The following is a 57671-nucleotide window of genomic DNA, read 5'->3' on the forward strand; positions in this document are numbered from 1 at the left end:
CCAAGCAAGTGGCATGGCTAGTACAAAACCACTTGTTGATGTCTGTTACTGCTCAACGTCGCGATATCTACGACCCAGATGTGATAACCGAATTCGCCAAAAAGGTCCGTGACGAAGAATCACTTGAGCTGCTGGTTTGCCTAACCGTCGCCGACATCTGCGCAACCAACCCAGAACTATGGAACAGTTGGAAACGAACTCTACTCGCAGAGTTATTCCACTCAACTCAGCGTGCGCTGCGCCGCGGCTTGGAAAACCCAGTCGACGTTCGAGACCGTATTCGTCACAACCAACAAATGGCATCCGCACTGCTGCGTAAAGAAGGCTTCACCGCTCGTGAAATTGAAGTGTTGTGGCAACGCTTTAAAGCCGATTACTTCTTGCGTCATACCCACAAGCAGATTGCATGGCATTGTGAACATCTACTACGCCTGGAAGATCCAAGCCAGCCTTTGGTTTTGATCAGCAAAAAAGCGACACGAGGCGGAACAGAAGTATTTGTTTACTGCAAAGACCAAGCGGCACTATTTGCCACCGTGGTTGCCGAGCTCGACAGACGTAACTTCAACGTTCATGACGCTCAGGTTATGGCGAGCAAAGATGGTCATGTTCTGGATACCTTTATCGTGCTAGATCAACATGGCAAGGCAATTGACGAAGCAAGACATAAAGCTGTCGCAAAACATCTGACCCATGTTTTGGCAGATGGCCGTCCAACGAAGATTAAGACACGTCGCACCCCGCGTAACCTACAGCACTTTAAGGTAAAAACTCTGGTTGAGTTCTTACCAACCAAGAGTAAAAAACGCACCTTGATGGAACTAAGAGCGCTCGATACTCCAGGGCTCCTAGCACAAGTTGGGGCAACCTTCGCAGAGCTGGGTATTAATCTGCATGGCGCTAAAATTACTACCATTGGCGAACGTGCAGAGGATTTGTTTATTCTGACCAGTGACACAGGTGGACGACTTTCTGAAGAGCAAGAACAGGCGCTCAGAGAGAGGCTAACCGAGCATGTTTCGGAGCTTGCGCCTTAGAACACGAATGGAGCACAACTCGCTGGTTGAATAACCAAATAAGTGTGGGCAAAGATAGAGAGCGATCTTGCCCACAACTTACAATCAATTCACAGATATCAACTATCTAGCTCGTCGTTAGGCTGCTACATTGATTAAGTCAATTACATAAAAGTATTACATTCATAAACTAGAGGTCGCTTATGTATCCAAACCTCACTGGCTTAGGTATCCACGAGCCTAAACAGATTGAACGTTACTCCCTTCGCCAAGAAGCACACAAAGATATCCTGAAGATCTATTTTCGTAAGCAGAAAGGCGAGCTGTTCGCGAAAAGCGTTAAGTTTAAGTACCCACGACAAGTAAAAAGTGTGCTTGTTAGCGGTGGCAATAATCAATACAAAGAAGTGACTGAGATTAACCGCAACCTCACGCTTGTGATTGATGAGCTTAATAAAATCACCAAACCTACGCCAACCACTGAGACGGATGTAAAACAGAAGATCCTGACCGACCTACGCCATTTAGAGAAGGTTGTGTCTAGTAAGATCGCTGAGATCGAAGCGGATCTAGAAAAACTAAAATGATCCCGATGCTAGGCGACTAATGACCATCGTTAGTTGTTCTGCTTAGATTATACAGACAATAAAAAGGGCTGATATCACTATCAGCCCTTTGTTTTAACGAACTTTTATTTAGACGACCGTGCTTGCGCATCGACTAAATTTGTATCCCACTCAAAGGCTTCAAATAACCTTAGCCAAGTTTCATCGAGGCTTGCCTTCATCACCAACTCTTCTTTAGTGAAAGGGTGAATAAAGCGCAACTCTGAAGCGTGCAGTAACAAACGGTGTGAATCCAAGTTTTCACGGAACAAGCGGTTATGCTTGCCATCACCATGCGAAGTATCACCAACAATTGGGTGTCTTAGGTGAGCCATATGACGGCGCAGCTGATGTTTACGGCCTGTCTTCGGCAACATCTCAACCAAGCAGTAGCGGCTCGTTGGAAAACGCCCTGTCGAATAGGGTACTTCCACTTTTGCCAAAGGTTCATAAGCCGTCACGGCTTCTTGTGCTTCCTTGTCCTCTTTTGCAAACTTATCCGCAATCTTGTCTAGTTCGACCTTAAGTGCGTAATCAAGCGTGTCGCCCTCTTCAATCCAGCCTCGAACAATTGCATGATAAGTCTTTTGCATCTCATGGTTAGCGAACATCGGCATCACCTCAGAAGCAACTTCACTTGAGAGTGCGAACACCAATACGCCAGAAGTCGGCCTATCTAAACGGTGCAATGGGAACACGTGTTGACCAATTTGGTCACGCAAAGTCTGCATCACAAATTGAGTCTCGTGTTTATCTAGCCATGAGCGGTGCACCAGCATTCCTGCAGGCTTATTTACCGCGACAAAGTACTCATCTTGATAAATGATCTCTAACATTAGGCGCATACCTCATCAATGCTTTGAATCGTCACTAGTAGCTCAGCTTTGTCTGCCTCATTTTTCCACACTTCACCAAAATATGGATGAATAGCAAACCCCTTAGGTAAAGGCATTTGCGCATCAATCATCGCATTAATCTTGACGATGAAGATCCACTGTAGCCACTCTTCGGGTTGCAGTGAATCGATAGCAAAAGGTTCAACGCTCGCCAGAGCTTCATCCGACGGTGCAACGCTACTCCACAGGGAGCATTGGCGCATTTGTTGTTCTAATTGTTGAAGTAATGGAGGTAACTTTGTGGCAGCTGTCATTTTTCACCAAGTTATTTATCTAGTGACCTTGAAATTGGGGCATAGAGTACCATCTATTTAGGAAAGAAAGTTAGGAGCTTTATTACTATGGAAACGATTCACACGCTCACTCAGTTACTAAAGAATAGCGGTTGCCAATACGATATCTACGACCTAGGTCGCCGTATTCAGAAGATCGACAACACCTTATTCTCTGATGTTGAGCAAGGGAAACAGCCGTACCCATTTCCACTTCAGAAACAAGCTCACTTAGCGATCAGCTACTGGAATGAACAGAAGCAGCCATGGATCTGGTTCTTAAAATTCAAACTGGATGAACGAGGCCTACTCAACCAAGCCGATGTAGGTAACTTTTTGAAGTTCGTATTAGAAGCGATGGGCACCCGTTTAAGCGGTGAGATCAGCGAAGAGCAACAAGAAAAGCTGTCGAACAACCCATACACCTTCAAGCCTTCTGAAGACAAAATGGCGGTATTCCATAGCCAAGTAAGAGCAGAATTAGACCTTGCTACTAGCCAATACTATGAACATGCTCAGCACTACTTCACCGGCGAGTTAGGTTGGGACAATTGGCAGACCGTTGGCCTACAAGGCATCACTGATATGTGTGCTCGTCTCGGCAGCCAACAAAACGGTGTCGCAATCCGTAAAGCCTTCAATAAGCTTCCGTCTGAGCCGCTTTACGCAACATTAGGCGCGCTTGAACACACGCAAATTAGTGACAAGCTAGCCCAACGTTTACAAGAGATGGCAGAGAACGAGATCAACAGCGATGAACCAGACCTGTTCTTATTGTCTGCGCTAGTGCGTGCCCTATCGGGTGCAGAGCCAAGCATCACCAATGCTGTGATTAACCAAGTTCTGGCGAGCCCACGTTTAAGCCACCAAGAAGTATTGATTGGTTTAGCTGGCCGAAGCTGGCACGCTCTACAAGACCCAGCAATTGCTGAACAATTCTTGCTACGCCTCGCACAAACGGGCAATCAAAACCTATTCAACCAGCTATTTGCTGATCTGGTGATGATTCCAGCTCTGAGAATGGTATTTTTACCTCTATTGAACTCAAACCCATCGCCAGAATTGGCGAATGCACTGATCGAGTTACAGCAAGCAACTAAATCTCAGTAATACTTTAGCAACTAACTGATAAGCCTCAACAAAGCAGCTTATAGCTAAGGTTAAATAGGAAGAAAAAGTAAAAGGAAGTATGGATTAAATGATAGATAACTTATTGGCTATTTTGTTTCTGTGCTTCTTTTGCTTTCTGTTTTGGCAGCAGCGCAGGCAATCTGAGCTTGCGAAAGCTGCCATTGCGAGAAAGTGTAAAGAGCTCGACTTGCAGCTGTTAAGTGTTGCTTTTAGTGGTCATAAACTGAAGATGCGCCATGAACTCACGACCATTTGGCGCTGGCACACCATTTACCAATTTGAGTTTTCAGCGTTAGGGGATGACTGTTACAAAGGGAAACTGACCATGGTAGGTTTCCGTTCTATGCGGTTTGAGCTACAGCCTCATAGAATGTAACGTCGCAATAAACGTTGTATCGATATTCATGATAGGGGCCAAACTGATCTTGTTTGGTCTCTTTAAATACAAAGCCGAGTTTTTCTAAAAGCTTAATCGATGGATTATGACCGACATTAACGGTCGCGAAAACATTGGTTAAACGCTCTTCAAAGCACACCAAATTAAAGAAAGGTTTCAGTACCTCACTAGCAAAACCTTGATTCCAATACTCTTTATCCAGGATAAAACCTAACTCGTGCTTACCTTCTTCTGATGAGATAAATACATGCCCAAGATATTCACGGGTTTGGTTATGGATAATGGCGCGGCAAAAGCCGACATTGTCTTGCAGTATCTCTTGAAATAGTTGCTTCGCAGAAGCGATAGAATGCGGCCCATTCATCTCTGCTCGATTAATCGGGCAGCAATTGAGCTTAATGAAGTCATGCTGTCGCTGTTCGGTATAAGGTACTAACAGCGTTCTTGAGGTTGCTATCGTCATAAAACACTCCTTGTGTTGACCGTTAGCAGAAAAGCAGATGTATTGCTCCTAAATAAAGAGCCTCTAGATGGGTGAAATGTCCAGATAAAGAAAAGCCCCGACACCGAAGTGTCAGGGCTAGGGTCTTACTCGCAGCAGTCCGGCTACTAATTAATGCTCCATGCATCGTCCATAATAGTGGCTGTAATCCTTCAGCTCTTTCCTTTACTTCGCCGTCCTAGCGGTGTCCAATCATCCTGAAAGCTAACAATCCTAGTTAGCGCACATCACTTGTTCCGTGAGCGGTGTCCTTTACATCATCCTGATGCTAATCCAACCCTTTATCCTAAAGGTGTCCATTGTCATTCCGTTGCAGCTAACTTCCTGTTAACTGACTGTGTCCCTACAATGTCCTTGCGCTCCATGCTTGATCACTCAATCCTAAGTAACCAAATCTTCATCCTGAAGATAACCAATTCCTTGGTGCTTTCCTGTTCCGTGTCAGAATCCTTCCGACAAGGTTTAATTTACGCGATTTAGGATTTCGGACAATAGATTTGCATCACATTTTGAATTCAAACAAGTTGTTAATTATATAAAACAATTAAAATTCAAAAACTTAACCATATGTGCATCAATCTCTCTAGAGAAGTATTCGCGTTATCTCACAGCGTTTGTAAGAGATCTCTCACACGCTATAGGATGTTTTATGATTCGCTATCAGTCACCGGAGCGAGTAAAATAACCAAAGACTAAAAATGGAGGTCAACATGCTGACAAAAGATGTTTCTGAAGAGTTGAAATCCGTGCTTGAAGGACTGCAAGCACAAGGCAAAGAGCCAACCGTTGCGCTAGTAAAAGCTCGTATGAGTACATCAGTTCCCATGCCAGCCTTAATCACGACCATTAAAAGCTGGAAAAACGCGAACCGTGTTCCTAAAGTCGAAGTGGCAACACAACAAGAGCCAGAACTTGATCGCATTGGTCAACTAGAAAAACAAATCCTGGAACTTACAGCTCGCGTCGCCACGCTAGAAGCTCAGTTAACAAATAAATAGATCGACAGTTAAATAAGCTAACAGAGAAATAGAACACTATGAAGATATGGGTTGATGCGGACGCTTGTCCTAAGGTTATCCGAGAAACCATCGTACGCGCAGCTGAGCGAACCGGTGTTGAATGCACCTTCATCGCGAATCACGTTGTCCCTGTACCGAAGCGAAACAACATTCACTCTATTCAAGTGCCAAGCGGATTCGATATCGCCGACAATGAAATAGTAAAACGCACAGAGAAAGGCGATCTCGTGATTACTTCAGACATTCCTCTGGCTGACGAAGTGATCACTAAAGGTGCACTAGCGCTGAGTTCTCGTGGAGAGCTTTACACTAAAGAGACCATTAAAGCGCGCCTCAACATTCGTGACTTTATGGAAACCATGCGCTCAAGTGGCATCCAGACAGGTGGCCCAAGCACGCTTTCTCAAACCGACCGTCGTGAGTTCGCCAACCACCTTGATCGACTATTAGCGAAGCGTTAATCCTTCCTTTTACCTCAAAGAGCTCCGAAAGAGCCTCTTTTGAATAACAGTAAGCACTGTGAAATTTTAATCGACCGACTCCGTTCTTGATATTTATTACAATAACGGAGTATTGATTATGGTTCGTCGTATCGCTTTAGCGTTGTCCGTCACTTTAGGAAGCACTCAACTGTCCTTCGCCAATCAAGAATATGGCATCGTTGGCGGTAGCCTCACCTACGGTGAGAGTGTTTTTTCTACCAAGAGTGCACCTCAACTTGGTGCGACACCCAACCTCTTCTACTCTGGTCCTAAAGGCTTTATTGATGGCAGTTTAGCAAACTGGCAACTGCTACCTTTTGTCGGGCTATCTGGAAACTGGCGTTTCGCTGAAGTGTCAGACACCTTCGTTGACCTGCCCAATGGCATTCAAAACAGAGATGGCAATGGCGAGCTCGGGATAACACTAGGGACCGTAGGCGCTAGGCTCACCTACTTACATGACGTAACCTCAGAGCATAACGGCTACGAAGTTCAGCTCCACTTAGGCAGAACATTGGAAACCTGGACACAGCCGTTAACCTTTACCCCCTACCTCGAAGTCGATTATCGTGACAGAAAACTCTCTAATCACCTCTACGGCATTGCTAACCGCGAGTCTTCTGCGTCAGGGCTAAATCAGTTCGATGCAGGCGCTACCTTTGTTTATCAAGCTGGGATCATTGGGCTCTATGAATTTACACCACGATGGATTGGTATTAGCAAAATGGAATTGACTCATCACGACTCGAACAGCCCTCTCATCCAAAGGGATGTAGGGTGGTCGCTGGAGGTTGGGTTAACCTACCGTTTTGCGGGCTTGTAACCGCTATCTTCCAATAAAGAAAAAGCCCGCACAATGTGCAGGCTTTCGGTGTAATCATAAAACAATGATTAGATTCTATGGCGTGTAGTACGTTGCTGCACCTGGGCCAACTGGTAGACCAAATACGAATACCCACACGTAGAACATTAAGCTCCAACCCACCAAGAATACGATTGAGTATGGAAGCATAGTCGCAATCAGAGTACCAATACCTAGGTTCTTCATGTAACGCGTCGCTACAGCAAGGATAAGACCGAAGTAGCTCATCATTGGCGTAATGATGTTCGTTGTTGAGTCACCGATACGGTAAGCCGCTTGAATCGTTTCTGGTGCGTAACCAACAAGCATCAGCATTGGAACAAAGATAGGTGCTGTTACTGCCCACTGAGCAGAAGCTGAACCGATCATCAGGTTAATGAAGCCACACATTAGGATGAATGCGAAGAACAACATTGGACCTGTTAGGCCGATGTCTTGTAGGAAGCTTGCGCCCGCTACTGCGAATACTTGACCGAAGTTAGTCCACTTGAAGAAAGCAACAAACTGAGCAGCGAAGAATACAAGTACGATGTACATGCCCATAGAAGACATAGACTTAGACATTGCATCGATAACGTCGCGGTCAGTTTTCATTGTGCCGGTAACTTTACCGTAAACGAAACCAGGAACTGCGAAGAATACGAAGATGAACGCTACAATACTTTTCAGGAATGGAGAACCAGAAACCGTACCAGCAGCAGAACGCAGAACGCCGTCTTCAGGAACAATTGTCCAAGCAAGAAGAGCTGATACTGCTAGAACTGCGATACCAGCTAGCTTAAGACCTTTCTTCTCCACATCTGTTAGTTTGCCCATTGTATCGTTTGATAAATCTTCAGACGCTTCTTCGTCGTTGTATTTACCCAGTTTTGGTTCAACAATCTTCTCCGTTACGAATGCACCCGTAATTGCGATGAAGAAAGTAGATACAAACATGAAGTACCAGTTTGATTCAGGACCAACGCTGTAAGTCGGGTCGATCATTTGTGCAGCTGTTTCTGTAATACCAGAAAGCAGTGGGTCAACCGTACCGATTAGAAGGTTTGCAGAGTAACCACCAGATACACCCGCGAATGCTGCCGCTAGACCTGCAAGAGGGTGACGACCTAAAGAGTGGAAAAGCATTGCTGCAAGTGGAATCAGTACCACGTAACCTAGCTCAGAAGCCGTGTTAGAAATGATACCTGCAAATACCACAGTTACAGTAACCATGCGCTTAGATGCGCCCATTACCATGCCACGCATCGCAGCAGATAGTAGACCTGAGTGCTCAGCAATCGCTACACCTAGCATTGCAACTAGCACAGTACCTAATGGCGCAAAGCCAACAAAGTTTTTAACTAAATTAGTTACGATAAGTTGTAAGCCTTCAGCATTAAGTAAGCTTACAACGTGGATCATGCCGTCAGCAGCACGACCAGGAGCACCTTCTGGACGAGGGTCCATAACAGACACTTCAAAGTACCCTGCGATACCAGAAGTCACTAAGATTGCGACACAGAAGATTGCGAAAAGAGTGATCGGGTGGGGTAATAGATTCCCCAAATACTCAACACCATCGAGAAAACGGGTAAAAATAGGTTTCTTTGGCGAGTTGTTTTTTATTGAAGCTGATGAACTCATCAGTTCCCTCCTTGTAGTGATTCCTATGCAATTGTGACAAAAATGTTCAAATTGCAGGCGAAGGGTACGCGACAAAATTATCAATTAGAAATTCAAAATGTTACAAAATGTGTAACAAATGACGACATTTAACTCTATTTGAACAATTAATTAGCAAATAAAACCACAATAAACACAAAAACCAGGTTTATAATTCACAATTACACATTCACTACTAATATAACTTACGATATAACTTCTTGATTAGTTTGAAAATAAAGTCCGCCGTACGATAAATAAACACTCGATATTCACTAAGATTGTTTGCGAAGGAAAAGAGAAACCGTTAAATGAATAAAGTTTGACTTTCCCCTCGTTTTTTACAGGTATGTCACAACACATTGACTGTTTATTTTTGAACCGCTTTGAACCTTGGGTTGGTTTTGCAGATTACATAGAGGCGCCCTCTACGCTTTACTATTTGACAATCTGGGTGACGGCTCTTTGCGCTTTTTAGTGATTTCACAACCTTCATCTATTTAGCTCCCTTACCCAATTGACCAAAGCGGCGAGTAAAGTTCGCCACACGACCTTCTTTATGTAGCACTCTCTGTTTTCCGGTATAGAAAGGATGAGACTTTGAAGACACTTCGATAGTGAAGTAAGGGTAAGTATTGCCATCTTCCCATTCGATCGTACGGTCTGTTTTCAAGGTTGAACCTATCAAGAAGTATTCATCAACACTGGTGTCATGAAAAACCACAGTGCGGTAATCAGGATGGATATTTGGTTTCATCTGTTTTCCCCAAAATTATTATTCGATACGTTATAACATTGCAAATGATAATTATTATCAAAAGAAAAACAAGTCGTTTTATGATATTTTCCGACCATAAATCGTAATTAGAGACCTTCTACCTATGTACTCCATTGAGCCTATTGGCTTTATAGAATCTCCCTATAAAGAGAAGTTCGCGGTACCAAGGCAGCCTAGGTTGGTGCCAACATCAACCTCTAAAGTAAAGCTTGTTGACGCGGCAAACTGCCTAGAGTCGGTTCGCAACATCGAACAATTCAGCCATGTGTGGCTCTTATTTCTGTTCGACAAAAACCTTGAAGCGGGCTGGAAGCCGACGGTGAGACCACCTCGACTGGGTGGTAATGAACGTATTGGAGTTTTTGCGTCTCGTGCCACATTTAGACCCAACGGAATTGGCATGTCAGCGGTGGAGTTAAAAGGCGTATCTCAAGATAAAGGGCAAACTTGGCTAGACCTTGGCAGTGTCGATTTAGTCGACGGAACACCAATTATCGACATCAAGCCTTACATCCCCTACTCCGATTCCATTCCGGACGCACAGGGAGGGTTTGCAGCCGAAGAGCCAGAGGTGTTAGAGGTTAACTTTTCACAGCAGGCACAAAGCAAACTGGCACAGCACCCAGAGGCGCGCCATATTATTCAAGTGATCAAAGAGGTATTAGGCCAAGATCCTCGCCCTGCCTATAAGAAAGGCAAGCCAGACAACAAGGAATATGCGGTAAATTTGTTCGATCTTAACGTGAAATTCGTTGTTGAGGCGTTTTTCATCAATGTAACTGACATTGAACGCTTTTGAGATCCCAAATAGGCTGATATTATATGCGGCTATATCGGATTTACTGCTGCCAATAGCGGCAGTAAATTTACTTTTATTAATGATGAAACGGATACCATAGAATGCGTACCAGTAACTATCTTCTTTCTACTCTGAAAGAGACTCCAAACGACGCAGAAGTTATCAGCCACCAGCTGATGCTACGTGCAGGTATGATCCGTAAGCTAGCTTCAGGTTTATACACTTGGCTACCTACCGGTCTGCGTGTGCTGCGTAAAGTCGAAAACATCGTTCGCCAAGAGATCGATAATGCAGGTGCAGTTGAGACTTTAATGCCCGTAGTGCAGCCGTTTGAGCTATGGGAAGAGACTGGTCGTAGCGAAAAAATGGGCCCAGAACTACTGCGCTTTACTGACCGCCATTCTCGTCCGTTTGTTCTTAGCCCAACAGCTGAAGAAGTAATCACGAGCCTAGTTCGTAACGAAGTTAACTCGTACAAACAACTGCCGCTAAACCTATACCAGATTCAAACGAAATTCCGTGATGAGCGTCGTCCACGTTTCGGCGTGATGCGTGCTCGTGAATTCTCTATGATGGATGCGTACAGCTTCGATATCGACAAAGAAGGCCTAGAAAAGTCTTACCAAGCGATGCACGATGCTTACTGTAATGCATTCGACCGCATGGGTCTTGAGTACCGTCCAGTACTAGCAGACTCAGGCGCTATCGGTGGTAGTGGTTCTCAAGAGTTCCACGTACTCGCTGAAAGCGGCGAAGACCTAATCGCATTCTCTACAGAATCTGATTACGCAGCAAACATCGAGAAAGCGGAAGCACTAGCTCCAACTGAAGAAGCTGCTGCACCAACTCAAGAGATGGAACTGGTTGATACTCCAAACGCGAAAACTATCGCAGAATTGGTAGAGCAACACGGTCTAGCAATCGAGAAAACCGTTAAGACTCTATTCGTTAAAGCTTCTGATGAAGTAGATGCAGACATCATTGCTCTAATCATCCGTGGCGACCACGAACTGAACGAAGTGAAAGCGGAAAACCTTCCACAAGTAGCTTCTCCACTAGAGATGGCTTCTGAAGAAGAAATTCGCGCACTTGTTGGCGCAGGCCCAGGTTCACTTGGCCCTGTAGGCTTAGAGCTACCATTCATCGTTGACCGCTCTGTTGCTGTAATGAGCGACTTCGCCGCGGGTGCAAACATCGATGGTAAGCACTACTTCGGTATCAACTGGGGTCGTGACGTTGAGCTTGCTCAAGTAGAAGATCTACGTAACGTAATCGAAGGCGACCTAAGCCCATGTGGTCAAGGTACACTTCAGCTTAAACGTGGTATCGAAGTTGGTCATATCTTCCAACTAGGTAACGTTTACTCACAAGCGATGAACTGTGGCGTGCTTGGTCCTGACGGTAAGAACGTTATCCTTGAGATGGGTTGTTACGGTATCGGTGTATCACGTGTTGTCGCTTCTGCAATCGAGCAGAACCATGACAAATACGGCATCATCTGGCCTGACGCACTAGCACCTTTCCAAGTTGCTATCGTTCCTATGAACATGCACAAGTCTGAAGAAGTTAAAGAAGCGGCTGAGAAGCTATACGCTGAACTAACAGCTATGGGTATCGAAGTACTATTCGATGACCGTAAAGAGCGTCCAGGCGTAATGTTCTCTGACATCGAGCTAATTGGTATCCCTCACACTATCGTGATCGGTGACCGCTCAATGAAAGAAGGTAACTTCGAGTACAAGAACCGTCGTGCTGGTACTAAAGAAGCTGTTGCTATCGATTCAATCGTTGAACACGTTACTTCTCAATTTGCTAAATAAGCAAACTCAGCAAAGTACGTGATCTTGCAAAGCAAATAATAGAAGGCTGCCATCTGGCGGCCTTTTTTATTTCCCCTCTTCACCTTCACTCACTCTCTCATTTCTCGATAAAGTAAATAACGTAAGTTAATCCCCGGTTCATCTTTAAATACGTATATTGGATTCATCAACTCATTAGACGCGTTTACCATTGGAGGTATCGATGGATCTTAAAAGCCTACTTAACCAAGCACTTAAGTCAGACCTTGTTAAACAAGGCACTCAGAAACTCTCACAAAGCTCATCTGGCCTAAGCGGTCTTGCACAAGGCAGTAAAGGCAGCAGCAAAAGTACACTTGGTGCATTAGGTGCAGGAGCAGTTGGTGGCGGGTTGCTAGGAGCTCTCATGGGCTCAAAGAAAACCAAGAAGATTGGCAAGAAGGCCGTGGGTATTGGTGGAGCAGCTGCGCTTGGTGCATTGGCATACAAGGTATATAACGATTACCAAGCTAAACAAGGCACTCCGGACTCATCTCCGCAAGCCACTTTCAATGAGCAGGATACTTGTCATAACCTGCTTATTCTACGTTCGATGATTGCGGCTTCTAAAGCGGACGGTCATGTCGATGAGCAAGAGATGGCTAAAATTGAACAAGCCGTCGAAAACATGGGCGCGGATTATCAGCTGACTAAGTTAGTGTCTGAAGAGCTGCACAAACCGCTCGATCCGAGCGAAATTGCTCAACTCGCAAGCTCACCGCAACAAGCCAGTGAGATCTACTTAGCTTCTTTGATCGTGGCTGACGAGCAGAACTTCATGGAAAAGGCTTACTTGAAAGAATTAGCGAAGCAACTCAACCTTGCAGATGAAGTGAAATTCCAGCTGGAGCAGCAAGTCGCGGGCTAGTCGACCAATCATTGGTTAACTGGTCACCTAATAAAGTGACAAACTGAAGCGCAATAAAATGAGATATTGAGCAAGAACAAACTAACTCTGATCTTCGTCAGATCCGCTTTGTTTTTGCTTATCTCTATGTGTATATTGAGATCAGTTATCATTTGGTTAGGTATAAAAATGAAAGTATACGATTGTTGTGATTTGGTACGTGAACTGTACTCTCAAATTGGCAGTGGCGACCAAGGCTACATCCCTAAAGCGATTACCTGCGCAGTAAAAACATTAAACGACCTTGCAGCAGATGAATCTCTTCCTAAAGAAGCTCGCGAACGTGCGGCATTTGCCGCTGCTAACCTACTCATTTCAGATTTCGAGGACTAATATGAACCTCGCTAATTTTGAAAAGATGGATCCTGTTATGTTGATGAGCATCGTCAACATGAAGCTACGTGACGACTTCGGCGGAGATTTAGACCGAGTGGTTAACTTCTACGAAATCGACAAAGCAGCACTAATCGCTAAACTTGCCTCAGCGGGTTTTGAATACCTGCCAGAAGCAAAACAGTTTAGATAATGACGTAAATTCAGATTGATAGACAAAGGCCAACTCGATGTTGGTCTTTTTTATAGGTGTACGTTTCAACCAACACAGCCGGCAGAATATAAATTATCTCCTCCTTACTCCCTTTTTATATCTTAGACTCTAAGAACGCGCCTTGAATCGTAGCGTGTAGTTGTATAGGCTACCTCAAATAGCATATAAAAACTCATCACCCAACTTGATGATAGTGAAGGATTAACAATGAAAAGACTCGGACTTTTGGCAGTGTTCGCTGCAACGCTTACTGCAGGTTGCGCTTCAAATACTCAGCAAGACAATTTTCGTGAAGCCTCTTTTGAGCTGTGTAATACTGAAGTCGATATTTACTCTGTAAGCCACGATGAAAGAGTACGTATCGTCTGTTCTGATGGCTCTAAATTCGCTTTAAACAGCGAAGATACACTAGAAGTAATGCGTGACATCAACATCGACTACTGTGATGGCGAAGGCTTAGGTAAGTTTAATGAAAGCCGCCATTACTACTCGTTCAAGTGTAAATCAGGCACCCTACTTAGCATCAAAAAGTAGAACCAACACAAACAACAAATACAAAGGGTTAATGTGAAAGCATTAGCCCTTTTTAGTACCCGTAATAACCAATCTTCAAAAACAAAAAAGCCCCAATAAAGGAGCCTCTAATATCATCATTTTTCAAAGTAGTCGTTTGAAATTCTAGGAGAGCACGCGGAGCTTACGAATGTAAGTGAGCATGGTCGACAACGAAGCTCCTCAAAAACAAAAAGGCCCCAACAGGAGCCTTTCAAATCTTATTTTTCAATCAAATAGCTTTAGTTCAAGGAAAAGGCGCGGAGTTTACGAATGTAAATGAGCACCTTTGACATAGAAATTAAGCTATTTGAGCCAGAAAAATTAAGCGTAAACAGGTAGACGCTTACAAATTTCTAATACTTTTGCTTTAGTCGCTTCGATAACGGACTCATCACCCATGTTATCTAGGATGTCACAGATCCAACCTGCTAGCTCTTTCGCGTCTGCTTCTGAGAAACCGCGACGAGTGATAGAAGGAGAACCGATACGGATACCTGACGTTACAAACGGGCTGCGAGGGTCGTTTGGTACTGAGTTCTTGTTTACTGTGATGTTTGCTGCACCTAGTGCTGCGTCTGCTTCTTTACCTGTGATGTCTTTGTTGATTAGGTCAACTAGGAACAGGTGGTTCTCTGTAGAACCTGAAACGATGTTGTAACCACGCTCAAGGAATTCAGCAACCATTGCTTTTGCGTTAGCAACTACGCGTGCTTGGTACTCTTTGAACTCTGGCTCTAGAGCTTCTTTGAACGCTACTGCTTTACCAGCGATAACGTGCATTAGAGGGCCACCTTGACCGCCTGGGAATACTGCTGAGTTCAGCTTCTTGTAAAGATCTTCGCCTTCGTTAGAAAGGATTAGACCGCCACGTGGGCCTGCTAGCGTTTTGTGCGTTGTTGTTGTAACAACGTGCGCGTGTGGAACTGGGTTCGGGTAAACACCTGCCGCGATTAGACCCGCTACGTGAGCCATATCTACGAATAGGTAAGCACCTACTTTGTCAGCGATTTCACGCATGCGCTTCCAATCACAGATTTGAGAGTAAGCAGAGAAACCACCGATGATCATCTTAGGTTTGTTCTCGATAGCCAGCTTTTCCATCTCTTCGTAATCGATTTGGCCAGCTTCGTCGATACCGTAAGGGATGATGTTGTAAAGCTTACCAGAGAAGTTTACTGGAGAACCGTGAGTTAGGTGACCACCGTGCGCTAGGCTCATACCTAGAACTGTGTCGCCTGCGTTCAGTAGCGCCATGTATACAGCGTTGTTTGCTTGAGAGCCTGAGTGAGGCTGTACGTTAGCGTACTCAGCACCAAACAGTTCACATGCACGTTCAATTGCTAGAGTTTCAACTTTGTCTACGTACTCACAACCACCGTAGTAACGCTTGCCTGGGTAGCCTTCAGCGTATTTGTTTGTTAGCTGAGAACCTTGAGCTTCCATTACACGTGGGCTTGTGTAGTTTTCTGAAGCGATAAGTTCGATGTGCTCTTCCTGACGAAGAGTTTCTTCTTGGATAGCTGCGAATAGATCCGCATCGTAATCAGCAATGTTCATGTCACGCTTAAGCATCTGTATCTCCTGACTCAGATTGTACTGAAAGTTTCAAAAAAACCACACAACGACCGAAAGCAAACGTTTCCGTCACCGTTTTGATGTGACGCATTCTACATAATTTGATCTAGGTCATAAAGAGCTAATTGCAATTTTATCATGCAGTTTTTTCATAATCACAAATAAGATTCATCATGGTTATTGGGCTTATCCAACCAAAGATGTTCCTTACTGTCAATTTTACGATTTACACCCTGTAAAACGCAGATTACATAGGTTTACCTTAATTTTGCCCCTCTAGCTACCGAAAGCTTAAGTTTTTCTCTACTATGCACGCCTTTATTGATTAGGTAATTATTAAAACGATGGAAAAACACTCACGTAAAGAAGATTGGATTGCAGTCCTGACCGGCACGTTTTTAGTAGCGTTAGGCGTCTTCTTTTTACAGTCTGCGCACCTGCTTACCGGTGGTACTACTGGTTTGGCTCTACTGTTGAGTCAATTTTTGCCTGTAACCTTCGGTATTCTATACTTTGTCGCTAACTGTCCATTCTATCTATTGGCGTGGAAACGTTTTGGTCGCAGCTTTGCGATCAGCAGTGCGATTTCCGGCGCTTTAGTGTCTGTGTTTGCCGATCATTTATACTTGGTTATTTCGCTCGAAGTTCATAATGAGATCTACTGTGCAGTAGCCGGTGGTTTATTGATGGGCTTGGGTATGCTGATTTTATTCCGTCATCGTTCGAGCTTAGGCGGCTTCAACGTCTTGTGTCTATTTATTCAAGATCGCTACGGCATCTCAGTGGGTAAAACTCAAATGGCGATCGACGCGTGTATTCTGTTTGCCTCGTTCTTCTTTGTATCGCCTTGGGTGATTGCAGTGTCAGTGCTAGGTACAGCAGTACTGAATATCGTACTAGCGATGAATCATAAACCCACACGCTACTCGGTGAACTACGCGTCTTAACACCAGCTATCCAATCAATGAATTACTAGCTGTTTTTCATAACGAAAACAGCTAGTATTTAGCTTTTATAAGCTACCCCTCTTTCGTTATGCAAGATTACCTCTCCAGCGCCAAAGACACTCAAACCTCGATCTTCATTGAAGGTTTAGAATTCAACCCAATGACACGTGTCTTGAGTTGCAACGAGCAGGTCATCGATTTAGAGCCTCGTTCTATCGAGTTACTTGAGCTATTTCTCACGAGCGTCGGAGAGCCATTAGCGGCAGAGCAAATTATCTCGGCAGTTTGGCAAAGTAATTTCATCTCCAAAAACGTACTCACCAACCGAATCAGCACACTTCGCTCGGTACTACAAAAACACTTGCCAGAGAGCGACGCTACCAAGATTTTGGTCACTTACCCACGCAAAGGCTACTTTCTTAGCCCTAGCTCGGTCAGCTTATCTAATGCAGCATCTAAAACAGCAGAAACAGTTTTGGAAACAGAACAACCTAAAGCGCGAAAAACTCCGACGCTAGTGACCTCTGTTCTCCTGTTAACGACTCTGGTGTTACTGATCACTACAGCAAGCTTGGGTTACATGTTATGGCATTCGTCGAACCATGCCTCTGAGGTTGAACGTGAACAGAGGTTAATTCCTAAGGTTGAGCTGCTACTCAATCGCATCGATGCGGTCGGTGACAATGCAAGACATTATCGCAAGATGGTTAAAGCTCTGTTGCTTCAACAACAAATTGAGTACGCCTATACCGATTTAGCCAACCAAGATGCCCCAAGTTACTTCCTGGATCCGGTAGATAGCTCTCCTTTCTTCCCTGGCGCAAAGAACATGCGCACCAGTGACTATCTGCTTAATATTCAGCTGAAGGACCAAGAGGTCGACAAACGACTCGCAGCCAAGGTCAGCCTTATCTACCCGAGCTCAGGTAAGCTTGCCTTTCGTGGCGTTTATTCTATTGAGATAGACAATCTCAGCGAGAGCTTGATGGAGATTAACCAAGAACTTGCGAGCTACTTTGCTCTGCCTGCTCCGCTCTACCCGGAATGGTCTGTCGACAATCACGCATTAAGTGCTCTATTGAATGGCACGACTATCGATCTTGAGAACGTACCACTCAACGTGATGACCTCAACGCTGATCGCTCGCCAGCTAGCGCTATTTGAGACAGATCACCAGCGACTGATTCGATTTACTAGCCTAGTGCAAACCCACTTTAAGTTGATTCCAGACGAACTTAAGCTGTGGCTGGGGATTATTCACTTCAAGTTGAGAGATCTGCAAACTTCGAAGGAATTCTTAACCAACACCGCCGGAAACTCGACTATCGAAAATGCTCTGGTTTATATGGTGGTATCTCACGTCGCTTATAAGCAAGGAGACATGGATAAGTTTCGCCTCAACTACATGGAGTCTTTGGTTGCCTTACTACGAGTCGTTCCATCGGAAGAACTGTTTGCGCGCTTATCCAAGCCAGAGTCAAAATCGACCTGCCTTCAGCCTTGGAAAAATCTAAAACTCAGTGTCAAAGAGCCGCTGATCATCAAGCAGTGGGAGAATCTGATGCTAAATTACTGTACGGCTGTCGGGCATCAACTATCGGACTAAATAATATAAAGCCATTAATAACAGTAACTTAAATATAAATTAAGGTTTCATGTGTCTTCGTTTTTTGCCCTATAAACCCTCATATCAATAGCATTCCTAAAAACATCCGACCGCTCACGGTCAACAACATTATTAGGAATGCTTCACATGAAAAAAACCATGACGCTGCTTGCGACTTCTCTTTTTGCTCTTTATGGCTGTGGCGGCGGAGGCGGCTCTTCTTCTGGTTCAACCAATGGCAATAAAGGCCCAAGCAATCTAGTCGATTACCCAATCAATGACTCTCAATTCGCGCCTCAAGCAAGCACAGCATTGAAATACGCATTTACCAAAGATGGTGAAACTGAAGGCTCGATGACGATGAACTTCACGCCGTTAAGTGGTGAGCTCGTCATTGCAGGTTTAGAATCAGAGTCAGGCAATGAAGCGGAAATTCAAGTTATCAACGACCTGATCAATTACGGCATCACCGAGTTTTATGTCTCTGAAGACATCATGACGAATGCTGAAGGCACACAAGAAGACGGCAGCATTTATTTTGCAGGTCCTGATCGTGGGTTACACGAAATCACCAATGCTTACTTCATTGGTAGCCAATACATCACAAGAATGATGTACAGCAGCCCGCTGTTCCGTTTAAAAGGAACAGATGTAAAAGAGAGCAACCCAATTATTGATATCAGCGAAGAAACCATTTCACTGCAGATCACGCTTGATGGAGAAGCCGTCGCGAATATGTTGAGTGACTTTGAGGATCACCAGTGGGTGCAATCACTGCCAACTGATGCGTCATGCCAAGTTACTTGGCAGCAAGAAATCAATGAAACAGGTATACGTAAAAGCTTCACTGTTTCGGGTAAATCGATCGAAGCTGCGAATCTTACGGAGAAAAACACTTACTACATTGGCTGTGTCGGTATGGATTCAGCAGAGTTTGGCACATCGTCTGAGCGCTGGTTCAACCCAACGATTGGCCTGATTGAGCAGATTGAATTGATGTCAGTAGAACAATCTACCATTGAGGAATCAGCAGCTAAGCTGACAGCAATAGAAAAAGCGTAGTGATACTAACTGCAGCACACTGATGTAAAAAAGGCTTTGGGGAGCAATCCAAAGCCTTGTTGGTAAGCTTATGACCTACTGGGGTACTAAAGATCATGAGCTTTATTTTGTGTTTAGATATACCTTAATAAAGTGACCTGGCTACCTAGCCCTCAATCAACAAAATACGAGTCTCGTAAGGGCGAAATACTTGATGATGCGATGTTACTGAGCCATCTGTCTCTTGATAGTTAGAAAGCAAGCACTTGGCATTCGTCATATCAAAACGCTCAGGTAAAGTACATTCCGACCCTTCACCATAATAGTTATTAATACACAGTAGAGTCTGCTCTTCACTCTCACGAGAATACGCAAATACCGATGGGTGCTCTGGTAGCAAATCTTGATAACTACCATGAGTAATCACAGGCACCTCTTTACGAAGTTCAATCAAACTCTTGTAGAAATAAAACACCGAGTCTGTGTCTTCCAGAGCTTGCTCTGCGTTGATCTCAGGATAGTTGTTCGCAACATCCAGCCATGGCTGAGCCTTCGAAAAGCCCGCGTGCGCTTCGCTATTCCATTGCATCGGTGTGCGAGAGTTATCACGAGACTTCTGCGCTAGAATCGCCATCATATCTTGATGATCCACACCATCACGATTGACCATGATATCGTACATGTTAGTGCTCTCTACATCGCGATACTGGCTAATTTCGGTATAACCTGGATTCGTCATACCAATCTCTTCACCTTGATAGATATAAGGTGTGCCTTGCATCATGTGAACAGACGCCGCCAGCATTTTAGCCGACTCAACGCGGTAGTTCTTATCATCACCTAAACGACTCACCACTCGCGGTTGGTCATGGTTACACCAGAACAGCGCGCCCCAACCCTTTCCGTTTAAGCCAGTTTGCCAATGGTTGAAGATCGATTTGAGCTGCAAGAAGTCAAACGGTGCATTAGTCCACTTCTCACCATTGGTGTAATCCACTTTAAGATGGTGGAAGTTAAACACCATCGATAACTCACTGTTATCAATGTTTGAGTACTGCTGGCAATGCTCGAGTGTCGTCGAAGACATCTCACCAACCGTCACGCTGCCATATTTCTGGAATACCGCTTCGCTGATCTCTTTTAGATATTCATGTACACGTGGGCCGTCTGTGTAAAAACGGCGACCATCACCGATATCGTCATTAGGGAAATCTTGCTGCTTTGAAATCAGGTTAATCACGTCTAAGCGGAAACCGTCGACGCCCTTCTCAGCCCAGAAGCTGATAACGTCTTTCACTTCTTCACGTACGACCGGATTCTCCCAGTTCAGGTCGGCTTGCTCTTTGGCAAACAGGTGAAGGTAATATTGACCAGTCGCCTCATCGAGTTCCCACGCATTGCCCCCGAACTTAGACTGCCAGTTAGTTGGAGCTTGACCATCTACTGGATCTTTCCAGATATAATAATCGCGGTACGGGCTGTTTTTGTCGCCCAAAGCAGATTGGAACCATGCATGTTCAGTGGAGGTATGGTTAACCACAATATCCATCACGATACGAATACCACGCTGATGCGCTTCAGCCAGCAATAAGTCGAAGTCTTCCATAGTGCCGAATTGAGGGTTAATCGCGTAGTAATCTGAAATATCGTAGCCGTTATCAATCATTGGCGATGCGTAAACCGGAGTTAACCAAATTGCATCGACACTCAAGTGTTTGAGGTAATCCAGTTTCGAAATGATCCCTTTGATATCACCAGTTCCTTTGCTTCCACTGTCACAAAAGCTCTTTGGGTAGATTTGATAGATGGTTGCGGTTTTCCACCAACTTTCATCATGCTCAGTCATCGCCATCTCTAACACTCACTTACCAGAAAATATAAAATAAAAATCACCATGTGAATCATGGTCGAATAGCCGTTATAACTAAAATAAAAAGCTATAACTAAGAGAAAAAGCGATGACTCAATTGAAGTCATCGCTTATAAAATGCGTTACGCGTTTGCGGTTTCGAGCTGACCTTTTGACTGTGCGCGCTTGTAGAAGAACAGCGTCAAGGTTACAGGTAATACAATCGCCACCAGCATCGCAATTAAGTAAACAGACCAATATTGCGGTTGAATAGATAAGATGCCCGGCAAGCCACCAACCCCGATACCATTCGCCATCACACCGGCACTACCACAGATTGCAGCCGCAGCGGCACTGCCGATCATTGCGCTCAGCATTGGGAATTTGTATTTCAAATTGATGCCGTACATCGCAGGCTCTGTCACACCTAAGTAGGCAGAGATTGCGGCTGGAACCGAGATGTCTCGTTCACCTTCGCGTTTACTTAAGATAATGATGCCAACAACCGCTGAAGCTTGTGCAATATTAGATAGCGCAATCAAAGGCCAGATTGGCGTACCGCCTAAATCTTGCATCAACTGCAAATCGACGGCGTTGGTTGTATGGTGAATACCCGTAATAACCAAAGGTGCGTAAAGGAAGCCAAATACCACTGAACCAAGAATCGCGAAATCACCTGTCATGGCCGCTTTCGCAGCGAATGCGACGCCATCACCCAGCATACGACCGAATGGACCAATGAAAGCGTGCGCTAGAATCACAGACAAAATGATCGACACGAATGGCACAACAACGAGATATAAGTATGCTGGCACGATGCGCTTTAGATTGGTTTCAATGAATGCCAGAGCCACACCCGCTAGCATCGCAGGTATCACCTGAGCCTGATAACCGACTTTCTCGATCACGAACAAGCCAAAGTCCCACACCTCAGGTACCGATTTACCTATCATGTAAGCGTTCATGAGTTGCGGCGACACCAAGGTCACACCGAGCGTGATGCCCAAAATAGGCGTTCCGCCGAGTTTCTTAACCGTCGCCCAACACACACCAACCGGTAGGAAGAAGAAAATCGCTTCGCCAATCAGCCACAAGAAAGAGTGAACGGTTGCCCAGAATTGGCTGATTTCAACTAAGGTTTTGCCGTCGAACATGCGAATGTCGCCAATCACATTACGGAAACCAAGAATCAAACCACCAGTAATAATAGCAGGCAGCAGTGGTACAAAAATTTCGGCTAAATGGGAGATACCACGTTCAAGGAAATTCATGTTCTGACGAGCGGCTAGCTTCGCTTCATCTTTTGATGAGGCCTCTTTACCCGTTTGCTCAATCAGAAGTGCGTACACTTCATCAACTTCGGTACCAATAACTACTTGGAATTGACCTGCGTTGGTAAAGCAGCCTTTAACTAGCTTGAGCTTTTCTAGTTCTGCTTTATTTGCTTGTTCTGTCTCATTCAATACAAAACGCAGACGAGTCAGACAATGGCTGACACTCGCAATATTTTCTTTGCCGCCGACTAACTCGATAAGACGCGTAATGTCTTGCTTCGCTATCTTACTCATACTACCCCACCCTGGTTTCATTCAATGAATCATCTAAACCATTCAGTCACAATCACTCAGGCTTAGATTTATGGGAACATTCCCAAAACTGGTTATTATAATGCCTAGCTGAATGATAAATTAAAATGGGAACAGTCCCATTAATTGAAAGAGATCACACTCTAGTTTTAATCTAAGCGGTTCAATTTCGCTTAATTGAGTGGATTATTGAATTGGTGATTGAGTGTGATGAGAGATCTCTGTATTACCTAAAAGCTGAGATATCAATAAATTAGCTGCCAACTTGCCTGCGGATTGATAGCCAGGATCAATACTAAATACGCGAGGAAACAAGAAAGAGAGAAGATCGTTACCACCAACACCGGTTACAACGACATCTTCACGTTGTCGTTCTTGCAGGCGCTTGATTACACCAAGAGCTAATGTGTCACTGGCGCAGACAATCGCTTGGGTTGTAGGAGTCAGTACCTCATCCACTAACTGATAAGCGCTTTCATGATGAAGTTGACCTGTACGATAATTCGCAATCACCCCACTGTTCTCGCACCAATCTAGATAAGCCTTGAGACGAAGTTCACCGGTTGATTTATCGCTAGGATCGACACCAATAAATCCAACATCGGAGATCCCCTGATCCGACAGATGCGCTAACGCACTGTTGATCACCTGTTGGTTGTCATAGTTAATAGACGTTACGTTTTCAGTATCCAACGCAATCACCACAGCTTTGTGCCCCCAAGCTTCGATAGCAGGGATGTCACAATCCGTAAAGCCAAACACAATGATGCCATCCACATTGCGACGCTTTAGAACCTGAAGGTGTTCATTGGCTTTGTCTCTGTCGAGTTGGCTTTCCATGATCACTACATCGTAATCTGCTCGATACAACTCAGCTAGCATAGTACTTACCGCTTTGTTTTCTGAGGGAGAATCCAAACGAGAGATGATCACGCCGATAACTTTTTGGCTGCCACCACGCATTGATTGCGCAGACTTTGAAGGCGTATACCCAGATTCTTGAATTACTCTTTCCACCCTTTCACGGGTTTCAGGTTTCACTTTAGGATCATTGGTCAGAACGCGAGATACGGTTGACTTACCAACACCGGACAGCTTAGCAATATCGAGAATAGTGAGTTTTTTGCTCATAAAAAGTCTAACGTTAAAGGGAGGAAAATAAGCAGTGAGGGCATAATCCCTCACTTAACTGTTTGTAAATCTTAGTCGTTAACTATGACTTACTTTCGGCAGTTTCGATAGACCACACGGCCAAGTTCTAGACGTGCGTTGTCACCTTTAGTACGTAAAGTGACGCTGTTGATAAGCTCCGCAGTACCATCATCTAAGATGTATTTGGTGCCTGAACCTGCTGCCACTTGAGTCAGACGGTATTCATTTTCAGGTAAACGTAATACCGCTTTCTCATTATCAAGGTAAGCCACTTCAAATGAAACGTCAGACTCACATTGATAAGTCACGAATTGATTGTCCGATGCAGCACTATCCGGCGCTGCTGATTTAGAGCACCCCATTAATGCTACCGTACATAGAGATGCTACCAACATAGCTTTCATACTTCGTTCCTCATCTTTATACCGGTAAAGGTCGTGACATGTCTTAGCCTTTCAGGAAAGCAGGCACGTCCGCAATGCTATCAAGGACAACGCTTGCCAAGGCTTCACCCTTTTCAGTGATTGGTTTACCGGTTCTTACCAATACCTTAGTGCCAACACCTGCCGCTTCTGCAGCCATCATGTCTTCAGCTTTATCGCCGATCATTACGGAGTTAGCCATATCAATCTTTAGAAAGTCACGTGCGGAAATGAACATGCCAGGCTTTGGCTTACGGCAATCACAATCTTGCTTGTAGTCACCAATACCGTGTTCAGCGTGGTGAGGGCAGTAATAAATGCCATCCAGCTCAACGCCATTATCGACAAAGTTCCAATCCATCCACTGCGTTAAAGAGAGAAAACGGTCTTCACTAAACATGCCGCGAGCAATACCAGACTGGTTAGTCACAAGCACCAATAAATAACCCATATCTTTAAACGCTTTCGCCGCTTCAAACACACCATCGATGTATTCAAAGTCATGCTCATCATGTACGTAGCCGTGATCAACATTAATCACACCATCACGATCTAAAAAAACAGCAGGTTTAGACAAAATTTTGTTCTCTATCAACTCTCTATTAATCATTAATTATTACACGCTTTATTTGCTTCATCACTATCTATTTAGTTTTGCGTTCGTTAACGATTTGTTTCCATCTTAGCAATACAATCGACGTTTAGCCGTCTAGACGTAAAAATATCTATTGACTTAGATCACGGAACACCATAGCATCGTCTGTAAATCGAGCGAGCTATCGACATATTATTCTGTTCTACCTGCACGGGTTTCTCTATGATTAAAGTGAATCAAGTCAATAAGGTTTTTTATCAAGGCACTAAAGAAATCAATGCCTTAATTGATATCAACCTCCACATTCCTCAAGGTCAAATCTTTGGAGTCATCGGCTCTTCAGGTGCAGGCAAAAGTACCCTAATCCGCTGTGTAAATATGTTGGAAGCCCCGACTTCGGGTGAAGTGATTGTTGATGGTATCGACCTAACAAAACTCAGCAAATCAGAGCTTAGCGAAGCGCGCCGTAACATCGGCATGATTTTCCAGCACTTCAACCTGCTGTCTTCTCGTACTGTATTTAACAATGTAGCACTTCCTCTAGAACTAGCCGGTAAAGATAAAGCGGTTATTGAAGCGAAAGTCAGTGAGCTACTTGAACTGGTTGGCCTTGCAGACAAGCGTGATACTTACCCGGCAAACCTAAGTGGTGGTCAAAAGCAACGTGTCGCGATTGCTCGTGCACTGGCATCAGACCCAAAAGTACTGCTGTGTGATGAAGCGACCAGCGCTCTGGATCCTGCAACCACTCAATCGATCCTTGAACTGTTGCGTGAAATCAACCGTAAGCTACACATTACTATCCTGCTTATTACGCATGAAATGGATGTAGTGAAAAGCATCTGTCACGAAGTGGCGATCATCGGTGGTGGTGAATTGGTAGAGAAAGGCACGGTTGGCGACATCTTTGCGCATCCTAAGACTGAGTTAGCGCATCAATTTATTCGTTCAACCTTAGATCTAACAATCCCTGAAGATTACCAAGCACGCTTGCAAGAAACTCGAGTCGATGGCAGTTACCCTCTGGTACGCCTTGAGTTCACAGGTGCAACCGTTGATGCTCCGCTAATGACGCAAATCGCTCGTAAATTTAATATCGATGTCAGCATTCTAAGCTCTGACCTTGATTACGCCGGTGGCGTGAAGTTCGGCATGATGGTGGCTGAACTGTTCGGCAACGAAGCAGATGATAATGCTGCTATCCAATTCCTACGCGATAACAATGTAAAAGTAGAGGTGCTTGGTTATGTCCTTTAGTTTCAACGAGATTGCTGACTGGATCAGCCTTAACGGTAACCTTCTATTAGAAGCAACGGGCGAAACACTTTACATGGTTGCTGTAGCAGGCATTGTTGGCTTTGCTGTCGGTATCCCCCTAGGCGTGATTCTACACACCACCAAAAAAGGCGGCTTGCTAGAAAACACCAAGCTTAACCAAATTCTTGGTGCGGTAGTCAACGTCGGCCGTTCAGTGCCTTTCTTAGTGTTGATGGTAGCGATTATCCCACTGACCAAGATGCTGATTGGCACCTTTATCGGTACAACAGCGGCGATTGTTCCACTAACTATTGGTGCAATCCCATTTGTTGCTCGTCTTATCGAAAGTGCACTGCTTGAAGTACCAACGGGCCTAGTTGAAGCAGCGCAATCAATGGGCGCGACACCAACACAAATCATTAGCAAAGTTCTGCTTCCTGAAGCACTACCGACTATTATCAACTCAGTAACCATCACACTCGTTACCCTAGTGAGCTACTCAGCAATGGCAGGTACAGTTGGTGGCGGCGGCCTAGGTGATGTGGCGATTCGTTACGGATTCCACCGTTACGATGTGACCATCATGGCTGTAACGGTAGTGATGTTGATTGTGCTTGTACAAATTATTCAATCAATCGGTGATTCATTAGTTCGCCGCGTTGACCACAGATAAAGACTCAGCGTTAAAACGCAAACTATCTAAGACAAGAGTCGTCTGAACCAAATTAAATAGATTTATTAAAAGGAGATTATTATGAAATTTAGCCTTAAAGGTTTACTAACTATCGCAGCGGCAGCTTCAGCGCTAGTTCTAGCAGGTTGTGGTGATAAAGAAGTTGATACGTCTAAAGTAAAAGTAGGCGTAATGGCAGGTGCTGAAGCTCAGGTTGCAGAAGTTGCAGCTAAAGTAGCGAAAGAGAAATATGGCCTAGATGTTGAGCTAGTAACGTTCACAGATTACGTAACACCAAACGCAGCACTAGATGACGGTTCTATCGACATCAACGCATTCCAACATGCACCTTACCTAGATCAGCAAGTGGCTGACCGTGGTTACAAACTGACTATCGCTGGTAACACGTTTGTTTACCCAATTGCAGGTTACTCGAAAGAAGTGAAATCGGTAGACGAAATCCAAGATGGCGCGCGCATCGCTGTACCAAACGATCCGACAAACCTAGGTCGTTCTCTACTGCTTCTTGAGCAACAAGGTCTACTTGAGCTTCGTGAAGGCGCAGGTCTTCTTGCAACAGTACGTGACATCGTTAAGAACCCGAAAAACCTAACGATTGTTGAGCTAGACGCAGCACAACTACCACGCTCTCTTGATGACGTAGCACTGTCTATCATCAACACAACTTACGCGAGCTCTATCAACCTGACTCCACAAAAAGATGGCGTATTCGTTGAAGACAAAGATTCTCCATACGTGAACCTAATTGTGTCTCGTGAAGAGAACCTAAACGCTGAAAACGTACAAAACTTCGTTAAAGCTTACCAAACTGAAGAAGTGTACAACGCGGCATCTGACATCTTCCAAGGTGGCGTAGTTAAAGGTTGGTAATCACCTAAACTGCAGCATCATATAGATACCCGAAGGGGCTGACATTATGCCAGCCCCTTTTTTATTGCTCGCAGTTAATTCGAGAGGCTCGGCTTACCACCAAGCTTCTACTTGCATACCGACACTCATTTCACTGCTTTTACCTTCACCGAAAGCATTGTCGTTTTCTGCGTCATTCAGGTATGTCGCAAAGATACGGAACTCAGGACGAGACCAGAAACCCACTTGCGGTACCCAAGCCTGAGCAACGGTAAACTTACCGCCCGCGCCGTCTTGGTTATCAATGGTCTCCACAAAGCCACCAATTTCAAGAATGGTACGCATGCGCTTGTCCCACTTATAAAGCGGTCGAATCACGGCACTGAACGACTCATCATCACTGTTGTTCGCACCCACACCGGATGATGCGGCATAACGCACCGTGTGACCAAATTCGATATTCTCACCGATTTCTAGTACGCCCCAGTTAATCAATCGAAAACCATCCGCATCATTATTGTTGGCATCACGAACGATACCCTTACCAGACCCAAAAGTCGTCATCTGCTCGGCATAACCAGAGTTAGCAACTTGAAGGATGGTCTTGTTGAAACCACCTACTAAATTTTGATTTAAGCTGGCGGTCAACATCACACTATCATCCGCATCCACCGTTTGACCCTGCTTTTCATTGGCGAAGTTCATATCAATACCAACCTCAAGATCCGCATTGTTCCACAATGGAATACCTGCATAGCGTATATCAGCAATCATGGCTGTGGTTTCTTTGCCATCAAACACATCACCTGTCACCGTATCTTGAATCAATGCCACCGATAATTTACCTGGTCCCATATTGATATGTTCAACACCTGCACCAATACCACTTACATCCCAGTAGTAATTATCAACAATGTGTACATCATGGCGTTGGTAGTAGCGCTCACCTGCCCAAATACCAATGTCTTTATCTTCAAAAAGTCCTACCGCTTGAACATTAAGTTGAACCACATCAACGCTTTTATCCGCGGCGTTCTCATCTTGGCCTTGCCAGTACGACAACATGGAATCAACTAAAAATGAAACGTCGTCCTCAGCATACACCTCTTTCTTAAAGCCAAACTCACCATATAGGTCATTTTCGTTGCCGAGTCGGCCAACTTTACTCACCTCCCACTTGCTGTTTGAACCGCCTTCATTACTAAGTCCAACGCCGCCCCGCATGTAGCCATTGAACTCCAATGGCGTGGTTTCATCAGCGTATAAATTAGGTGCCAGTAACGCAGTAGAGAGTGCAGCAGCAATAGGTAACAGTTTCATCGTCCATTCCTTTCAGATCTAGAATCAGGTTATTATTTATAAATGGGAACATTCCCATGGGATCGATCCCATTTATATTGAGAGGAATATAAATTGAAAGAGAACTGATCAATTACTGTGATCAAGTTAACTATTGAAATCAGAAAAAGTTGATAGGTGTAGGATTAGCCTGATGAATGCTTTGGGCTAAAAATGGAGGCATAAAGCACAAAATGGGTCTAGTTGAGAACAGATAAGAGAATAAGACAGAGAGTCAGGGAAAGAGAAAAATGGATAAATCAAACAGGTATCGAAGCATCTGATTGATACCTCGACACCTAAACTTGACGATTAAATAAGCTCAGCTGGATTACTTAAGTTGATCCCAAGAGATATTTGATACCAGACGGCAGTCATCACACTTGAAATAGAAAATATCGTGGATCGGCGCATCTAGTAGCCATTCACCGCCACATTGCGGGCATTTACGCTCTTTTTCATCTTTCAAACTCGTGCCGCCCACACGGTACAAGTAATAGTAAGTGGGGATCTTAGTCAGATATTCGATGCGCCCTCTCAAACCCCAACCACGCTTAAACAATACGCTTTTGGTATCGCTGATTTCCGTCAAGGTTGCGTGTTCAGCTCGACAGCCACCACCCATTTGTACTTCATCACAGGCTTGCCATTCCGTCTGCCATTTCAGCACAGCTTTATGGTCGCCATTAAACGTTGGTGGATTACGGTATAGTGGGATCGGCAACAAGCTATCACCACTGCGCAGCGGTGAGCAGGTATGCACAAAGGTGGTGTACAGCACTTGCCAACTTGGCGCTTCATCTTCAGCCACTTCTTCTGAGTTCAAATCTCGACCCAGTAAGCGCATTTTCGGAGTAAGCAGGCTCGCATTAGACAGACGATCCAAGCACACTTTCACAAAATCTGAGTGGTTACGTGGGTGCAAGCTATCTTGCTCCGGGCACACAACGCGAACATAAAATTCACCATCACCCATCACGATAGGAAACTCACGGCCGAGCACTTGTCCGTTATAACGCAGTGCATCCATTAAGCCATTCACCGCCTTGTCGACAGCGCTTACCGTTGTGTTATCAAAACACTCAAATTGAAGTTCTAGTACGTACATCTATTTATACCGCTGGTTGTAACTTTTCTAAAAACTCAGCCAATGTCTCAGCAAGTACATCACGATTTTTGGTGCCTAAGCGCTCTAAAATCACGTTGCCAGTTAAGTTACAGATAGAGATAACATCCAGCTCAGCATCAGTTGCTGCGATAAAAACCGTCGGTTTCAGCTTTAAGCGACGCTGCGTTACCAAGTGACCTAGAATGTTTTCTTGTAGACATTCGAAGTCTTCATCACTCCAAATTTGCAGAAGGGTCAGCTCATTACCGTCAAATGTCGCATTCATATCAGCGCTGTATTGAGCACCGTAGAAGGTTTTGATGTCTTCATGCAGTGTTAGCTCAATGCCCGTTTCTACGTTAGTAAAATCAGCAAATTGCTCACGTGGATAGTGTTTCCATAACACGGCGTCACCGCTCTTTTCTTCTACGCATGGCGATACGATGTCCACCAACTCCTCATTGCGAGGTAAGCTTTGGTGTTGCTGTTGCCACGCGTCAACGTATCGTTGACTAAAAGAAACCAGTGCGTCTTGAGCACGTTGAGTCATGAAAATCTCCTAAACACATAATAATAAATAGAATCTGAGCCTCTCCTTGTCGAATAAGCTTATCTAATAAGCGATGACTTAATGACAGGGTAAAGGGGATTCAGTAAAATCGACCCCATTCTAATCGAATTTGAAACGAAAGTATGAGCAAATATTCTGACGCAAAAGAACTAGCGGGTTTAACGCTGGGCCAAAAAACTGAGTACTCTAACCAATACGATGCAAGTTTGTTGCAACCAGTACCGCGTAGCCTGAATCGTGATGATCTCGCGCTAAACGGCGAATTGCCTTTTGTTGGTCATGATATTTGGACCATGTACGAGCTTTCGTGGCTGAACACAAATGGCCTACCACAAGTGGCGGTGGGTGAAGTTTTCATCCCAGCAACTAGCCCAAATTTAATTGAATCAAAATCTTTCAAGCTATACCTGAACAGCTACAACCAGACTCAATTCGACAACTGGGAACAAGTGACTGAGCGCTTAACGCAAGACCTATCGGCATGTGCAGGCGAAGCTGTGATCGTGAATGTTAACTCGGTAACCGACTACACCAACCAACCTATCGTGACGATGGAAGGCGAATGTATCGATAACCAAGATATTCAAATCACTAGCTACGACTTTGAAGCGTCTCTGCTTGAAGGTGCTGCTGGCGAACAAGAAGTCGAAGAAACACTGCACAGTCACCTATTGAAATCGAACTGCTTGATCACCAATCAGCCGGATTGGGGCAGTGTTGAGATCGCATATTCAGGCAAGCAAATTGACCGTGAAGCCCTGCTGCGCTATTTAGTTTCTTTCCGTGAGCATAACGAATTCCACGAACAATGTGTTGAGCGTATCTTCACTGATATCATGAAATACTGCGCGCCTTCGAAGCTAACTGTTTTTGCACGTTACACGCGTCGTGGTGGTCTGGATATCAACCCATACCGTTCAACAGAGCAAGATAGACCAAACCACAATAAGCGTATGGCTCGCCAATAATAGGCAAACCACACACTTATTTGGCACCTACCTAATCTTTAAAGGACATTGAAATGCGTTGGTTATACGTTGTTAGCCTATTTATTTTAAGCTTGAGCACCTCGGTGAATGCGTCGGTCTATTCCTCGGCGCTACTCAACGAAGCCAATAACTTGGTTGAGATTGAACCAAGCCAAGCAAAACAAATGGCCAACAGCTACCTGACGCTTCGTGTCCTTTCTGATCAGCGCGAGAAAAGCCCTTCGGCGATTTCGCGCGAAGAGACAGACTCCTCGATCCGCACTCCAAACAGCAGTATCGATGCCTACAAGATCTTAGCGAAAGCGGAGTACAACCTTGGCAATATTCGTATTGCGATCAAGCACATCGAAAAAGCCTCTGAACTCGCTAAAACCTACAAGCTCGACTATCTAAAAGTAGACCTTGAGATCCTTAAGGTTCGTTTAGTATGGCTCAATGATAAAAAATCCGACAAAGCCAATACTGCGCTAGAGAATATAGAAGCTAACCTAGAGTCAGTAAGCAAAACCTTGCGCCTAACCGAAGGCATCACCTACCGCTTAATCATGTTGAAAGCAGACATCGCGTCATACGACAACAAGATCGATGAAGCGGAGAAATACTACCAAGAAGCCAAGAATTACCTCGACCAACGTTATTCAGAAAAAGTATCCATCGACTACCACATTGCAGTCGGTGAGTTTTACCTAAACCACAAAGAGTACAATCACGCGCTGTCTGAATTGCTATATGGCTACTGGAAGTCAGTAGAAGGCAACCTGAGTGCACGATTAGCAAAAGTTAACCGCCTACTGGCTCAGTTGTTCTTTGAGCGCCAAGTGTTAGACAAAGCACTAGAGCACCTCTCTCAAGCCGCTGATTTCTATGACAACTTTGAAAATTCGCCAGTATTAGCTCAAGTGCTCAAAAAAATGGGTGATGTGTACTTCTACCAAGGTAAATATAACCTTGCCCTAGTTCATTTCTTCAACGTACTGGATCATGAAAGTACTGACCGAGATATCTACCAAGTCATCGATATTCGCTTAAGTTTATCAGCGACTTACCTGCGCCTTTATAATTACCCTCTTGCAGAACAGTACCTCACCCGTGCCCTTGAACTGCTAGAGTATACCGATATTCCAAAGCTGGAAGGACGTGCTGCGCTCCTATCCGCTGGGCTGGCTTACCACCTTCAAGAGAGTGAAGATGTGATCAAGCATGCGACACGCGCGCTTGAGATCTCACGCCAAGTCGAGAACTCACGCTTATCACAACGCTCTTACTACTTGCTCTCTTTGGGTTACGAACAAGCAGGTCGCCCTCAACAGGCACTCGCTAATCTCAAACAATACAACAGCCTAGTCTCGTTAGAGCAGCAAAAACTCAACCGTGTTGGCGAAGATGCATTCCGCCAACAGAAAGAGTTTGCCGAGCAGACCTTACACTACGCAGGACAAGCTCAAGAGCTAGAGAAATACAAACTTGAACATCGCAAGTTCCAGAAGATCGCGTTCGCACTATTCCTATTCAGCATTGTGTTGTTCTTCTTTGTGTTACGCCGAGGCTACATTATTCAAACCTTGGCCAAAGAGGTGGATTCACTGCGCACCGACCTCTTTACGCACTCGCGTTCGAAACTGCCGAACCTAAGAATGCTCAACGCCAAACTGTCGAACTCTTTAGAGCAAACCAGCCAAACCTTTGAACAATGGCAGATGGGTGAATTGATTCATGAGCCATTGAATGACCGTCTGCGCTTCGTGATGATTGATTTGCCTTTCCTACGCAATATGTACACACAGAACGGCTATAAAGCAGGTCTAGAGCTTGAAGATTCGTTCGGTGAGTTCCTCAAGTCGAAACTGGAAGGTCCATCTCGCGTCTACCACTTCTCGGATGCCAACCTGCTCTATATAGAACCGAATTCAGATCGTGATTCATCGCCTGAAGCCATGTTCAGAAAGGTTCAATCTTGGGTGAATGAATTCGAGACTGAACGCAATATCAATCGCACGGTTCGCATGGGCATCGCTGACTACCCATTCTTGCCACGCGCGTACACTGCGATTAACGATCAAGAGTTATTAGATGTGCTACTGATGTCGACAAATCTGGCGCGTGAGATAAGTCTCAAAGAGCGCAGCAGCCAATGGGTATACCTAAAAGCTATCGACAACGCACCGGCTGCGAGCCTTGCAACCGGTAACATAAGAGAAGCGTGTAAACATGCGATTAATCAAGGGTTAATAAAGATACAATCCTCGTATCAGAATGAGGACAACATCAAAAAAATGCTAAAAGATGACTGATTTGCGAGCGGTTAAGACTTGCAACTCGTGACCTTATTTTTAGTTTTGTTATTATCGATGTAACGGAATTTCATCAAAATGATCGAGATCGATCTACGCGGCGCTAATTAATACATCTATGGGCATTCTTGAAAAAGACATTCAGGCGCAACTCCACCAGCTGAAATTTCAGTTGGAGCAAGTTCGTTTGACGCAAAGAGACACCTCGTTCAAATTTATTCGCGAACAGAAAGTTCTAAAGCGAATCGTCACATCTTTAAGTGACGCGTGCGTTGGCAGTAATAGCCATTTAGATGAAAACCTCATTGCCCTTAGGGAAGAGCTAGAAAAACAGAAAGACATTAGCTCGATGATCCCAAAGCTGGCAGTACTAGAAAGGATGCTGAAGCAGAAAACCTTGGCTATGGATAAACAGAACGGATATCTGGACGATAGCATTAAGCACAGTGGGGAAACGCTGCAACGCATAACCGGCCTTCCAGCACAGCTTAAACGCGACCTACGAAACTTACTTAGCTTCTCCGAATGCAATGGTAGTCAGAAAGTCGACCATGCAATAAAACTGCTCGGTATTTATGAGCGTGCCATAAAGATCATGGCGAATAACTCACGCTCTCAGTTCGCCGACACTGCACACAGCCCAGAACAAGAACTCCTTTCTGATCTATCAAACGAATTACAACATCTGATTACCGAACTCGATTTTGAGGGTGAATCAGGTGATGTGCTGACCGATATTCGCGCAAAGCTATTGCTTGGTGTTTCTACACAAAACCTGCTTGAGCTGACACTTCAGATCCTCAAGCTAGTGATTGAAGGCACCACACTAGAGCGTAAAAAATCTGAGCAGTTTATCGACCAACTCAACGCGTCACTCGCATCGAGCATAAAAACCGCAGACCAGAATACCGATCAAAGTCAGAGCTACTTTGAGCACCGCCAAGGCCTCAACTCTGAGCTCACTGAGCTGGTGAGCAAAAGCCAAAGCTCAGTTGAGAGAGCGAAGGATATTGATAGCTTAAAACAGTCGATCAATCCTCTACTCAGTGAAATCGCCTCTCTATCTGAAAGGTTGAATCACGCCGAGCAAAAAGAGCAAGCACTGATCGAACGAATGAGCTACGGAAAAACTCAGCTCGATTCCCTATATGAAGTGACTCAAGATTACCGTAAGCGTTTAGAAGATCAGGCTCAGCGTATGCTGCTTGACCCTCTAACAAAGGTGTACAACCGTACCGCGTTTACCGATCGTTTAGAGCTTGAGTACCGCCGTTGGATTCGCGCACAACACTCGCTACGTGTAGTACTGCTTGATATCGACAATTTCAAATCGATCAACGACAGCTTTGGTTACACTGCGGGCGATAAAGCCCTAAAGATCATCGCAAGAACCATCACCAAAGAAGCCAGCACTACCGATACCGTAGCGCGTTTTTCTGGTGAAGAATTTATCTTATTGCTACCAGAACAAACCGATGAATCTTGCCATCAGGTGATTCAAAACATTCAAACTCAGGTAAGCCGTTTACCATTTAAGTTCCGTGACCAACAAATCACCATCACCTTATGTGCAGCCAGCACTCAATTCAAAGAGTCAGATACGCCAGAAGAAGTGTTAGAGCGACTCAATAAAACATTAAATAAAGCAAAACATCGTGGAACCAACCAACTTGTTTGGAACTAAGCAGCCCTAGATTTAATTTATTTCATTTTTTCAAATACTTATCACATACCAATTTCCTAAATGTTTGCTAAGCTAATGATTAACATTCGCTTAACAAGCATTCTTGGCAAGCAATGCTGTATATAAGATTTCAAGCAACCGTATATTTGCTCTTAACCAATTTTTATATAATCCATTAAGCAACGCTGTCGTATCCGTTTCGTCTGGTTAACTCTCTCACCCTTAACCAAACACTTTCAACGTTTGCTTCTCACTCTCGAGCCAGAGGGTTACTTAAATGTCTCCCCCTGCTCTTTTCAACAAGGAGGCACTATGATCACTCATATTAGCCCTGCCGGTAGCATGGATTTACTCTCTCAACTTGAGGTTGAGCGTCTTAAGAAAACCGCGTCTAGTGATCTGTACCAACTGTATCGTAACTGTACGTTAGCGGTACTCAACTCAGGTAGCCATACCGACAACTCCAAAGAGTTGCTCGACAAATATCTGTCGTTCGATGTCGAAGTCGTGCGCCGTGAGCGTGGTATCAAGCTCGAACTGAGCAACCCACCAGAACATGCCTTTGTCGATGGTGAAATCATCAAGGGGATACAAGAGCACCTATTCTCAGTGCTACGTGACATTGTGTACGTCAACATGCACCTAGCCGACAACCAAAGGCTTAACCTGACCAACGCCACTCATATCACCAACCTAGTGTTTGGTATTTTAAGAAATGCTGGAGCACTAACTCCGGGCATCGAACCGAACCTTATCGTGTGTTGGGGCGGTCACTCAATCAATGCCAGCGAATACCAATACACTCGTGAAGTGGGTAATGAACTTGGCCTGCGAGAGCTGAACATCTGTACCGGTTGTGGACCGGGCGCGATGGAAGGCCCTATGAAAGGAGCGGCGATTGGTCACGCGAAGCAACGCTACACCGATCACCGTTACCTAGGTCTTACTGAACCATCTATCATTGCGGCTGAGCCACCAAACCCGATCGTGAATGAGCTAGTGATCATGCCAGATATCGAGAAGCGTCTTGAGGCGTTTGTTCGTATGGCGCACGGCATCATCATTTTCCCTGGCGGCCCAGGTACTGCCGAAGAGCTGTTGTACATCTTAGGTATTATGATGCACCCGAACAATGCCGATCAGCCAATGCCGATTGTATTAACGGGCTCGAAGGAGAGTGAAGCCTACTTCCGCTCAATTGATAAATTCATTGGCGAGACATTAGGTCCAGAAGCACAAAAACATTACGAGATCGTGATTGATGACCCGGCTCGCGCTGCAAAAATTATGAAGCAAGCTATGCCGGATGTCCGTTCTCACCGTAAAGAGACCGGCGATGCCTACAGCTATAACTGGTCACTGCATATTGAACCTGAGTTCCAACTGCCTTTCGATCCGACTCACGAATCGATGGCGGCACTCGACCTACACATGGACCAGAAAACAGAGAGCCTTGCGGCGAATCTGCGCAAAGCGTTCTCGGGCATTGTTGCGGGTAATGTCAAAGCTGAAGGTATTCTAGAGATAGAAAAACACGGCCCATTCATTATCGATGGTGACAAAGAGCTAATGACCAAAATGGACCAACTGCTTAACGACTTTGTTGAGCAACATCGAATGAAGCTACCGGGCGGGACCGACTACGTGCCTTGCTATAAAATCGCCTCACGTGATTAAGGCGTTTACGTTACCAACGTTTCAACTCACTAACTGATACGTTACTATAAGGGGCTAGCAGCCCCTTTTTTATTGCCTATTTAGTGGAAACTTATGTCTATCCATCTTGTTATTATCGATGCCTTGAATCTCATCCGACGCGTGCACTCGGCTCAGCCGGATCCAACCGATATAGCAAGAACCATCACCACGACAACTCGTACTCTAAATAAGATTACTTCAGAGTCTAAGCCGACTCATATCATCGCAGTGTTTGACCACCACCTGCAAGACCGAGGCTGGCGCGCGGAAGTGCTGCCTGGCTACAAGCAGAACCGAAAACCCATGCCAGAGCCACTCATGCAAGGCCTTGATGCGATCCAACAAGCTTGGTGGGAGTTAGGCATAGATTCGTTACTGTCCGATGGTGATGAAGCTGATGATTTAGTGGCAACGCTGGCTAAGAAGGTCGCAGACCATGGCGAGACCGTCACCATCATCTCTACAGACAAAGGCTACTGCCAACTGTTGTCGCCTACCCTGCAGATCCGTGATTATTTCCAACATCGCTGGTTAGATAAGCCCTTTATCGAGGCGGAGTTTGGTGTAAAACCAGAGCAGCTTGCAGATTACTGGGGGTTAACCGGTGTAAGCTCTAGCCAAGTGCCAGGCATCCCTGGCGTGGGACCGAAAGCAGCAAAAGAGATCTTAACCACTTACCCAGACATTGAAACGGCCTTTCAAGCGGAAGATTTACCGAAAAAATATCGTAAGAAGTTTGATGAACACGTTGAGTCCGCTCGAGTGTGTAAGCAAGTCTCAGCTCTCAAAACAGACATAGATTTAGGTTTTAACCTGCAAGATATTCGTTACGAAGCAAGCACTTAGCTCTATATAGCAACTCTCTGTCATACGAAGTTCCAGATACAGAAAAGCCTTAGTCGATACTAAGGCTTTTTGTTATTTTGGCTGCCGCCTAACTGAACTTAATCGAATGATTAGAAGTTATAAGCGATAGAAGCTTTGAAGTTACGACCGGCTTCGTAGCTGGTGTACTTGTCTGAGCCCCAAGAGATACCAAAGCCAGTATGCTCTGCGTATTTCTTATCAAGAATGTTATCGATACCGATGTTCATCTCTAGGTCTTTCGCAAACGTCGGCGTGTAAGCCGCCCAGATATTATGTGTTGCAAAACCAGCACGCTTCACTTGCTCACCCTTTTCATCCGTGTAGTCATTACCCGGAACGAAGCGAGAATCCCAACCAAACACAAACTCACTATTTAGACTGTAGTTAAAGCCCGCTTTGAAGTTATGAATGCCAGTTTTGCTCATGTGACTTGTTTTGCCACTCTCTAGATCTTTCTGGTCACCATCCGAGTAAGAGTGGTTAGCGTATACGCTTAGAGAGTCTAGTGCGTAGCTCAGTACCGTTTCCACACCCCACACTTCAACATCATACTGGTTTGCCAGTGTTGAGTTGTTCTTAGTTGGGTGCATTTGGTTATCAAGGTTGTAGGTGTAAGCCGTGAAACCTAGGATAGCGTAGTCCGCAGCAAGCAAGCGTGTCAGCTCGTAATCAAAACCAGCCTCGTAGTTATTACCCGTCATCGCCTTAGTATCAGACTGATTAACATCAGATGCGGCTTTCATCGTTAATGCTTCTGGCAATGATGCGCCTTTAAACAGACGACCGTAGCCTACACGAAGTTTTAGATTACCCGTGGTTTGGTATTCACCTTTGAATTTAGGAGACAGCTGGTCAAAATCACCATCGTAAACACCACCAAGTTTATGAACGTCGTAACGCAAGCCAGTGGTTAAACGGAAGTCGCTAAACTCGTACATGTCTTGTAGGTAAAGGCCGTAGGCCGTCACAGTACCACCATCCATGCCGTACTTCTTGGTTTCACCTTGCTTAGAACCACTTTGGTAAACACCGTCGCCCGCGTCAATCCACTGCTCAGCTTTATAGCCATCAAGACCATAAGTCAGCTCATGCTCACCAACCCAAGAGATATTGCGAATGTCACCACCAATGGTCGTCACGTTGTATTCACGATGTGGGATTGATAACTCACCATCTTTAGTAAATTCCCAAGAGCCATTTACTTGATTCCAATCGCCGTAGTCTTCAGTTAGAGCATCACGGTCCATGTACTGGCGGTTGTAGTAGATATTAGTTTTTAGGTGTACCAAGTCACTACCGGCATCGTATTCGTGCTGCAGAGTCACAGTATCACGGTTAAGCGAGTGGTAGTTATGCTCATCATCCGCATACAGAGCACCGGCTTTCTCACCAGAAAGCTGACGTTTACCGCCATCGTTGTATCGGTTGAAAGTCAGTTTAAATTCGTTAGCATCATTCGGGATGAATACCACTTTCGCGATACCAGACTTCAATTCGCCTTGCTTAGACGTCACTGCTTCCTGATCTGGGATATGTAGATCACCGTCTTCAGAGTAGTTTGCAATCCCCATGAATTGCAGCTTGTCGTTTACTTTTGCATACACAGCAACGTTGGTTGCGAAACGCTCGTAAGCCGTTTGGTAGCTAGTTTTAACTCGAGCACCAATGCTTTCACCAGGCTTAAGAAGGTCGCTTGGATCTTTTGTCTCGTAGCTAAATGAGCCGTTGATCGCACCAGAACCCGACAGTGCAGAGTTACCACCTAATTCAATTTCAGCACGCTTAAGCATCGCTGGGTCAATGGCCTGATCACCAGAGTGGTGGAAAAGCTGACCTTCTTGACGTGCGCCATCAATGGTCACCACGGCAAACTTGTCTTCCATACCACGTACATACACTTTGCGAGAGTAACGTGCGTTTCCGTCTACCGTTACGCTTGGCATAGTATTCAGAACGTCTTTAATGTCTGATGCTTGTTTCTTTTCAAGTGTGTCAGAGTTGATTTCAGTCTGAACAAGTTGATCAAGAGCAGAGCCAATTACGACGACTGTTTCTTGTTCGTCGGCAGCAAGGGCTGTAAAAGAAGTTAAGGCAACCGTAACGGCTACTGAAAGTGCTTTAAGTTTCATATTGTGTTTTTATATTTTATAGATTCAAGTCAGGGGACGTGAATATTACACAAATTGAATGATAATTCTTATCATTTACATTCTTTACTTACGTTCACTTACTTTTAATAAAATAGAATTTGTTAAGATGCCCTCGCTGTAAAACTTACTTCGTTTTGCTGCTGAATCTTTGAATAAATCCTGCTTCGTATCACCCCTGAAGATAGGTAGCCGTAAGTCTCGATCACTTGCGGCTTTTTTAATATTCAAATACTGAAATAGCCTGCATTTCGACAACTTTCCTCTTATTTCGCGCCTATATTCGAGTAATTTCACGAACTTCAGATACAAAAAATGCCCCTTAAAGGAGCATTTTTATCACTGATATATCAACGCCAATATTAGTGCGGTGAGATATTTGAAAGTGACTGGATATGGACCGTAATTTCTTCGCGGTCATGATATAGGTGCTTCGCCTGCATCTTGAACTTCACTTTGTTCTCAATCAGGAACAGTTTTAGGTTCTCGATATCTTGCAGAACTTCATCGTAACGGCCCTTCATTGGCAGTTTAAGGTTGAATAGAGCTTCTTTCGCCCAACCTTTGATGATCCACTCCCCCATAAGGTGTGCAACGCGCGCAGGTTTCTCAACCATGTCACAGATGATCCAAGTTACGTTCTTACGGTCTGGTTCGAACTTAAAGCCATCCACCATGTGGTGTTTGATTTGACCAGTTTCCATCAAGCTGTCCGCCATCATGCCGTTATCCACACAGTGAACGAACATCGAACGCTTAACCAATTGGTAAGTCCAACCACCTGGACAGGCGCCTAAGTCTACGCCCCACATACCCGGAGCCAGACGCTCATCCCACTCATCACGAGGAATAAATACGTGGAATGCCTCTTCTAACTTCAATGTAGAACGGCTTGGTGCATCTGAAGGGAACTTCAAACGAGGAATGCCCATGAAGAACTGCGAGTTGTTGGTTGGGTAAGAGTAACCAACAAAGCAGTGACCAGGCGCGATGAAGCACAAGTGAAGCACAGGCTTCTTAGCGTTGTCCTTCGCTGTCATCAAACCTTTACCGCGCATTGCTTGACGCATTGGCACAGTAAACTTACGACAGAACTTCAGTAGCTCTTTTGCTTCGTTAGTATCCGGTGTTTCGATACGAATATCACCACAGCGAGGGAAGCCTTCTTTCTCAGAAAGCGCCTCAAGAATTGGAGAGATACGGTCATCGGTTGGCAGATCTTTGATTTCAACTGCTACTGCTAGCATTTGACGAGCAAAGATCAGCGATTGGAAGTCAATCTCTTTGATCAACTTATCCGCTTCACCAGCTTGGTAACATTCAAACAGTACAAAACCGGTATTGTTCTTTAAGCGAGGAAAACCAAACACTTCCAGTTGTGTTGCCTTGTCTTGAATTTCGCCAGCACATTCTTTTTCAAAACCAGAGCGACAATAAAGTAGTACGTGTTTCACTGAGTTACCTCTTTTATATTCAAAGCAGCGAAGGAGAAGACTCCCCAACCAATGATAAATAGTAGACCACCAAACGGAGTTATTGGGCCAAACCATTTTATTCCTGTCAGTGCCAGCGCATACAGGCTACCACTAAAACAAAGGATGCCGATGATAAAGCAAATTGCCGCAATGAAAAAATATTTTTGTGATTTAGCGCCAAGTTTCATCTGTAGCAGAGCGCCGCACGCTAATATCGCTAGCGTATGGATAAACTGATACTGAACCCCTGTCTCGAATACGCCCAGATGATACTCAGGCAGAATCGCCTTTAACCCATGTGCAGCGAACGCACCAAGCATTACCGCAATAGCGCCAGATAGACCAGAAAAGGTGAGTAGGTACTTACTCTTCATTAAGCACCTCTTTAATGAATGCAGAGAGCTTTTCGACTGTTAATGCGATGTTCTGCTGTTCTGTGTAGCCAGAGCTCTTGCGCGGCTTGAAGCTGTGATCGCCATCGGGAATAAACTCGACTTGAATAGAATCCGATAGGTCGAAATCGACAAACTCTTCACGCTTACCAAAGGTATCGCGCTCGCCTTGTAGAATCAGACACGGCTTTTGCAAAGAGGCAAGATGCTCACCTTTGTAATTCTCTGGTTTACCCGGAGGGTGGAAAGGGAAACCCAAACAAGCCATTGCTGCGACTTTATCTAGCTCAGATAAGTGGCTCGCCATACGGCCTCCCATCGACTTACCACCAATCACAAGCTTGTCAGCATCAGTTTGCTCAATAATCTCTTGATAGGCTTCAAGCAGCTTAGGCGCTCTATCCGGCGGACGACGCTTACCATCTTCGGCACGCTTAATCATATAAGGGAAATTGAAGCGAACCACTCGTATCCCTTTAAAGGCTAATCCTTTGGCTACCGACTGCATGAATTCATGATCCATACCTGCACCCGCACCGTGCGCAAAGATAAAGGTAATTGGATTATCTTCACCATCAATAATGATGTTACTCATCTAGTAAATCCTCTTGTTCACTTTGCGCTTTAGCCAGCATCCAATCACGGAAAGTAGCGATACGCCCCATGTCAGCTTGTTTCTCATGACACACCACATAGAAAGCGTTCTTGCTTACCAACACCTCATCAAATGGCGCAATCAAACGACCCGCTTCGATTTCAGGTTGTGCGAGAACGTTGTTACCTAGCGCAATACCCTGCCCGTGTGCGGCAGCTTGCAACACCATGGTTGAGTGGCTGAAGATCGGTCCATGGTTAACATTTACCCCATCGATACCATTTTGTTTCGCAAACTGTTTCCAATCTTTACGAGACGTGTCATGCAATAGCGTATGACATGTTAAATCTTTTAGAGATTCTAATGGCTTTGTCCCCAGTAACACTGAAGGTGAACACAGTGGAATCAAGTATTCTTGATACAGCTTATCGGCTCTCAGTCCCGGCCAATTTCCTCGGCCGTAGTAAATAGCCACGTCCACATCATCCGTCAACGAGCCTTCATCCATATCAACCGCTTTGATTCGAACATCAATATCAGGTTCTTGTTGATTAAAGTCAGCAAGCCTTGGCACCAACCACTGAATCGCGAAGCTTGGAGGCAAACTGATGGTTAACGCGCCCTTCTCACTTCTCTCAAGCACCTTATCAGTTGCCTCAGCCAGCGATGTAAATATATCTTTGATATCTAAGAAGTAGCTCTGCCCTTCTTCTGTAAGCAGTAAAGAGCGGTTTCTTCGGCGAAAAAGCTTCAAAGACAGAAACTCTTCAAGCGCTTTGATCTGATGACTCACCGCAGCTTGAGTAACAAACAACTCTTCAGCGGCACGCGTAAAACTCAAGTGTCGAGCCGCAGCTTCAAACACTCTTAACGAGTTTAATGGGGGTAATCGACGAGACATAGTTACTCTCTAAATAAGCATTAGTTTTTTTTATCTGAAACATTATAATTTGTCCATTGCCTAGCGGCTAGAGAAATTCTATATTTCATTCCGCAGTAGCTAGCCTGAACGGCTTGATTCTCTCTAGAATCAATTGGCTTAGCTCCTGCGATGTTGTGTTTGCAAACTCGTACTTTTCGAGTTGGGTAGAGTTCTACCAAATGTTTTGTTGCAGCTACGCGCTGAAACGAGGCATCTACTTCCTGTATTTATTTTGACCTGTCTGTCAAATTTGTTTACACCGCCTATAAGGCGGTGTTTTTTTATGTCCAAAGCAAAGTAACAACAAGTTTATCAATAGCTGTACTAATTAATCCTTACTATTTCTTGACTCTAATCACAAAATCTAACGTCCGCTTACTTAAACAATCATACGCATACAAAAATAAGCATTTAATTGCACCTTTTAGTAACAATGCAGATGCTAACAGTGCAAACTAAAAATCGATTTATAACATCAGCTTGGGTGTAAACAAAAAGACCATACGAGCAACACAGTGGAACAACTGTATCGATTACAGAATAACAATCAACCGGTAAATAAAAAGCCGCTTACTTTTCAGTAAGCGGCTTTCTGTATCTGTTACAACCTAAGTCGTGCTCTAAGCTAGCAGACTATGGGCGGTAAACCTTAACATTCTTGAAGCCCTGCTCTTGCAGGTAAAGCGCTTGCAGACGGCTCATAACACCACGGTCACAGTACAGTAGGTACTCTTTACCTTGGTCTAAGTCACCAAATTGCGTCGCTAGCTTGTAGAAAGGAAGGTGTTTTACATCAACGCCATCGATTTCTAATGGGCTTTCGTCTTCTTCGTCTGGGCTACGAATATCAAGAACGATAGCGTGCTCAGCAACAGCTTGAACCTGTTCCACTTCTGGAGCTTGCTCTTGGCTCTCTTTCTCAATGTCACGGATATCCATAACACGAGCGTTCTCGATCACTTGCTCTAGCACTTCAAAGTTAAACTTAGCTTCTTCTGCTTCAAGTTTACCTTTCTTCGCTTTCACTGTTGGCTTCTTAGAGATAACACCACAGTATTCTGGCATTACTTTCGCGAAGTCTTCAGTGCCGATCTCGCGCGCAAGGTCGATGATGTCTTCTTTGTCCCAGTTGATAAGTGGACGAAGGATCAGCGTATCCGTTACGTTATCGATGTGACGCAGGTTAGTTAGCGTTTGGCTTGATACCTGACCTAGTGCTTCACCAGTAACCAATGCTTCGATCTTGAACTTATCTGCAACCATACCACCAGCACGCATGAACATACGCTTAAGCACTACGCCCATTTGGCCGTCTTCTACGTTCTCAAGGATTTCAGCCACGACTGGTTCAAAGTCTACAGAGATGAACTTCACTTTTGCCGAAGAACCGTACTTGTTCCATAGGTAATGAGCCACTTGCTTAACGCCAATCTCGTGCGCAGGACCGCCAAGGTTGAAGAAACAGTAGTGAACTTTAGAGCCACGTTTGATGTGTAGGTAGCTTGATACGCCTGAGTCAAAGCCGCCAGAGATCAAGCTCAATAGGTCTTCTTGAGTACCAAGAGGAAAACCACCAAGGCCCTTGTGGCGAGCGAGAACTTGGTTAAGTTTGTCGTTCGCGACTTCAACTTTAACCGTAACTTCTGGCTCTTTCAGCTTAACGCGTGCCGACTCAACCGCTTGGTTCAGACCGCCACCTACGTAGCGCTCAAGCTCGATAGACGTAAACTCATGCTTACCACGACGCTTAGCACGAACAGAGAATGTTTTACCTTCAATGTCAGCACGGCTGCGCTCTAATACTTGCTCATAGATATCGTGCAAGTCTTTGAATTCAGACTGTTGAACCTCAAGAGAATGGTGAATACCTGGAGTGTGAGTCAGAGCCTCTAACACTTCGTTGTAGTACTTATCACTTTCTGATGTCACTTCGATATGGTCACGACGGTTAAATACCGCAACACCTTCACAGCGACGCTGAATAACGTTACGAATGTTGCACTCTAGAATCCTTGTGAAGCGCTTACGCACCGATTCACTTTTTACAAAAATTTCCGGATGGGGCTTAACAATAAATTTCATAGTACGTTCACAACATTAATGTTCAAAATTTTTAAAAGGCTCTTCGCCAAGTAAATTGGAGAATTTACACAGCACTTGAAGCAAGAGTAGATCATATCTAAATCTAAGGGCGCGAATTATACATGAGAAAGTGAAACAAGGAAAAGAGTGCTTGCTTAGGCACCAGTAATAAATATGCACCTTATTAAAAATAGCATGCTTACTCACTGCCGGTAGCCAAAGAGGTCAATCAACCGTTCATCGCCCAAATAAAAAGCCCAACCTCATCATAAGGTTGGGCTTTCTGGTCAATTACATCTCTCGAGATAACTCAGGCTATTGAGAGATAGCTGGGACTTCGTCACTGTATAGCGGCTCACCCTGCATAATGCTGATTTCTACACGGCGGTTTAGGCTGCGCTGCCATTCAGTATCATTAGGCTCTACTGGCTCTGTATCCGCCATACCACGTACTCTCAAACGTTGATGAGAGAATCCGCGAACCTTTTCCATCTCTTGAGCAACAGATACCGCGCGCTGAGATGACAGATCCCAATTCGAGCGATACAGCTCAGAATCAAGACGTTGATTATCAGTGTGACCAGAGATTCGAACAATGCCCGGTACATCTTTCACCAATTCAGCCACCTGTCTCACCAAAGGTCGAAACTTAGGCTGTAAGAAAGCAGAGCCCGATGGGAATGCACCCTTCTCACGAATTCGAATCACAATCTGTTGGCCTAGATTTTCCACCTCAATCGCGCCTTGGTCGATCTCTCGTTCCAACGCCTTCTTGATGCTTTCCATCAAGGTTTCCATCTCTTGAGATTGAGCTTCGGCTTGCTGTTGCTGTTGGTCTGACTCAGAGTTTTGGTTGTCGTGAGTCGATACCTCTGGCGACTTGCCTCCAGTCATCTTGCCTTGGTCACGCATGGTACCACCAGCGCGCTCAGATTCACCTTCATGAAATTCCAGCGTCTGCTGAGTGATATCTATCGTTTGCTGCATGATCACATCAATTGGCGTTGGCTCTGGGCGACCAGGACGAAACTCTTGTGCAATGATGCTGGTCCCTTTCGGGATGTCTTTGACTTCTAGGCGGTTCTGCACACCAAATGCGAACTTCATCGAGCCAGCGATCTGCTTAAACTTCAGTACATCCATCTCAGAGAATGAGAGTAGAAGTACGAAGAAACACATCAGCAGTGACATCAAGTCAGCAAATGTTCCCATCCATTGAGGTAACCCCGGAGGAGGACATTTACATGGATTCTCTTCATCCATCTTCAACTCCTCTTACGCAGGTTCACCATCAATCGTACGCTTACCTTCATTTAGGTAGCTCTTCAGGTAACCATCAATAACTCGTGGGTTTTGACCATCTTGAATCGCTAACACACCATCCATCACCAAACGACGGTTCAGTGTCTCTTGGTCACGACGCAGTGCAAGCTTGTCTGCGATAGGGAAAAACACCATGTTCGATAGAATTGCGCCATACAGCGTAGTCAAGAGTGCAACTGCCATCGCAGGGCCGATCGCTTTAGGGTCATCCATGTTCGAAAGCATGGCAACCAGACCAACCAAGGTACCGATCATACCCATTGCAGGAGAAACATCACCAAATGCAGAGAACACCTTCGCCCCCTGTTCATGACGTTCGGTGGTTAGCGCAATATCTTTTTGCAATGCAGCACGCACCACATCACCGTCATGGCCATCGACTAACAGGTCGATGCCCTTTTGCATAAAGCTGTTGCTGATTTCCATCTCTTCCAGAGCTAAGAAACCACCTTTACGTGCTGCGTCCGCCATTTCAACAATCTTAGCGATAAGGTCTTCAGGCTCATCGGCTTTAAACATAAAAGCTTTGCCAGCAATCTTAGTCGCGCCAAAGAACTGTCCCATGGTGAACTTCATCAGAACAACAAACGTTGAACCACCAACCACGATCAATATGGATGTCGTGTCATAGAACATCCCGAGGCTTCCACCTAGGATCATTGCCATGATTACAAAGGCAAATCCACCAATCAAACCTATTAGGGTTGCTAAATCCACTGAGCACTCCTCATGCTTTTTTGTAGCTCTATGTCGACGATAATCTTTTTATCGGCAAGACTATAAGATCTTTTAGTAAATTCTTGGCCTAAGTATCACACTTTTGCTTTTTGTATCACAACTATTACCCGCTTCCCCGTTCTCGAGCAGTCATAAACTCGATAAAGGTGAGGATATTAGATGAAAGTGGCTTCAAGCCTCTTAAAAACGAACTTTCTAGCAAAATTTATTGGTTACATTTGACCATCTCAACGCCCTAAGGTAACGTTCGTTCATCTTTCCAAACGCAGATTTATTATGGCTACTAAGAAACCTGAAAATATGAGCTTTGAAGCAGCAATCGAAGAGCTCGACGGCTTGGTTGATCAACTAGAAAACGGTGATCTAGCTTTAGATGATGCGCTGAAAAAATTTGAACGAGGTATCTCCCTCGCTCGTGCTGGTCAAAGCAAACTAAACGATGCTGAACAGCGTGTTAGCATCCTACTGCAAAATGATGAAAACGCAGAACTTAGTGACTTTAACCCACAACCAGAATAACGAATTGTATGAGATCCCCTATGATCGAGACTTTATTGTCTTATCAGGCACGTAATAACGAGCAACTGAACCTTTGGCTTGATCGCCTGCCACACCAAAATCAGAACCTGATCAACGCAATGCGTTATGGGTTACTTTTAGGCGGCAAACGCGCGCGTCCATTTCTTGTCTATATTACAGGGGAGATGCTCGGTTGCACCGCTGAAGAGCTCGACACTCCAGCTTCTGCAGTCGAATGTATTCATGCCTACTCTCTGATTCACGACGACCTGCCAGCAATGGATGACGACGAACTGCGTCGTGGCCATCAGACCTGTCACATCAAATTCGATGAAGCGACCGCCATTTTAACGGGCGATGCCCTACAAACTCTGGCATTTACTATACTTGCTGAAGGCACATTAAGTGCTGACGGGGAAAGCAATCGCGTTCGAATGATTCAACGCCTAGCTGAAGCCTCTGGTGCTCAAGGTATGTGTATTGGTCAGGCGCTCGATATCGAAGCTGAAAACCGCGCGGTTACGCTAGAAGAACTGGAAGAGGTTCACCGTAATAAAACGGGTGCTCTTATGAAAAGTGCCATCCGTTTAGGTGCTCTAGCTGCTGGTGAAAAAGCGTTTGAGGTGCTCCCTCAATTAGATAAATACGCAGATGCCATCGGGTTAGCCTTCCAAGTTCAAGACGATATCTTAGATATCATTGGCGACACCGAAACTTTGGGTAAACCACAGGGTTCTGACCAAGGTTTGAACAAAAGCACCTACCCTTCTTTGCTAGGTTTAGAGGGCGCTCAAGAAAAAGCGCAATCTCTACTGCAGGAAGCGCTTCAAGCTTTGGCTGCAATCCCATACAATACCCAGTTACTCGAAGAGTTCGCCCGATACGTCATCGAGCGCAAGAACTAAGACAATAAGCGCGCATTACCTATGACTCTTGATATATCAAAGTACCCAACTCTTGCTTTGGCTGATAAGCCAGAGGATTTGCGTCTTCTCCCGAAAGAGACGCTAACACAGCTTTGTGATGAATTACGCACCTATCTTCTTAACTCAGTGAGCCAATCAAGTGGCCACTTAGCGTCAGGTCTAGGTACGGTAGAGCTCACTGTTGCTCTGCATTATGTGTACAACACGCCTTTTGACCAGTTGGTTTGGGATGTTGGCCACCAAGCATACCCGCACAAAATTCTTACTGGTCGTCGCGACCGTTTGTCGACTATCCGTCAAAAAGATGGACTACACCCATTCCCATGGCGTGAAGAGAGCGAGTACGACACCCTTTCTGTTGGTCACTCTTCAACATCGATCAGTGCTGCACTCGGTATGGCGATCAGCGCGAAGAAAGAAGGCAAGAACCGTAAAGTTGTGAGTGTGATTGGTGACGGTGCTATTACTGCCGGTATGGCATTTGAAGCCATGAATCACGCGGGCGATGTTCACAATGACATGCTGGTTATCCTTAACGATAACGAGATGTCGATTTCTGAAAACGTTGGCGCGCTGAACAACCACCTAGCTCAAGTTCTTTCTGGCAGTCTTTACACGTCTATTCGTGAGGGCGGCAAGAAAGTGCTATCTGGTGTTCCACCGATTAAAGAGCTAGTTCGTCGTACAGAAGAACACCTAAAAGGCATGGTTGTTCCTGGCACCATGTTTGAAGAGCTAGGCTTTAATTACATTGGCCCAGTAGACGGCCACGATGTAAACGAGCTGATTAAAACGCTTAAGAACATGAGAGACCTAAAAGGTCCTCAGTTCCTGCACATCATGACCAAGAAAGGTAAAGGCTACGAGCCAGCAGAGAAAGATCCAATTGGCTACCACGGTGTACCTAAATTCGACCCTGCACACTCAAGCTTGCCTAAGAGCACCAGCTCTAAGCCAACGTTCTCTAAGATTTTTGGCGATTTCCTATGTGATATGGCAGCGCAAGATCCTAAGCTAATGGCGATCACGCCAGCAATGCGTGAAGGGTCAGGCATGGTGCGTTTCTCGAAAGAGTACCCAGAACAATACTTCGATGTTGCCATTGCTGAGCAGCACGCAGTAACGCTAGCAACCGGTATGGCGATTGCGGGTGATAAGCCGATTGTGGCTATCTACTCGACATTCCTACAACGTGGCTACGATCAACTGATCCACGATGTGGCTATCATGGATCTACCGGTTATGTTCGCGATTGACCGTGCAGGTCTTGTGGGTGCCGACGGTCAAACACACCAAGGTGCGTTCGACTTAAGCTTCATGCGCTGCATTCCAAACATGGTGATCATGGCACCAAGCGATGAAAACGAATGTCGCCAAATGCTTTACACTGGCCACCAGCACAATGGACCAAGTGCGGTTCGATACCCTCGTGGTAATGGCATGGGCACAAAGATTCAAAGTGAGTTTACTGCACTTGAGATTGGTAAAGGTCGTATCGTTCGTGAAAGCTCAAAAGCAAAAGATGGCGCTAAGGTTGCTATCCTAAGCTTTGGTACTTTCCTAGAAAATGCACTTCAAGCTGCTGATGCAATGGATGCGACCGTTGCAGACATGCGCTTTGTTAAGCCGCTAGATGAAGCTCTAATCAAACAACTTGCCGCTGACCACGATGTACTGGTGACTATCGAAGAGAATGCGATTGCCGGTGGTGCAGGTGCAGGTGTGATTGAATTCTTGATGCAAGAGAAACTGCTAATGCCTGTACTGAATCTTGGCCTACCAGACAAGTTCATTGCTCAAGGCACTCAAGGTGAACTGCATGAAGAGCTAGGCTTAGACGCGAAAGGTATTGAGAAGTCTATCTCTGAGTACCTTGCTAAATAGCTTTCAGTAGCGAACTGCATAAGCAACAAAACAAAAAAAGGTTGGCCCTAGGGTCAACCTTTTTAGTATCCGCTAACTCATTAGCTAGCCACTGTTTAAGTCAGTTGTTACAACAAATTAGCAGCACGGCTTAAGAACAGGTGCGTCGTAGTTCTCTGGTTCATCAGAGTAGATAGCAACATTAAAGTTCTCAACTAAGCCTGTTTCATCAACACACTGCTCTTGAAAGAACTGTTGAATTTCACGACGTTGACAATGTGCTTCAAACGCTTCGTTATCTGCCCAAATTTCGTTGAAAGCGATCGGAAAGCTCTGACCTTCAGCAAACGGGCTCTGGATGTGACGAGTTACTGTGTATTGAATACAACCATCTTCACGCAGAGTGTTTGGCTCTAGTGCTTTTAAAACCTCAAAAAGTTCGTTCAATTTGCCTTCTTTCGGTTGAAATTGAGCGATGCAGTAAACCTTCTTAGACATTGTAATTCCTTGTTTTATCTTATCTTTAATTAAACTAGCCAACCTGCGAAATGGGCCACAGCATACAGAGAAATCGCCGCCATAATACCTGCCACAATATCATCAATCATGATACCCAAACCGCCATGAATTCGAGCATCCAACCAGCCAATTGGCCACGGTTTTACCATGTCGAAGAAGCGGAATAGAACAAAGCCCGTCAACAACCATTTCCAATCATCGGCAGGAATGCTCAACATTGGCACTAGGCTCATGGTGATCCAAAAGCCCGCAAACTCATCCCATACGATAGAGCCGTGGTCATGTACTCCCATGTCATCTGAGGTCACTTGGCAGATCTTGATACCAATAATGCAGCTTATCACTACCACCGCGACATAAGCCGGGAACGGCAATTGAACCAATAATAGGTACAGAGGAATCGAAGCGAGTGTACCCATGGTTCCAGGAATAATAGGCGATAAGCCACTGCCAAAACCCGTTGCTAGAAAGTGCCAAGGGTTTTTAAGAGAGATTGCAGATAGTGGGTTTGTCATCAATTAACCTTAAAGTGATCGTAACCGGTTAAGCTCCAGCTCAGCGGTTCACCATTATTGTGTAGTTCAAAGTATTCTACAGGTCTTATTTGACCAATACAGGTGACTTTTGTTCCAGTGTGTGACAAAGCACTTTCAAGAGAGCCTTTGTTTTCTTCAGGGACGGTAAAGCAAAGCTCATACTCTTCACCACTGGTCAGCGCATACTGCTGCGCCGTAGCGATATCAGGGGCAAACTGACGTAATTCAGGTGAGATAGGTAAAGTACTCACATCAATACTTGCACCCACCTGTGAGCGCTTAAGGATGTGTTTGAGATCTGCAATAACACCATCTGAGATATCAATAGCCGACGAAGCAAGATTGACAAGCGCTTGACCCGCTAACACTCGTGGAGAACTGATATAGTGTCTCTCTTCAAGCTCCCTCGCATACGGCTTAGCTTGGTTTTTATCAGGGTCTAATAGAACCTCTAGACCAGCCTTGCTGTCGCCCAGATTACCTGTCACGTAAATCCAATCCCCGACTTTCGCGCCATCTCTACGTAGGGCTTTCCCTTCTGGCACAAAGCCTTGTACCGTCAATGTTAGGCTCAGCGGCCCCTTTGTAGTGTCACCACCAATTAACTGAATACCAAAGTAGTCTGCAAGTTTGAAAAAAGAGTCGCAGAACGGCGCTAACCAAGCTTCATCTACTTCAGGCATGGTTAAGGCAAAAGAGACCCACGCCGGCGTTGCACCCATCGCAGCCAGATCACTGATGTTTGAAGCCAATGCTTTGTGTGCGACCCAAGCTGGGTTTGCTTCTGCTAAGAAGTGAGTACCCGCCACTAAGGTATCTGTGCTGATCGCGATCTCAACATTACTTGGCGCTTTAACCAAAGCGCAATCATCACCAGCGGCGAGGTGCACGTCTTTACGTTGAGGCTGTCGGTTTACGAAATATTTATCGATTAGGTTGAATTCACCAGACATCACATGCCCTATCTTTGGAATTTACTAACAAAAAAGGCCAGCATGAAAGCTGACCTTTAGATTCAATATACGTAGAGATTACTTCTTACGTACGTGTGGCGCTGCTTTATCAAGCACACCATTCACAAACTTATGGCTGTCTTCTGCTGCGAATACTTTCGCAAGCTCGATAGCTTCGTTGATAACCACTTTGTATGGTACATCTTCGCGACGAGTCATCTCGTACATAGCTAAACGTAGAAGAGCAAGTTCCATTAAGTCCAGATCTTGCATCGGGCGAGATACGAATGGACGAAGCTTGCTATCAAGTTCCATGTGACTAAGAGCAACACCAGTTAGTAGGTCGCGGAAGTATGCAACGTCTGTTTCTGGCATAGCAAGTGCAGGTTCTGCAGCATGATGTTCTTCTTCATCATACTTACCACCAGATAAGAACTGTTCTTCAACGGTAGCAATATTTTCTTTAGTAATTTGCCAAGAATAAATTGCTTGTAGAGCAAATTGACGTGCGTTACGACGTGCGGCTGGTTTCACACTGGCCCCCATTAGGAATCGATTTCAGAAAGAACGTTGATCATCTCAAGTGCGCTTAGTGCAGCTTCTGCACCTTTATTACCAGCCTTGGTTCCTGCGCGTTCAATAGCTTGATCGATCGTATCAACAGTTAGTACGCCGAATGCTACTGGAAGAGAATATTCCAGAGACACTTGCGCCAAACCTTTATTACATTCACTACAAACATAGTCAAAATGAGGCGTACCGCCACGAATTACTGTACCAAGAGATACAATCGCGTCGAACTTACCTGTTTTTGCAACGCGTTGCGCTACAAGTGGAAGTTCTACTGCACCAGGACAACGAACAACAGTGATGTTGTCTTCGCTTACTTGTCCGTGACGTTTTAAAGTATCGATTGCACCAGAAAGTAAACTTTCGTTAATAAAACTGTTGAAACGAGCAATAACGATAGCAATTTTTGCATTTGGCGCTGGGAAGCCACCCTCGATCACTTTCATAAGCCTTCCTTTAACTATTTTCATCAAGTGAGAATCGCCGGATTCTAGCATAAAACTGTGAGCAATATCTAATGCTAATTTAGAAGAACAGACACCGGAGATGTAAAGATGATAGCCAAGCCTCGCTCCCAACTATTTAGGAGCAACAGGTCGCTAAGCGCCAACGCTTGACACGACAAAAGTCAGGCTCAGCGACTGGGCTCTTTTTGTCCGATTTCGAACCAAAAGAGCCGCTCAAATCATCATAAATTATGTTGCTATAAAGTAGTATGTAAGTGGTTACTCACAAACGTATTCAACAACGTTAAGACCAAAACCACCAAGAGCATGGTAACGCTTGGTGCTTGAAGACAATAGGCGCATATCATGAACACCTAGGTCTTGTAGAATTTGAGAACCGACACCAACGCGACGAGAAGTACCTTGCTTCTTAGCCATAGTTGGTTGCTCGTTCTTATCTTGAGCTTCGAATGTCTTCACTTTATGAATCAAAGAATCAGACGACTCTTCGTTGCCCAGAATAACCAACACACCACCTTCGTCGCCAATGCGCTTCATTGCCTTATCTAGTGACCAGCTACGCTCAGTACCACGATCAGAATGAAGCAGATCGGTGAAGGTATCATGCAGGTGAACACGAACCAGTGGAGCTTCGCCCGTTAAGTCACCTTTTTGCATTGCGTAATGGATTTGATTATCGATAGTGTCACGGTAAGTCACAAGCTCAAAGTCACCGAACTCAGTCGGTAGGTGACACTGTGCAACGCGCTCAATCGTGGTTTCTGTGTTGTTACGGTATTCGATCAAGTCAGCAATTGTGCCTAGCTTGATGTCGTGCTTTTCAGCGAACACTTCAAGATCAGGGCGACGAGCCATGGTGCCGTCATCATTTAGGATCTCAACGATAACCGATGCAGGCTCACAACCCGCTAGGCGTGCTAAATCACAGCCCGCTTCAGTGTGACCAGCACGAGTTAGAACACCACCCTCTTGTGCTGTTAGCGGGAAGATGTGGCCAGGCTGAACAAGGTCAGCCGCTTTTGCATCTTTCGCAACGGCAGCTTGAACCGTCACCGCACGGTCAGACGCAGAAATACCCGTAGTTACACCTTCAGCGGCTTCAATCGAAACCGTAAAGTTAGTGGTGTACTGTGCGTTGTTGTCTTGAACCATAGGCGCAAGACCCATGCGGCTTGAACGCTCTTTAGTCAAGGTTAGGCAGATTAAGCCACGGCCGTACATCGCCATGAAGTTAATCGCTTCTGGCGTCACATGTTCTGCTGCCATGATCAGATCGCCTTCATTCTCGCGATCTTCATCATCCATCAGGATAACCATTTTTCCTAGGCGAATGTCTTCAATAATTTCTTGAGGAGTACTAATTGGCATTGTTCTATATCCTTTGAAATGGTTCTGCTTCCTAGAACCGACACTATTTAAACCTGATGATATTGCTTCGTTCTACAAAGTGACGCTCAGCGCACTTCATATCAACGATTAGGCAAAACCATTCTGTTGTAAGAATTCCATCGTCAATCGAGATTCAGGTTCAGACTCTTGTTGCTGACCTTGCAGTAGGCGCTCCATGTAGCGCGCTAACACATCCACTTCTAGATTCACTTTACGACCAACATGGAATTGATCGATGGTGGTTTCTGAAGAGGTATGAGGAACAATCGTCAGCTTAAATGCATTCTTACGTAAATCGTTCACAGTAAGACTAATGCCATCGACAGTAATCGAGCCTTTTTGAGCAACGTACTTTGATATTTCAGCGGGCATTTCGACCCAGAATTCAATAGCACGACCTACTTGATTGCGCTCAACAATCTCGCCTACACCATCTACGTGACCCGATACGATATGACCACCGAAACGTGTCGTCGGGAGCATCGCTTTCTCTAGGTTCACTTTGTCACCCGCTTGGTAATCAACAAAGCCCGTTTTTTTCAGGGTCTCAAGTGACAGATCAGCACTGTAGCTGTGGTCGTTAAATTCCACGACCGTCAAACACACACCATTGGTAGCAATACTATCGCCTAACTGAACGTCGGCCATATCAAGCTTACCCACGTTAACCGTTACGGTAATGTCTTCTCCGCGGGGAGTGATTGCACTCAATGTACCTACGGCTTCTACAATTCCTGTAAACATTTTAAAACTCTTTTTGTTGTCAACGACATGTATGTAGTTGGAGTGACTATTTCGAGATTGGTTTAGCCACGATGCGAATATCCACACCAACCTGTCGAACATCTTTAATTTCTAGGTCAATAACATCAGACATCGAAGTGAGCCCTAACGCGCCCATCAAACCTCTTCCGTCACTGCCCATAAGTTTAGGAGCTAAATAGAGGATTAGCTCATCCACCAGCTGTGCTTCAATCAAGCTTTTTGCCAATGTTGCACCCGCTTCGACCCAAATATGGTCGATATGATTGGCAGGCAATTGGCACATCAGCTCGTACAAATCCAGCTGACCTGTCTCAGTGGTGCCGATCTCAATGTCCGCAGACGCCTCTGCGACTCTTAATACGGGTGTTGGCGATTGGTATAACTTGAGCTCAGGGCGCAGTTGGTTTTGACGGTCAAGAATCACACGAACAGGCTGACGCACGTCAGCTTCAGCGTAATGAGCTTGTGCGCTACTTGGTAATTCAGCCCAGCGAACATTCAGTGAAGCGTTGTCATCAATCACCGTTTGGCTGGTTGATAATACTGCGCCCGCCTTTGCTCGATAATTTTGAACATCACGACGCGCTGCTGGCGATGTGATCCACTGGCTCTGACCATTTGCTAGTGCCGTTTGCCCATCGAGACTGCCTGCCATCTTAAGCTGAACAAAAGGCATGCCTGTTTGCATGCGTTTAATAAATGCAGGGTTCAAGTCTAAAGCATCTTGCTCCAGTAAACCGATTTCAACCTCAATGCCCGCATCACGCAGCATTTTGATGCCACGACCAGCAACTTTCGGGTTTGGATCCTGCATCGCGCAAATGACTTTAGCCACTTGAGCCTTAATCAAGCCCTCGGCACACGGTGGTGTACGCCCGTAATGAGAACAAGGCTCCAGTGTGACATAAGCCGTCGCACCTTTTGCTTTATCACCCGCCATTCGCATGGCATGTACTTCAGCATGAGGTTCACCCGCTTTGGCGTGAAAGCCTTCACCAACAATTTGCCCATCGGTTTGTACAATCACACAACCGACATTTGGATTTGGCGCAGTGGTATAAATGCCGCGCTTCGCTAAATGAATAGCGCGCGACATCATTTGAAAATCTAGGGGAGAAAAGTTA

General features: G+C 45.1%; 58 protein-coding genes (1 of these 58 only partly in view). 27 read left to right on the top strand and 31 right to left on the bottom strand.

Annotated features, from left to right (window positions below):
• Together glnD and OH460_RS06090 are read left to right on the top strand one after the other, a co-directional pair.
• A protein-coding gene (gene glnD, locus OH460_RS06085; protein ID WP_186171182.1) for a bifunctional uridylyltransferase/uridylyl-removing protein GlnD crosses the window boundary here: on the top strand, positions 1–1037 show its 3' end. The gene continues 1585 nt to the left of window position 1, outside the view; the window shows 1037 of its 2622 coding nt (coding positions 1586–2622); the start codon falls outside the window, past its left edge; its stop codon occupies positions 1035–1037.
• 182 nt (positions 1038–1219) lie between these two features.
• Complete coding sequence (locus OH460_RS06090; RefSeq protein WP_061032602.1) at positions 1220–1603, top strand: DUF3461 family protein; 384 nt, start codon at positions 1220–1222, stop codon at positions 1601–1603.
• 104 nt (positions 1604–1707) lie between these two features.
• On the opposite strand, the gene truC is transcribed toward OH460_RS06090, so the two are convergent.
• Positions 1708–2457, bottom strand: coding sequence for a tRNA pseudouridine(65) synthase TruC (truC, locus tag OH460_RS06095; RefSeq protein WP_269995951.1), 750 nt, complete (start codon positions 2455–2457; stop codon positions 1708–1710).
• Positions 2457–2771, bottom strand: a complete 315-nt coding sequence (locus OH460_RS06100; protein ID WP_105057493.1) for a YqcC family protein — start codon at positions 2769–2771, stop codon at positions 2457–2459. Before OH460_RS06100 ends, truC begins: the two co-directional genes overlap by 1 nt.
• A gap of 87 nt (positions 2772–2858) precedes the next feature.
• On the opposite strand from OH460_RS06100, the gene OH460_RS06105 reads away from it, so the two are divergent.
• Complete coding sequence (locus OH460_RS06105) at positions 2859–3899, top strand: DUF3549 family protein (RefSeq protein ID WP_269995952.1); 1041 nt, start codon at positions 2859–2861, stop codon at positions 3897–3899.
• 88 nt (positions 3900–3987) lie between these two features.
• Positions 3988–4296: a DUF3301 domain-containing protein gene (locus tag OH460_RS06110; protein ID WP_032498839.1), complete on the top strand. Its 309-nt coding sequence runs from the start codon at positions 3988–3990 to the stop codon at positions 4294–4296.
• Here the strand turns inward: OH460_RS06110 and OH460_RS06115 are convergent.
• Positions 4262–4780, bottom strand: a complete 519-nt coding sequence (locus OH460_RS06115; RefSeq protein WP_269995953.1) for a GNAT family N-acetyltransferase — start codon at positions 4778–4780, stop codon at positions 4262–4264. The two genes, OH460_RS06110 and OH460_RS06115, sit on opposite strands and share 35 nt — an antisense overlap.
• A gap of 749 nt (positions 4781–5529) precedes the next feature.
• Here OH460_RS06115 and OH460_RS06120 point away from each other — a divergent pair.
• The 3 genes from OH460_RS06120 to OH460_RS06130 all read left to right on the top strand — a co-directional run bounded on the left by OH460_RS06120 (position 5530) and on the right by OH460_RS06130 (position 7143).
• Positions 5530–5817 (top strand): hypothetical protein, encoded by a 288-nt coding sequence (locus OH460_RS06120; RefSeq protein WP_061032598.1) that lies wholly within the window; start codon positions 5530–5532, stop codon positions 5815–5817.
• Between the two features lie 38 nt (positions 5818–5855).
• The gene (locus OH460_RS06125; protein WP_008222931.1) at positions 5856–6299 is read left to right on the top strand and encodes a YaiI/YqxD family protein; all 444 of its coding nucleotides are present in this window, start codon (positions 5856–5858) and stop codon (positions 6297–6299) included.
• Positions 6300–6417: 118 nt separating this feature from the next.
• Positions 6418–7143 (top strand): MipA/OmpV family protein, encoded by a 726-nt coding sequence (locus OH460_RS06130; RefSeq protein WP_269995954.1) that lies wholly within the window; start codon positions 6418–6420, stop codon positions 7141–7143.
• Positions 7144–7218: 75 nt separating this feature from the next.
• Here OH460_RS06130 and OH460_RS06135 read toward each other — a convergent pair whose 3' ends face one another.
• The 3 genes from OH460_RS06135 to OH460_RS06145 all read right to left on the bottom strand — a co-directional run bounded on the left by OH460_RS06135 (position 7219) and on the right by OH460_RS06145 (position 9580).
• Positions 7219–8805 (bottom strand): AbgT family transporter, encoded by a 1587-nt coding sequence (locus tag OH460_RS06135; protein WP_061032596.1) that lies wholly within the window; start codon positions 8803–8805, stop codon positions 7219–7221.
• 388 nt (positions 8806–9193) lie between these two features.
• Complete coding sequence (ykgO, locus tag OH460_RS06140; protein ID WP_005380299.1) at positions 9194–9319, bottom strand: type B 50S ribosomal protein L36; 126 nt, start codon at positions 9317–9319, stop codon at positions 9194–9196.
• Positions 9320–9580 carry a type B 50S ribosomal protein L31 gene (locus OH460_RS06145; RefSeq protein WP_008222928.1) on the bottom strand — a complete coding sequence of 87 codons (261 nt, stop codon included), beginning with the start codon at positions 9578–9580 and terminating at the stop codon, positions 9320–9322.
• Positions 9581–9704: 124 nt separating this feature from the next.
• Here OH460_RS06145 and tsaA point away from each other — a divergent pair, with 124 nt between their 5' ends.
• The 6 genes from tsaA to OH460_RS06175 all read left to right on the top strand — a co-directional run bounded on the left by tsaA (position 9705) and on the right by OH460_RS06175 (position 14226).
• Positions 9705–10400 (top strand): tRNA (N6-threonylcarbamoyladenosine(37)-N6)-methyltransferase TrmO, encoded by a 696-nt coding sequence (gene tsaA / locus OH460_RS06150; RefSeq protein WP_061032595.1) that lies wholly within the window; start codon positions 9705–9707, stop codon positions 10398–10400.
• Between the two features lie 101 nt (positions 10401–10501).
• Positions 10502–12220 carry a proline--tRNA ligase gene (locus OH460_RS06155; protein ID WP_269995955.1) on the top strand — a complete coding sequence of 573 codons (1719 nt, stop codon included), beginning with the start codon at positions 10502–10504 and terminating at the stop codon, positions 12218–12220.
• Positions 12221–12422: 202 nt separating this feature from the next.
• A complete protein-coding gene (locus OH460_RS06160) occupies positions 12423–13106 on the top strand; it encodes a tellurite resistance TerB family protein (protein WP_269995956.1) in 684 nt (227 codons plus the stop codon).
• Positions 13107–13274: 168 nt separating this feature from the next.
• Entirely contained in the window at positions 13275–13478 is a 204-nt protein-coding gene (locus tag OH460_RS06165) for a YaeP family protein (protein WP_008222923.1), read from the top strand.
• 1 nt (position 13479) lies between these two features.
• A complete protein-coding gene (locus tag OH460_RS06170; protein ID WP_004738555.1) occupies positions 13480–13671 on the top strand; it encodes a DUF4250 domain-containing protein in 192 nt (63 codons plus the stop codon).
• A 228-nt stretch (positions 13672–13899) separates the two neighbouring features.
• Entirely contained in the window at positions 13900–14226 is a 327-nt protein-coding gene (locus OH460_RS06175) for a hypothetical protein (RefSeq protein WP_008222921.1), read from the top strand.
• A gap of 342 nt (positions 14227–14568) precedes the next feature.
• Here the strand turns inward: OH460_RS06175 and glyA are convergent, their stop codons facing one another.
• Entirely contained in the window at positions 14569–15819 is a 1251-nt protein-coding gene (gene glyA / locus OH460_RS06180) for a serine hydroxymethyltransferase (protein WP_004738553.1), read from the bottom strand.
• A 347-nt stretch (positions 15820–16166) separates the two neighbouring features.
• Here glyA and OH460_RS06185 point away from each other — a divergent pair, with 347 nt between their 5' ends.
• From OH460_RS06185 to OH460_RS06195, 3 genes are all read left to right on the top strand, one after another.
• Positions 16167–16769 (top strand): YitT family protein, encoded by a 603-nt coding sequence (locus OH460_RS06185; protein WP_061032592.1) that lies wholly within the window; start codon positions 16167–16169, stop codon positions 16767–16769.
• Between the two features lie 88 nt (positions 16770–16857).
• Positions 16858–18375 (top strand): winged helix-turn-helix domain-containing protein, encoded by a 1518-nt coding sequence (locus OH460_RS06190; protein ID WP_269995958.1) that lies wholly within the window; start codon positions 16858–16860, stop codon positions 18373–18375.
• 147 nt (positions 18376–18522) lie between these two features.
• Entirely contained in the window at positions 18523–19437 is a 915-nt protein-coding gene (locus OH460_RS06195; RefSeq protein ID WP_269995959.1) for a hypothetical protein, read from the top strand.
• A gap of 145 nt (positions 19438–19582) precedes the next feature.
• Here the strand turns inward: OH460_RS06195 and treC are convergent, their stop codons facing one another.
• The 5 genes from treC to gmhB form a co-directional block, all read right to left on the bottom strand.
• Complete coding sequence (treC, locus tag OH460_RS06200) at positions 19583–21268, bottom strand: alpha,alpha-phosphotrehalase (protein ID WP_269995960.1); 1686 nt, start codon at positions 21266–21268, stop codon at positions 19583–19585.
• Positions 21269–21408: 140 nt separating this feature from the next.
• On the bottom strand, positions 21409–22833 hold the full coding sequence (gene treB / locus OH460_RS06205; RefSeq protein ID WP_269995961.1) for a PTS trehalose transporter subunit IIBC: 1425 nt from the start codon (positions 22831–22833) through the stop codon (positions 21409–21411).
• 204 nt (positions 22834–23037) lie between these two features.
• Positions 23038–23982, bottom strand: coding sequence for a trehalose operon repressor TreR (gene treR, locus OH460_RS06210; protein ID WP_008222915.1), 945 nt, complete (start codon positions 23980–23982; stop codon positions 23038–23040).
• An 89-nt stretch (positions 23983–24071) separates the two neighbouring features.
• On the bottom strand, positions 24072–24407 hold the full coding sequence (locus OH460_RS06215; RefSeq protein WP_171731052.1) for an MliC family protein: 336 nt from the start codon (positions 24405–24407) through the stop codon (positions 24072–24074).
• 43 nt (positions 24408–24450) lie between these two features.
• Positions 24451–25002 (bottom strand): D-glycero-beta-D-manno-heptose 1,7-bisphosphate 7-phosphatase, encoded by a 552-nt coding sequence (gmhB, locus tag OH460_RS06220; RefSeq protein ID WP_004738542.1) that lies wholly within the window; start codon positions 25000–25002, stop codon positions 24451–24453.
• A 240-nt stretch (positions 25003–25242) separates the two neighbouring features.
• On the opposite strand from gmhB, the gene metN reads away from it, so the two are divergent.
• From metN to OH460_RS06235, 3 genes are all read left to right on the top strand, one after another.
• Positions 25243–26277: a methionine ABC transporter ATP-binding protein MetN gene (gene metN, locus OH460_RS06225; RefSeq protein WP_008222913.1), complete on the top strand. Its 1035-nt coding sequence runs from the start codon at positions 25243–25245 to the stop codon at positions 26275–26277.
• On the top strand, positions 26267–26950 hold the full coding sequence (locus tag OH460_RS06230) for a methionine ABC transporter permease (RefSeq protein WP_008222912.1): 684 nt from the start codon (positions 26267–26269) through the stop codon (positions 26948–26950). The genes metN and OH460_RS06230 overlap by 11 nt, the downstream gene beginning before the upstream one ends.
• 81 nt (positions 26951–27031) lie before the next feature.
• A complete protein-coding gene (locus tag OH460_RS06235; protein WP_061032585.1) occupies positions 27032–27841 on the top strand; it encodes a MetQ/NlpA family lipoprotein in 810 nt (269 codons plus the stop codon).
• Between the two features lie 93 nt (positions 27842–27934).
• Here the strand turns inward: OH460_RS06235 and OH460_RS06240 are convergent, their stop codons facing one another.
• From OH460_RS06240 to syd, 3 genes are all read right to left on the bottom strand, one after another.
• Positions 27935–29140, bottom strand: a complete 1206-nt coding sequence (locus tag OH460_RS06240; protein WP_269995963.1) for a carbohydrate porin — start codon at positions 29138–29140, stop codon at positions 27935–27937.
• Between the two features lie 349 nt (positions 29141–29489).
• The gene (locus OH460_RS06245; protein WP_061032583.1) at positions 29490–30266 is read right to left on the bottom strand and encodes a Zn-ribbon-containing protein; all 777 of its coding nucleotides are present in this window, start codon (positions 30264–30266) and stop codon (positions 29490–29492) included.
• 4 nt (positions 30267–30270) lie between these two features.
• The gene (gene syd / locus OH460_RS06250; protein ID WP_004738534.1) at positions 30271–30816 is read right to left on the bottom strand and encodes a SecY-interacting protein; all 546 of its coding nucleotides are present in this window, start codon (positions 30814–30816) and stop codon (positions 30271–30273) included.
• Positions 30817–30959: 143 nt separating this feature from the next.
• Between syd and queF the strand changes: the two genes are divergently transcribed.
• The 5 genes from queF to xni all read left to right on the top strand — a co-directional run bounded on the left by queF (position 30960) and on the right by xni (position 38345).
• Positions 30960–31805 (top strand): NADPH-dependent 7-cyano-7-deazaguanine reductase QueF, encoded by an 846-nt coding sequence (gene queF / locus OH460_RS06255; RefSeq protein WP_105057506.1) that lies wholly within the window; start codon positions 30960–30962, stop codon positions 31803–31805.
• A 53-nt stretch (positions 31806–31858) separates the two neighbouring features.
• Entirely contained in the window at positions 31859–34117 is a 2259-nt protein-coding gene (locus OH460_RS06260) for a tetratricopeptide repeat protein (protein WP_269995964.1), read from the top strand.
• Between the two features lie 118 nt (positions 34118–34235).
• Positions 34236–35801: a sensor domain-containing diguanylate cyclase gene (locus OH460_RS06265; protein ID WP_061032580.1), complete on the top strand. Its 1566-nt coding sequence runs from the start codon at positions 34236–34238 to the stop codon at positions 35799–35801.
• A gap of 312 nt (positions 35802–36113) precedes the next feature.
• Positions 36114–37478, top strand: coding sequence for a nucleotide 5'-monophosphate nucleosidase PpnN (ppnN, locus tag OH460_RS06270; protein WP_008222901.1), 1365 nt, complete (start codon positions 36114–36116; stop codon positions 37476–37478).
• Between the two features lie 93 nt (positions 37479–37571).
• Positions 37572–38345, top strand: a complete 774-nt coding sequence (gene xni / locus OH460_RS06275; RefSeq protein WP_269995965.1) for a flap endonuclease Xni — start codon at positions 37572–37574, stop codon at positions 38343–38345.
• Between the two features lie 110 nt (positions 38346–38455).
• On the opposite strand, the gene OH460_RS06280 is transcribed toward xni, so the two are convergent.
• The 8 genes from OH460_RS06280 to pomA form a co-directional block, all read right to left on the bottom strand.
• On the bottom strand, positions 38456–40495 hold the full coding sequence (locus OH460_RS06280) for a TonB-dependent receptor plug domain-containing protein (protein ID WP_269995966.1): 2040 nt from the start codon (positions 40493–40495) through the stop codon (positions 38456–38458).
• Between the two features lie 380 nt (positions 40496–40875).
• Positions 40876–41967 (bottom strand): 23S rRNA (cytidine(2498)-2'-O)-methyltransferase RlmM, encoded by a 1092-nt coding sequence (gene rlmM, locus OH460_RS06285; RefSeq protein ID WP_004738523.1) that lies wholly within the window; start codon positions 41965–41967, stop codon positions 40876–40878.
• Positions 41964–42362, bottom strand: a complete 399-nt coding sequence (locus OH460_RS06290) for a DUF423 domain-containing protein (protein ID WP_269995967.1) — start codon at positions 42360–42362, stop codon at positions 41964–41966. The genes rlmM and OH460_RS06290 overlap by 4 nt, the downstream gene beginning before the upstream one ends.
• The gene (locus OH460_RS06295) at positions 42352–42975 is read right to left on the bottom strand and encodes an alpha/beta fold hydrolase (RefSeq protein ID WP_116871730.1); all 624 of its coding nucleotides are present in this window, start codon (positions 42973–42975) and stop codon (positions 42352–42354) included. The genes OH460_RS06290 and OH460_RS06295 overlap by 11 nt, the downstream gene beginning before the upstream one ends.
• The gene (locus OH460_RS06300; RefSeq protein WP_061032573.1) at positions 42968–43876 is read right to left on the bottom strand and encodes a transcriptional regulator GcvA; all 909 of its coding nucleotides are present in this window, start codon (positions 43874–43876) and stop codon (positions 42968–42970) included. The genes OH460_RS06295 and OH460_RS06300 overlap by 8 nt, the downstream gene beginning before the upstream one ends.
• A gap of 654 nt (positions 43877–44530) precedes the next feature.
• Positions 44531–45979, bottom strand: a complete 1449-nt coding sequence (gene thiI / locus OH460_RS06305) for a tRNA uracil 4-sulfurtransferase ThiI (RefSeq protein ID WP_269995968.1) — start codon at positions 45977–45979, stop codon at positions 44531–44533.
• A gap of 315 nt (positions 45980–46294) precedes the next feature.
• Positions 46295–47242 (bottom strand): flagellar motor protein MotB, encoded by a 948-nt coding sequence (locus OH460_RS06310; protein ID WP_008218619.1) that lies wholly within the window; start codon positions 47240–47242, stop codon positions 46295–46297.
• Positions 47243–47254: 12 nt separating this feature from the next.
• On the bottom strand, positions 47255–48019 hold the full coding sequence (gene pomA, locus OH460_RS06315; protein ID WP_008218621.1) for a flagellar motor protein PomA: 765 nt from the start codon (positions 48017–48019) through the stop codon (positions 47255–47257).
• Positions 48020–48316: 297 nt separating this feature from the next.
• Between pomA and xseB the strand changes: the two genes are divergently transcribed.
• From xseB to dxs, 3 genes are read left to right on the top strand one after another with little or no spacing between them, the layout of a single operon-like run.
• A complete protein-coding gene (gene xseB, locus OH460_RS06320) occupies positions 48317–48559 on the top strand; it encodes an exodeoxyribonuclease VII small subunit (protein WP_004734405.1) in 243 nt (80 codons plus the stop codon).
• Positions 48560–48579: 20 nt separating this feature from the next.
• Positions 48580–49464, top strand: coding sequence for a (2E,6E)-farnesyl diphosphate synthase (ispA, locus tag OH460_RS06325; RefSeq protein ID WP_061032571.1), 885 nt, complete (start codon positions 48580–48582; stop codon positions 49462–49464).
• Between the two features lie 21 nt (positions 49465–49485).
• Positions 49486–51369 carry a 1-deoxy-D-xylulose-5-phosphate synthase gene (gene dxs / locus OH460_RS06330; RefSeq protein WP_269995969.1) on the top strand — a complete coding sequence of 628 codons (1884 nt, stop codon included), beginning with the start codon at positions 49486–49488 and terminating at the stop codon, positions 51367–51369.
• A gap of 117 nt (positions 51370–51486) precedes the next feature.
• Here the strand turns inward: dxs and OH460_RS06335 are convergent, their stop codons facing one another.
• From OH460_RS06335 to ribD, 8 genes are all read right to left on the bottom strand, one after another.
• Positions 51487–51846, bottom strand: a complete 360-nt coding sequence (locus tag OH460_RS06335) for a putative quinol monooxygenase (protein ID WP_008218634.1) — start codon at positions 51844–51846, stop codon at positions 51487–51489.
• Between the two features lie 29 nt (positions 51847–51875).
• Entirely contained in the window at positions 51876–52382 is a 507-nt protein-coding gene (gene pgpA, locus OH460_RS06340) for a phosphatidylglycerophosphatase A (RefSeq protein WP_008218636.1), read from the bottom strand.
• Positions 52382–53356, bottom strand: coding sequence for a thiamine-phosphate kinase (thiL, locus tag OH460_RS06345; protein ID WP_171762103.1), 975 nt, complete (start codon positions 53354–53356; stop codon positions 52382–52384). The genes pgpA and thiL overlap by 1 nt, the downstream gene beginning before the upstream one ends.
• Before the next feature lie 78 nt (positions 53357–53434).
• Positions 53435–53902, bottom strand: coding sequence for a transcription antitermination factor NusB (gene nusB, locus OH460_RS06350; RefSeq protein WP_004734399.1), 468 nt, complete (start codon positions 53900–53902; stop codon positions 53435–53437).
• Positions 53902–54372: a 6,7-dimethyl-8-ribityllumazine synthase gene (gene ribH, locus OH460_RS06355; protein ID WP_004741508.1), complete on the bottom strand. Its 471-nt coding sequence runs from the start codon at positions 54370–54372 to the stop codon at positions 53902–53904. The genes nusB and ribH overlap by 1 nt, the downstream gene beginning before the upstream one ends.
• Before the next feature lie 279 nt (positions 54373–54651).
• The gene (gene ribBA, locus OH460_RS06360; protein WP_102426138.1) at positions 54652–55761 is read right to left on the bottom strand and encodes a bifunctional 3,4-dihydroxy-2-butanone-4-phosphate synthase/GTP cyclohydrolase II; all 1110 of its coding nucleotides are present in this window, start codon (positions 55759–55761) and stop codon (positions 54652–54654) included.
• A gap of 108 nt (positions 55762–55869) precedes the next feature.
• Positions 55870–56526, bottom strand: a complete 657-nt coding sequence (locus OH460_RS06365) for a riboflavin synthase (protein WP_008218644.1) — start codon at positions 56524–56526, stop codon at positions 55870–55872.
• Between the two features lie 46 nt (positions 56527–56572).
• Positions 56573–57646 (bottom strand): bifunctional diaminohydroxyphosphoribosylaminopyrimidine deaminase/5-amino-6-(5-phosphoribosylamino)uracil reductase RibD, encoded by a 1074-nt coding sequence (ribD, locus tag OH460_RS06370; RefSeq protein ID WP_269995970.1) that lies wholly within the window; start codon positions 57644–57646, stop codon positions 56573–56575.
• Positions 57647–57671: the final 25 nt, after the last annotated feature.

It is taken from the genome of Vibrio sp. Makdt (assembly GCF_027587015.1).
GTDB lineage: Bacteria > Pseudomonadota > Gammaproteobacteria > Enterobacterales > Vibrionaceae > Vibrio > Vibrio chagasii_B.

What these genes read in the sequence shown, in the direction of transcription:
- ykgO (WP_005380299.1), bottom strand. Translation starts at nt 9,319, where the DNA reads ATGAAGGTTGTGAAATCACTAAAAAGCGCAAAGAGCCGTCACCCAGAT.
- OH460_RS06175 (WP_008222921.1), top strand. Translation starts at nt 13,900, where the DNA reads ATGAAAAGACTCGGACTTTTGGCAGTGTTCGCTGCAACGCTTACTGCA.
- metN (WP_008222913.1), top strand. Translation starts at nt 25,243, where the DNA reads ATGATTAAAGTGAATCAAGTCAATAAGGTTTTTTATCAAGGCACTAAA.
- tsaA (WP_061032595.1), top strand. Translation starts at nt 9,705, where the DNA reads ATGTACTCCATTGAGCCTATTGGCTTTATAGAATCTCCCTATAAAGAG.
- treC (WP_269995960.1), bottom strand. Translation starts at nt 21,268, where the DNA reads ATGGCGATGACTGAGCATGATGAAAGTTGGTGGAAAACCGCAACCATC.
- OH460_RS06110 (WP_032498839.1), top strand. Translation starts at nt 3,988, where the DNA reads ATGATAGATAACTTATTGGCTATTTTGTTTCTGTGCTTCTTTTGCTTT.
- queF (WP_105057506.1), top strand. Translation starts at nt 30,960, where the DNA reads ATGAGCAAATATTCTGACGCAAAAGAACTAGCGGGTTTAACGCTGGGC.
- ispA (WP_061032571.1), top strand. Translation starts at nt 48,580, where the DNA reads ATGATCGAGACTTTATTGTCTTATCAGGCACGTAATAACGAGCAACTG.
- treB (WP_269995961.1), bottom strand. Translation starts at nt 22,833, where the DNA reads ATGAGTAAGATAGCGAAGCAAGACATTACGCGTCTTATCGAGTTAGTC.
- OH460_RS06265 (WP_061032580.1), top strand. Translation starts at nt 34,236, where the DNA reads ATGGGCATTCTTGAAAAAGACATTCAGGCGCAACTCCACCAGCTGAAA.
- nusB (WP_004734399.1), bottom strand. Translation starts at nt 53,902, where the DNA reads ATGGGGGCCAGTGTGAAACCAGCCGCACGTCGTAACGCACGTCAATTT.
- OH460_RS06290 (WP_269995967.1), bottom strand. Translation starts at nt 42,362, where the DNA reads ATGAAGAGTAAGTACCTACTCACCTTTTCTGGTCTATCTGGCGCTATT.
- xni (WP_269995965.1), top strand. Translation starts at nt 37,572, where the DNA reads ATGTCTATCCATCTTGTTATTATCGATGCCTTGAATCTCATCCGACGC.
- OH460_RS06280 (WP_269995966.1), bottom strand. Translation starts at nt 40,495, where the DNA reads ATGAAACTTAAAGCACTTTCAGTAGCCGTTACGGTTGCCTTAACTTCT.
- OH460_RS06105 (WP_269995952.1), top strand. Translation starts at nt 2,859, where the DNA reads ATGGAAACGATTCACACGCTCACTCAGTTACTAAAGAATAGCGGTTGC.
- OH460_RS06160 (WP_269995956.1), top strand. Translation starts at nt 12,423, where the DNA reads ATGGATCTTAAAAGCCTACTTAACCAAGCACTTAAGTCAGACCTTGTT.
- thiI (WP_269995968.1), bottom strand. Translation starts at nt 45,979, where the DNA reads ATGAAATTTATTGTTAAGCCCCATCCGGAAATTTTTGTAAAAAGTGAA.
- OH460_RS06185 (WP_061032592.1), top strand. Translation starts at nt 16,167, where the DNA reads ATGGAAAAACACTCACGTAAAGAAGATTGGATTGCAGTCCTGACCGGC.
- thiL (WP_171762103.1), bottom strand. Translation starts at nt 53,356, where the DNA reads ATGTCTGGTGAATTCAACCTAATCGATAAATATTTCGTAAACCGACAG.
- OH460_RS06120 (WP_061032598.1), top strand. Translation starts at nt 5,530, where the DNA reads ATGCTGACAAAAGATGTTTCTGAAGAGTTGAAATCCGTGCTTGAAGGA.
- OH460_RS06215 (WP_171731052.1), bottom strand. Translation starts at nt 24,407, where the DNA reads ATGAAAGCTATGTTGGTAGCATCTCTATGTACGGTAGCATTAATGGGG.
- OH460_RS06245 (WP_061032583.1), bottom strand. Translation starts at nt 30,266, where the DNA reads ATGTACGTACTAGAACTTCAATTTGAGTGTTTTGATAACACAACGGTA.
- OH460_RS06090 (WP_061032602.1), top strand. Translation starts at nt 1,220, where the DNA reads ATGTATCCAAACCTCACTGGCTTAGGTATCCACGAGCCTAAACAGATT.
- OH460_RS06100 (WP_105057493.1), bottom strand. Translation starts at nt 2,771, where the DNA reads ATGACAGCTGCCACAAAGTTACCTCCATTACTTCAACAATTAGAACAA.
- xseB (WP_004734405.1), top strand. Translation starts at nt 48,317, where the DNA reads ATGGCTACTAAGAAACCTGAAAATATGAGCTTTGAAGCAGCAATCGAA.
- OH460_RS06130 (WP_269995954.1), top strand. Translation starts at nt 6,418, where the DNA reads ATGGTTCGTCGTATCGCTTTAGCGTTGTCCGTCACTTTAGGAAGCACT.
- OH460_RS06125 (WP_008222931.1), top strand. Translation starts at nt 5,856, where the DNA reads ATGAAGATATGGGTTGATGCGGACGCTTGTCCTAAGGTTATCCGAGAA.
- OH460_RS06190 (WP_269995958.1), top strand. Translation starts at nt 16,858, where the DNA reads ATGCAAGATTACCTCTCCAGCGCCAAAGACACTCAAACCTCGATCTTC.
- OH460_RS06135 (WP_061032596.1), bottom strand. Translation starts at nt 8,805, where the DNA reads ATGAGTTCATCAGCTTCAATAAAAAACAACTCGCCAAAGAAACCTATT.
- OH460_RS06155 (WP_269995955.1), top strand. Translation starts at nt 10,502, where the DNA reads ATGCGTACCAGTAACTATCTTCTTTCTACTCTGAAAGAGACTCCAAAC.
- ribBA (WP_102426138.1), bottom strand. Translation starts at nt 55,761, where the DNA reads ATGCCAATTAGTACTCCTCAAGAAATTATTGAAGACATTCGCCTAGGA.
- OH460_RS06170 (WP_004738555.1), top strand. Translation starts at nt 13,480, where the DNA reads ATGAACCTCGCTAATTTTGAAAAGATGGATCCTGTTATGTTGATGAGC.
- treR (WP_008222915.1), bottom strand. Translation starts at nt 23,982, where the DNA reads ATGAGCAAAAAACTCACTATTCTCGATATTGCTAAGCTGTCCGGTGTT.
- OH460_RS06300 (WP_061032573.1), bottom strand. Translation starts at nt 43,876, where the DNA reads ATGTCTCGTCGATTACCCCCATTAAACTCGTTAAGAGTGTTTGAAGCT.
- OH460_RS06230 (WP_008222912.1), top strand. Translation starts at nt 26,267, where the DNA reads ATGTCCTTTAGTTTCAACGAGATTGCTGACTGGATCAGCCTTAACGGT.
- OH460_RS06145 (WP_008222928.1), bottom strand. Translation starts at nt 9,580, where the DNA reads ATGAAACCAAATATCCATCCTGATTACCGCACTGTGGTTTTTCATGAC.
- OH460_RS06195 (WP_269995959.1), top strand. Translation starts at nt 18,523, where the DNA reads ATGAAAAAAACCATGACGCTGCTTGCGACTTCTCTTTTTGCTCTTTAT.
- ppnN (WP_008222901.1), top strand. Translation starts at nt 36,114, where the DNA reads ATGATCACTCATATTAGCCCTGCCGGTAGCATGGATTTACTCTCTCAA.
- syd (WP_004738534.1), bottom strand. Translation starts at nt 30,816, where the DNA reads ATGACTCAACGTGCTCAAGACGCACTGGTTTCTTTTAGTCAACGATAC.
- OH460_RS06295 (WP_116871730.1), bottom strand. Translation starts at nt 42,975, where the DNA reads ATGAGTAACATCATTATTGATGGTGAAGATAATCCAATTACCTTTATC.
- OH460_RS06260 (WP_269995964.1), top strand. Translation starts at nt 31,859, where the DNA reads ATGCGTTGGTTATACGTTGTTAGCCTATTTATTTTAAGCTTGAGCACC.
- OH460_RS06165 (WP_008222923.1), top strand. Translation starts at nt 13,275, where the DNA reads ATGAAAGTATACGATTGTTGTGATTTGGTACGTGAACTGTACTCTCAA.
- truC (WP_269995951.1), bottom strand. Translation starts at nt 2,457, where the DNA reads ATGTTAGAGATCATTTATCAAGATGAGTACTTTGTCGCGGTAAATAAG.
- OH460_RS06235 (WP_061032585.1), top strand. Translation starts at nt 27,032, where the DNA reads ATGAAATTTAGCCTTAAAGGTTTACTAACTATCGCAGCGGCAGCTTCA.
- OH460_RS06365 (WP_008218644.1), bottom strand. Translation starts at nt 56,526, where the DNA reads ATGTTTACAGGAATTGTAGAAGCCGTAGGTACATTGAGTGCAATCACT.
- glyA (WP_004738553.1), bottom strand. Translation starts at nt 15,819, where the DNA reads ATGCTTAAGCGTGACATGAACATTGCTGATTACGATGCGGATCTATTC.
- OH460_RS06310 (WP_008218619.1), bottom strand. Translation starts at nt 47,242, where the DNA reads ATGGATGAAGAGAATCCATGTAAATGTCCTCCTCCGGGGTTACCTCAA.
- ribH (WP_004741508.1), bottom strand. Translation starts at nt 54,372, where the DNA reads ATGAAAGTGATCGAGGGTGGCTTCCCAGCGCCAAATGCAAAAATTGCT.
- OH460_RS06240 (WP_269995963.1), bottom strand. Translation starts at nt 29,140, where the DNA reads ATGAAACTGTTACCTATTGCTGCTGCACTCTCTACTGCGTTACTGGCA.
- ribD (WP_269995970.1), bottom strand. Translation starts at nt 57,646, where the DNA reads ATGATGTCGCGCGCTATTCATTTAGCGAAGCGCGGCATTTATACCACT.
- OH460_RS06335 (WP_008218634.1), bottom strand. Translation starts at nt 51,846, where the DNA reads ATGTCTAAGAAGGTTTACTGCATCGCTCAATTTCAACCGAAAGAAGGC.
- pgpA (WP_008218636.1), bottom strand. Translation starts at nt 52,382, where the DNA reads ATGACAAACCCACTATCTGCAATCTCTCTTAAAAACCCTTGGCACTTT.
- OH460_RS06115 (WP_269995953.1), bottom strand. Translation starts at nt 4,780, where the DNA reads ATGACGATAGCAACCTCAAGAACGCTGTTAGTACCTTATACCGAACAG.
- dxs (WP_269995969.1), top strand. Translation starts at nt 49,486, where the DNA reads ATGACTCTTGATATATCAAAGTACCCAACTCTTGCTTTGGCTGATAAG.